The sequence below is a fragment of the Priestia abyssalis genome (assembly GCF_002019595.1).
Classification (GTDB): domain Bacteria; phylum Bacillota; class Bacilli; order Bacillales; family Bacillaceae_H; genus Bacillus_BA; species Bacillus_BA abyssalis.
In genome coordinates this window covers 1-55,873 of the sequence record NZ_KV917370.1, presented here as the reverse complement: position 1 = coordinate 55,873, position 55,873 = coordinate 1, and the positions used below count along the sequence as shown (strand labels likewise).

Sequence of the window (55,873 nt, the reverse complement as noted above, 5' to 3'; positions counted from 1 at the left end):
GTTGCTGCAATGGTAATTGTCCTAGAAGATCTGTTTGGAGTTCATCCGCTAGTTTTTCGCCTCCACCTTTCCCGAACACGTATTCCCTTTCATCTGTCACTTTACTTTCAAAGTAAGACATATTCTCTACAACACCGATGACTTCGTGATTTGTTTTAATCGCCATTGCTCCTGCTCTAGCTGCTACAAAAGCCGCAGTAGGATGAGGGGTTGTCACGATCACTTCTTTGCAGCTTGGCAGCATAGAGTGGACATCTAAAGCTACATCTCCAGTTCCAGGCGGTAAATCTAACAGCAAATAATCAAGTTCTCCCCACTCCACTTCTGTAAAGAAGCTTGTCAACATTTTTCCAAGCATTGGTCCTCTCCAAATGACAGGGGAATTATCTTCTACAAAGAATCCCATAGAAATGACTTTTACATTGAATCGCTCTACAGGAATAATTTTTTCTCCTTGAACAACAGGCCTTTTTGTAACTCCCATCATATCCGGCACACTAAAACCATAAATATCGGCGTCAATTAAGCCAACTTTTTTACCTAACCTCGCTAAAGCTACAGCTAAATTGACAGAAACCGTTGATTTTCCAACGCCCCCTTTCCCACTGGCGATTGCAAGAAAGTGAGTAGAACCGGCATTAGTCAAGAGGTTATTCGGTGCAGCACTTGGAATCTCAGCCTTAAATTGGGCTAATTCCTCAGGAGAAAGCTCAATGAAACGTAACCCTACTGTATGAGCTCCCGCTTCTTTCAATGTATGGACAACACGTTCTTGAAATTGCAATTGTTCAGATGTTCCGGTTTTGGCAAGAGCAATTTTCACGCTGACATGACCTTTTTCTTCTTTGACAGTTACTTCTTTAAGAGCTCCTGTTTCTTTGAGCGTTTTATGTAAAAAAGGATCTCTTAACTCATTTAATAAAGAATATACTTTATCTTCTGTTAACATATCTCCCACCACCCATTGAATTCGTTTACAACCTTTAGTATACCACACTTCTTTTTAGGATGCTGATAGAGAGCCCTCCTTCAACTAGAAATGGTATGCTTTCTCCAATGTTTCATGTGAAACACGAAACATCTCCTTATTTTGGAGATGTTTGCTCTGTAAAATATCGATTAATGCCTCTATACATGGACTCCGCTATTTTCTTTTGGTATTCTTCTGTTTGAAGTAAGCTTCGTTCATTTATATTAGATAAAAACCCCACCTCAACTAAAGCTCCAGGGATTTTAGCATGTTTGACAAGATAAATTCCTTGAATAACTTTCGCTTCTCTTGAAGTATTTTCCAGACTATTTTTTAACTCTGCTTGAATAATTTTCGCAACAGCCTCATTTTCCTCCAAAGATCCATTAAAAAATGTTTGAGCTCCTCGCCATTGAGGAGATGGAATAGCATTCAAGTGGATACTTAAATATAAATCAGCTTGGGATTCATTAATGATTTCCAGTCTCTTCTTTAAATCTTCAACCTTTCTCCGGCTTATCTTCTTCGTTTCTTCATTAGCCAAATCCCGGTCATCTTCTCTTGTTAAAATGACAAGAGCCCCTTGCTCTTGTAAATAATCTTTTGTGAAAAGAGCAATATTTAGCGCAACGTCTTTCTCCAATGTTTCTCCCCCTACTGCACCTCCATCAGGACCACCATGTCCAGGATCCAACACAATAATCTTTCCGCTTAATGGTAAATTCCAAGAATTCCAAGAGTTTTTATCCCATATTTCATATTGAACAATGAAAAACAACAAGGTGATTCCTACTATAAATAATAATGCTTTAAATGGTCTCATTTCATCCCCCCAGCTTGCCCTGTCCTATTATCTCTATATGGGACAAGAAAGGGATTTATGATTAGTTTTTAATGAAGACGTAAACGATATCGTTTTTCCCCTTTTTGAAAGCCTTCTTCCCACCAATCTTGTACGTATTGTTCACATGTATAATAAATGCTCTCTTGATAAAAATCCCTATCACCCAATGGCGACCAAAAACACAAATAATCGTATAAAGCATCAATCAGAAGCTTTTCCTCTTCCTTACACCTTTTTTTCACAAGGTGTAAGGATTCCCCATAAAAGCCGAAACGGCTAAAATGCGCTCCTAGTAAAAAGGCTTCTATCGCAATATCCATACACCCTTCTTCCAATGACATTTTCCACTCCTTGTCTCTTGAAAATAAAGGTTCAAAATAGGCCCTTATTTTTTTTCGAAGAACATCCAAGGATAACTCCCGCAGCATTTTTCGCTCATAGCTCATCTGTTTCTCTCTTCTTTTGTCCTTTAAGCTTGTTACAATGCTCATAATAACCTAGCGCCCCCTTTCCCCTATTTTTTACGTGTTTCTTTTTCTCATGCGTTTCTCCTTCGAAAGTTCCACTGGCAAAATATGAGGGGAACAAAACCCGTTCAAGTACTTGTTTAGTCGAGAGAAGCATTCAAAATCTTCATACTAGAAAAAAACTGAAGCTTTTAAAAAGCTCCAGTTTTCTAGAAATAAAAAAACCTCGACCAAATGGCCGAGGTTTTGAAAATCGTAATTAACGTTTTGAGAACTGAGGTGCACGACGAGCGCCTTTAAGACCGTATTTTTTACGTTCTTTCATACGAGCGTCACGAGTTAATAAACCAGCACGTTTTAAAGTTGAACGGTACTCAGGGTCAGCTTGTAGTAAAGCGCGAGCAATACCATGGCGAATAGCGCCAGCTTGACCAGTATATCCGCCACCTTTTACGTTTACTAAGATATCGTAGCTACCTGTAGTTTCAGTTGCAACAAGAGGTTGTTTTACAACTTCTCGTAATGCAGCAAATGGGATATAGTTTTCAATTTCACGATCGTTAATAACAATGCGTCCGTTACCTGGTACTAAACGTACACGTGCAACAGAGCTTTTACGACGGCCTGTGCCGTAATATTGTACCTGTGCCAAAGTGATTCCCTCCTCTTTGATTATCCGCGAAGTTCGTAAACTTCTGGTTTTTGAGCTTCATGTGGATGTGTAGCGCCAGCATACACATGTAATTTTTTGAACATTTGACGACCTAAGCTATTTTTTGGAAGCATTCCTTTAATAGCTAGTTCAAGCATTTTTTCAGCGTAGTTTGTACGCATTTCTAAAGCAGTACGTTGTTTCAAACCACCTGGGTGTTGGCTGTGACGGTAATAAATTTTGTCAGTTAATTTTTTACCTGTCAATTCGATTTTTGAAGCATTAAGAATAATTACATGATCACCAGTGTCTACATGTGGTGTATAAGTTGGTTTATGTTTACCGCGTAAGATTGAAGCGACTTCGCTTGCAAGACGACCTAAAGTTTTACCTTCAGCGTCTACAACGTACCATTTACGTTCTACTTCGTTCGCTTTAGCCATGAAAGTTGTACGCATGAGTTTCCCTCCTAAATTTTATCAATAAAATCCAAAAAACTGAATTTCAACCTCTATTTTCAACACGATTAATTTCCGGGGCTAACCGTGGGGTTAAAATACCATAACATATGATATATTAAATGTTTGTGAAGACAATGTCAAGAAAAATTATACACCAGGTTTAGTTGTCATAGTGCACTTGCCATAAATAAAGCCCGTGTCCCGGGGCTGTTTTACCTGCCATCTCTCTTGATTGAGCCTCTAAAATTTTTTTCATTTCCACTGATTTTATTTTTCCTTGCCCCACATCAAGCAGCGTTCCCACTAAAATGCGTACCATATTATACAAAAATCCATTTCCTATAAATCGGAAAACAAGCTCATCATTTTCTTCAAAAAACTCAATGTTATATATCGTTCTTATCTTGTCTTCTACTTCCGTTTTAGCTGAACAGAAACTGGTAAAATCATGAGTACCGATTACATATTGACTGGCCTCTTTCATCGCTGCATAATCAAGGCCGTATGGAAAATGGTACGCATGATGGCGCTGGAATACATCCCTCTCTTGAGACTTGATAATTTTATAGCGATATTCCTTGGATACAGCATCAAAACGGGCATGGAAATCCGGAGATACGGACTGTACCTCTCGCACACATATATCTTCTGGTAACAATGAATTTAACGCTTTTTTCCAGCGATCAGTCGGGATATTTAAAGATGTATCAAAATGGATGACCTGCCCATACGCATGAACATGAGCATCGGTACGGCCGGAAGCATGGATTTTAACCGATTGGCTGTTATGCATTTTTCTGAGTACTTCTTCAAAATCTCCTTGAACCGTTCTTTGATTCGGCTGAACTTGGTAGCCTGAAAAGTGAGTACCATCATAGGAAATTATACATTTTAATCGTTTCATGATTTTATCACCACATCAAAAAAGTTAAGAGCGGATGAAAAATAAAACAATAGCTAATAAAACAAGGACGACCAACATAAAGGAATCCAGAGCACTCCACTGCAGCTGCCGAAATTTGGTCCGCCCTTCTCCCCCTTTATAACCTCTTGCCTCCATCGCGATGGCCAATTCCTCAGCACGCTTAAAAGAGTTAATAAATAATGGTACAAGGAGAGGTACGACGGCTTGCAAACGTTCTTTTAAAGGGCCGCTTGAAAATTCAATTCCCCTTGCTGCCTGTGCCTTCATAATTTTTTCAGTTTCATCCATCAGAGTCGGGATAAAACGCAACGAGATGGACATCATGAGGGCAAGCTCATGGACTGGAAAACGGAACCTTTTAAAGGGGTGCAGTAAGCTCTCTATCCCGTCTGTGACTTGAATGGGTGTCGTTGTTAACGTTAGAAGTGTTGTAATTAAGATTAAAAAGAAAAAGCGCAGTGAAATGAACACGCCTTGCAGAAGGCCCCCTTTATACATAGAGAACCATCCCCATTGAAAGAGCAACTCTCCTTCTTTGGTCATCAATATATGAAGAATAAATGTAAAAACAATAATAAAGAGTACCGGCTTCAATCCATTTAATATAAATCGCAATGGAACACGGCTCGCTATTAGGGCTGTGAGTGCATAAAGACCTAACGCTGCGTAACCATAAAGGTTATTGGCTAAAAATACAACGAGCACGTAGAAAAAAACGATAAGGAGCTTCGCTCGAGGATCCATGCGATGTATGAGGGAATTTCCCGGTACGTATTTCCCAATAATCATTCCATTCATCACGATCCCTCATCCTTTGCCAACAAATTCTGTAATTGAAGAACCGCTTCTTCAAATGTAACAGCAGGTTCTGAAAAATGAACACCTAAATTTTCCTCTATCTTTTTCATAAACTTTAAAGATTCTGGAATGTCTAAACCGTATTGATGCAGTTCTTCATACGAACTAAAAACCTCTTTAGGTGTCCCCCTCATAGCAATGGTTCCTTTATGCATGACCACAATCTGGTCAGCGAATCGGGCAGCATCTTCCATACTGTGGGTTACTAAAATAATCGTTAAACGTTTGGATTGATGAAGGCTTGCAATCATCTCCATAATTTCTTCGCGTCCTCTTGGATCCAATCCCGCAGTAGGCTCGTCCAGTACAAGAACTTTAGGTTCCATAGCCAAAATACCAGCTATAGCTACACGGCGCATTTGCCCACCGCTCAGATCGAAAGGAGAACGTTGTAAAATATCTTCAGATAACCCGACATGTTTTATCATTTCATTCGCTTTTTTCTTCGCTTCTGCTTCTGTTACACCAAAGTTCATAGGACCAAAGCAAATATCTTTTTCTACCGTTTCTTCAAACAATTGATGTTCTGGAAACTGAAAAACAATTCCAACCTTTTTTCGAATAGATTTTAAATCTTTCTCTTTACGTTTAGCTTCGATGACTCGATTACCAATTGTAATTGTCCCTGAAGTAGGCTTTAATAAAGCGTTGAGGTGTTGGATAATCGTTGATTTGCCAGACCCCGTATGGCCGATTATCGCCACGAATTGACCGGAAGGAATATCTAAGTTCAGATCATATAAAGCAAGCTTCTCAAACGGTGTATTTGGCTGATAACGATGTTCTACATCTTTGAGTACAATGTCCATAAGTCTTTCACCAAACCCTCATCTGTGATATGAATTTTAGATACGGAGAGGCCTGCGTTCTGCAGCGATTGGCTCAATTTAGCAGCAAAAGGCAAATCAAGCCCTATCTCTGTCAATTTCTTCCCCAGAGCAAATACCTCTTCCGGTGTTCCCTCAGCGAATAAACGTCCCTTATTCATGACAATAGCACGATCAGCGGCTGCTACCTCTTCTAAGTCATGTGTAATAGAAATGATGGTCAAATTCCTTTCTTCTTTTAAACGGCGCACTGTTTCCAGAACTTCTTTTCTTCCTATTGGATCCAACATTGATGTTGCTTCATCCAGTACAATAATAGATGGCTGAACAGCGATTACCCCGGCAATAGCTACCCGTTGCTTTTGCCCCCCTGAAAGATGATGAGGCTCGTGATCCACGAAACCAGACATGTCCACTAGGTTAATGGCTTCTTCTACTCTTGGAATCATTTCTTCTGTCGCGATTCCGTTATTCTCCAAACCAAATGCTACATCGTCTTTAACCGTTGCTCCTACAAACTGATTATCCGGGTTCTGAAACACCATGCCAATTTCTTTTCGGATATCCCAGATTGTTTCTTCTGACAATGCAAAACCACGAACGGTCACTCTGCCTTGTTGGGGTATTAATAAACCATTTAAGATTTTGGCCATAGTTGATTTTCCGGAACCATTGTGTCCTACAATAGCAAACCATTCCCCTTTTTTAACGGAAAAGGAAACGTTCTGAAGCGCCCAGTCGGCATCTTCTCTATAACGAAAACATAAGTTGTCAACTTCCAATATTGTATCTATCAAGGCTATCCTCCTCTCAACTCTTCAAGGAAATCCCTATATTATTCTCTACTCTACTATAACCAATATGAAAAATAAATAAAAAAAGGGCTAGACAATTTCTGAACTGTCACGCCCTTGTAATAGTACCCAATTATTAAACTAGCTCAATGATTACCATTGGAGCACCGTCTCCGCGACGAGGTCCAACTTTTAAAATACGAGTGTATCCACCTTGACGCTCTTCATAACGAGGTGCGATGTCAGTGAATAACTTTTGTAAAGCGTCTTGTCCAGCTTCCTCATTTGCCACTTCATTACGGATGAAGGCAGAAGCTTGACGACGAGCATGTAAATCTCCACGCTTACCTAAAGTAATCATTTTTTCTACAGTTGAACGTAGCTCTTTCGCACGAGCTTCAGTTGTCTCAATGCGCTCATTGATAATTAAATCAGTCGTTAAATCACGAAGAAGTGCTTTACGTTGAGCACTTGTACGACCTAATTTACGGTATGCCATGTGAGGTCCCCTCCTTTGTTGAATACTAATCAGTCATCTTTGCGTAAGCCTAAGCCTAATTCCTCAAGCTTTGCTTTTACTTCTTCTAATGATTTCCGTCCTAAGTTACGAACTTTCATCATGTCTTCTTCTGTTTTGTTTGCTAACTCTTGTACAGTATTGATACCAGCACGTTTTAAACAGTTATATGAACGGACAGATAGGTCAAGTTCTTCAATCGTCATTTCAAGAACTTTCTCTTTCTGATCCTCTTCTTTTTCGACCATAATCTCTGCTTTTTGCGCTTCATCTGTTAAGTTAACAAAGATGTTAAGATGCTCTGTTAAGATTTTAGCACCTAACGCTACAGCTTTTTCTGGCTCAATGCTTCCATCAGTCCAAACATCAAGCGTCAATTTATCATAGTTTGTCATCTGTCCTACACGTGTATTCTCTACATAATAAGAAACGCGTGTAACAGGTGTATAGATAGAGTCAATTGGAATGACACCAATTGGTTGATCTTCACGTTTGTTTGAATCTGCCGGACTATAGCCTCGACCCGTTTTAGCTGTTAATCTTATACGTAAATGCGCATCCGTTTCCAATGTAGCAATGTGAAGATCAGGATTTAAAATCTCAACATCACTATCAGCTTGAATGTCGGCAGCTGTTACGGCACCTTGGCCCTGAACATCAATTTCTAACGTCTTTTCTTCATCAGAATAAATTTTTAATGCTAATTTCTTAACATTTAAGATAATGTTGGTTACGTCTTCTACAACACCAGGTATTGTCGAAAATTCGTGTAATACACCATCTATCTGAATAGATGTTACAGCGGCACCAGGGAGTGAGGATAATAGGATACGACGTAAGGAGTTACCCAAAGTAGTACCATATCCACGCTCAAGTGGTTCGACGACGAATTTACCGTACTTTCTATCATCGCTGATTTCTACCGTTTCGATTTTTGGCTTTTCAATCTCTATCATTTCTTAAACCCTCCTTCAAAACGTCGAAACCCCGGCTAGACAACGAATGAGCCTCTGCTCAATTGTCTAACCGAAATTCCCTATTAGACAGTTCCCGAATGTGCACAACAAATCAATGAACTTCTCTGTATAAAACAGACTGTACCTATCCCATTATAGACAAAGATACAAATTTTATACAGATTAATTAATTATACACGACGACGTTTTGGCGGGCGGCAACCGTTATGTGGAACTGGAGTTACATCTTTAATAGCTGTAACTTCTAAACCAGCAGCTTGAAGTGCACGGATAGCAGCTTCACGACCAGCACCAGGTCCTTTAACAGTTACTTCAAGAGTTTTCATACCATGTTCTTGTGATGCTTTCGCAGCAGTTTCTGCAGCCATTTGCGCAGCGAATGGTGTAGATTTACGAGAGCCTTTGAATCCAAGTGCACCAGCACTAGACCAAGCAACAGCGTTACCATGAACATCTGTAATTGTTACGATAGTGTTATTGAAAGTTGAACGAATGTGAGCAATACCTGATTCAATGCTCTTTTTAACACGACGTTTACGTGTATTAGTTTTGCGTGCCATAGGTCAAGAACCTCCTTTACTAATTATTTTTTCTTGTTCGCTACTGTACGACGTGGGCCTTTACGTGTACGAGCATTGTTTTTCGTATTTTGACCGCGAACCGGTAAACCACGACGATGACGAATCCCACGGAATGAACCGATCTCGATTAAACGTTTTACGTTAAGAGATACTTCACGACGAAGATCACCTTCAACTTTTAAACGGTCAACGATGTCACGGATTTTACCTAATTCTTCTTCTGTTAAGTCGCGTACGCGTGTATCTTCAGATACGCCAGCTTCTGCCAACACTTTCTCAGCAGTTGAGCGACCAATACCAAAAATATAAGTTAGTGATACTACAACGCGTTTGTCACGCGGAATATCAACACCAGCAATACGTGCCATGTAAAATGTGCACCTCCTTGTTATTAGCCTTGTTTTTGTTTATGTTTAGGGTTTTCACAAATAACCATTACTTTACCTTTTCTGCGAATAACTTTGCATTTTTCGCAAATCGGTTTAACCGATGGTCTGACCTTCATTGTTCATACCTCCTTGATAGTACGGAGTGCATAGGTTTTATTTAAATCGGTACGTAATTCTACCACGTGTCAAATCATAAGGTGATAATTCAACGGTCACTTTGTCACCTGGTAAGATACGAATGAAGTGCATACGAATTTTACCAGAAACGTGAGCAAGCACTGTATGACCATTTTCTAATTCTACCTTGAACATTGCGTTTGGTAAAGTCTCAACAACAGTGCCTTCCACTTCAATTACATCGTCTTTCGCCATCAAATTGCTCTCCTTTCTTTATGAACAAGTAATATATTCATTTATCTTTAGATATCTACAACCTGTTCTCAACATTCGGAGATTCGGAATCATTAAATTCAAGATGAATCACGTTTGTAATATACATCTTTACCATTTTCGAAGCAATTCAGACGAAACGATCATCGTGAATTTAGATAATTACCGCATACTGCCCAGTTTTATCTAATGAGGAATGGATAGAGATAGAGACTGATTTTCTATATTTAAACTAATTACAGTGTCGTTAAAATTTCATAGCCCGTTTCAGTTATTGCAATAGTATGCTCGAAGTGCGCGCACATTTTACCATCTACAGTGACGACAGTCCAGTCGTCTGCCAATGTTTTGACATAACGGCTGCCGGCGTTTACCATCGGCTCAACTGCAAGAACCATTCCCGGACGCAAGCGAGGTCCCTTATTCGGTGGACCATAATGTGGAATTTGCGGATCTTCATGTAAGTCTTGGCCTACACCATGACCAACATACTCCCTTACAATTGAAAAGTTATGAGCTTCTACAAATGTTTGAATAGCATGGGAAATATTTGATAAACGATCTCCAGGTTTAGCCTGCTCTAATCCTTTGTAAAGGGATTGTTCTGTTACTTCTAACAGCTTTTGAGTTTCCTCATCAATGTTCCCTACTGAATAAGTCCAAGCTGAATCACCGTGATAACCGTTATACTTAGCTCCAATATCAATGCTGATGATGTCGCCATCCTTTAGCTTTCGGCTTCCAGGAATACCATGTACCAATTCTTCGTTTACAGAAGCACATATACTGCCGCGAAATCCATTATAACCTTTAAAAGATGGAATTGCATCATGTTCACGAATAAACTTTTCGGCAATTACATCCAATTCTTTTGTCGTGATACCTGGTTGAACATGCTTCTTTAACTCTTGATGAGTTAAAGCAACAATTCTCCCGGCCTCACGCATAATTGCGATTTCTCTAGGAGTTTTGCAAATGATCATTTACTTAAGCCCCCAAGTAATGCGCGAATATCTTCAAATACAACGTTGATATCTTGATCACCGTTAATATTGCGTAAATAGCCTTTCGTTTCATAGAAATCCAGTAAAGGTTTTGACTGCTTTACATTTACTTCTAATCGGTTCGCAACCGTTTCGCTGTTATCATCTGCACGCTGATAAAGCTCTCCGCCACATTTGTCACATACGCCTTCTTGAGCCGGCGGATTAAACACTAAATGGTAAGTTGCCCCACATTCTTTACAGATGCGGCGACCTGTTAAACGATCCATTAAAATGCTTTGGTCTACATCAATATTAATCACATAATCAATTTTACGATTTAGTCCTTCTAACATTTGCTCCAGCGCTTCTGCTTGAGCTACTGTTCTTGGGAACCCATCAAGCAAGAAACCTTTTTCACAATCAGCTTTCGATAGACGTTCACGAACGATACCGATTGTTACCTCATCTGGAACAAGCTCGCCCTTATCTATATAAGACTTAGCTTCTAACCCTAGTTGTGTTCCTTCTTTCATTGCAGCTCGGAACATATCTCCTGTTGAGATATGAGGGATTTCGTAATTTTCTACAATTCGTTCAGCTTGTGTACCTTTCCCAGCACCAGGAAGGCCCATTAAAACTAAATTCATTTAAATTCTCCCCCTCAGTCTCTTATATCAGTTTAATGGAAAGCAAAGACTGCCTCCCACTAAACTCCCTTATTTAATAAACCCTTTATAATGGCGTTTTACTAACTGACTCTCAAGCTGTTTCATTGTTTCAAGCGCAACACCAACAACAATTAACAAACTTGTTCCACCGATTTGAGCAGAAGGCGGTAAGTCAGCGATTTGGATAAAGAAGACAGGAAGAACAGAAATGGCTGCAAGGAATAGAGAACCGACTAAGGTTAATCTATATAAAATCTTTGTTAGATATTCTTGAGTGTTCTTTCCTGGACGTATACCCGGGATGTAGCCGCCCTGCTTCTTCAAATTCTCAGCCACTTGTTCAGGATTCACTTGAACAAACGTGTAGAAATAAGAAAAAGCGATGATCAGAGCAACATAAACTACCATACCAACAGGTTTCGTATAATCAAACGTTTTCTCAATCCAATCCGTCACATCATTTGATCCAAAAAACGATGCAATTGTTGGTGGAGTGATGATAAATGAAACTGCAAAAATAACAGGAATAACCCCAGCTGCATTTACTTTTAACGGTAAATGAGTAGACTGACCTCCAACAACATTGTTGCCAGCTGCTTTTTTTGCATATTGAATTGGAATTTTTCTTAGAGCCTGCTGGATGAAAATAACACCAACAATAACTGCTAAGATCGCTAGAACAATTAGAATAACCGTTACAATTCGGATAAACAATTGCTCTCCAACATCCTCAAATTGCTGCGCGTAAATCTGATTAACTGTGGTTGGAATTCCAGCAACAATCCCCGCAAAGATAAGAATGGAAATTCCGTTCCCGACACCTTTTGAAGTGATCTGCTCACCTAACCACATTAAAAAAGCAGTTCCTGCTGTTAGTACTGTAGCAATTAAGAGGTACGTTGGAATTCCAGGATTTTCAATTAATTGTCCACCAGATAAATTATTAAACCCTATAGACATACCCAATGCTTGGATAAATCCAAGCACAATTGTACTATAGCGGGTAAACTGAGCTAATTTACGGCGTCCAACTTCCCCTTGCTTTGACCATTCCGTAAATTTAGGCACAACATCCATTTGCAATAACTGAACAATGATGGAAGCTGTGATATACGGCATAATGCCCATCGCAAAAATTGAGAAGTTTTGTAAAGCACCTCCACCAAACGTGTTTAAAACTCCAAAAACATTAAATTGATCTTGGAGCTTTAACACATCGGTGTTAACGCTTGGTACCGGAATAAAAGTACCTAGACGAAAGACAATTAACATTAGTAAGGTGAATATAATCTTGTTTCTTATATCACCCACGCGCATAAAATTGGAGATTGTCTGAAACATTAAATCACCTCAGTTTTACCGCCTGCAGCTTCAATCGCTTCTTTAGCAGTAGAGGAGAATTTGTTAGCTTTAACAGTTAACTTTTTACTTAAAGTACCTTTACCAAGAATTTTGATGCCGTCTTTAGCATTGCTAACTACGCCAGTTTCAATCAATAATTCTGGAGTTACTTCAGTACCATCTTCAAAGCGATTTAATGTATCTACGTTCACGATCGCGAAATCTTTACGGTTGATGTTAGTGAAACCACGTTTAGGTAAACGACGGAATAAAGGAGTTTGACCACCTTCGAATCCTGGTCTTACGCCACCACCAGAGCGAGCGTTTTGACCTTTATGACCTTTACCTGAAGTTTTACCGTTACCAGAACCGATACCACGACCTACACGATTACGTTCTTTACGAGAACCTTCAGCTGGTTTTAACTCATGAAGTTTCATGCGGAGCACCTCCTTATAGTAACATTGTATCCTTAGTCTTGTTCTTTAACAGTTACTAAGTGAGCAACTTTATTAATCATACCGCGAATCGCTGCATTATCTTCAAGTACAACTGTTTGGTGCATCTTGCGTAAGCCAAGAGTGCGAACAGTTACACGTTGATCTTCTGGACGACCAATCACGCTACGAGTGAGGGTAATTGCTAATTTTTTCGCCATTTGTTTTCCCTCCTTATCCTAACAGTTCCTCTACAGTCTTACCACGTAACTTTGCAACATCTTCAGCACGCTTCAACTGCGTTAGACCTTCGATAGTAGCTCGAACCATGTTGACTGGTGTGTTAGATCCTAAAGATTTAGAAAGGATATCACTTACGCCAGCTAGTTCTAATACCGCACGAACCGGACCACCAGCGATAACCCCAGTACCTTCAGAAGCCGGCTTCATGAAGATTTCACCTGCACCAAATTGTCCGATCACTTCGTGAGGGATTGTAGTCCCAACCATAGGTACAGTGATTAAGTTTTTCTTCGCATCTTCAATAGCTTTGCGGATCGCATCTGGTACCTCTTGCGCTTTACCAGTTCCGAAACCAACATGACCATTTTTGTCGCCTACTACTACAAGAGCAGCGAAACGGAAACGACGACCACCTTTAACAACTTTAGCTACGCGGTTAATAGTAACTACGCGCTCTTCAAGTTCTAATTTGCTTGGATCAATACGACGCATCTTTTTCCCTCCTTTTGCGATTAAAATTGTAGCCCAGCTTCACGAGCAGCATCAGCTAGAGCTTTTACACGACCATGATATAAATAACCGCCACGATCAAATACTACTTCTTTAACTCCTTTTTCAACCGCACGCTTAGCAACTAACTCGCCTACTTTTTGAGCAGCATCTACGTTGCTAGTACCTTCTAAAGATAATTCCTTATCCATAGTAGAAGCACTTGCGATTGTTACAGAATTAACATCATCAATGATTTGTGCATAAATGTGTTGGTTAGAACGGTATACGTTTAAACGAGGACGTACAGTTGTTCCAGATAATTTTGCACGAACACGAGCATGTCTTTTCTTACGAGTTACATTTTTATCAGCTTTCGTAATCATTTTGGTCACTCCTTTCTTCTACCTAAGCGGCATTACTTCTTAGCAGTTTTACCTTCTTTACGACGAACATATTCGCCTTCATAACGAATACCTTTACCTTTGTAAGGCTCTGGCGGACGAACGTCACGAATGTTTGCAGCTACTGCGCCAACACGTTCTTTATCGATACCCTTAACAACAAGTTTAGTTTGAGTTGGAACATCGATTTCGATACCTGCTTCAGGTACGATCTCTACTGGATGAGAGTAACCGACACTTAATACAACTTTGTTACCTTGCTTTTGTGCACGGTAACCTACCCCGATAAGCTCTAAGCCGCGCTCGAAGCCTTTAGTAACACCTTCAACCATGTTACCTAAAACACTGCGAGTTGTACCGTGTAATGCACGGTGCTCTTTTTGATCGCTTGGACGAGCTACGTTGATTACGTTATCTTCTACTTTGATTTCCATATCTGGATGGAATGTACGAGTTAATTCACCTTTTGGACCTTTTACAGTTACAGTGTTGTCATTGTTTGTAAATGTAACGCCAGCAGGAATTTCTAATGGTTTTTTACCAACACGTGACATACTTTACACCTCCGTTCACTTTAAAAAATGATTACCAAATGTATGCTAATACTTCTCCGCCCGCTTGTTTTTGACGAGCTTCTTTGTCTGTTAACACACCTTGAGAAGTAGAAAGAACTGCAATACCTAAACCGTTAAGTACGCGAGGTACTTCAGTAGATTTAGCATATACGCGTAGACCAGGTTTACTGATACGCTTAAGACCAGTGATTACACGCTCATTGTTTGCACCGTATTTTAAGAAAATACGAATGATACCTTGTTTGTTGTCCTCGATGTATTCTACATCACGAACAAAACCTTCACGTTTAAGAATTTCTGCGATTTGCTTTTTGATGTTTGATGCTGGAATTTCAATTTTCTCATGACGCACCATGTTCGCATTACGGATGCGAGTAAGCATATCTGCAATTGGATCAGTCATTACCATGTGATTTTACCTCCTTCCCACTCTTGGGTTTTACCAACTAGCTTTTTTAACACCAGGAATTTGACCTTTGTAAGCAAGTTCTCGGAAACAGATACGGCAAAGTTTAAATTTGCGGATTACAGAGTGCGGACGTCCGCAGCGTTCACAACGAGTGTACGCTTGCACTTTAAACTTTGGTTCACGCTTTTGTTTCACAACCATTGATTTTTTAGCCACATTCTCGCCTCCTCTGCTTAACGTTGGCAGTACATTACTTTTGGAACGGCATACCGAATTGTGTTAATAATTCACGAGCTTCTTCATCTGTGTTTGCAGTTGTAACGATTACGATATCCATACCGCGCACTTTCGTTACTTTATCATAATCGATTTCAGGGAAGATGATTTGCTCTTTAATACCTAAAGTATAGTTACCGCGTCCGTCGAAAGATTTTTTAGATACTCCACGGAAGTCACGTACACGTGGAAGAGAAACTGATACTAATTTATCGAAGAATTCATACATGCGCTCACCGCGTAATGTAACCTTCGCACCAATTGGCATACCCTCACGAAGACGGAAACCTGCGATAGATTTTTTCGCACGAGTAACGATTGGTTTTTGACCAGTAAATGTTGCTAACTCTTCAACAGCAACGTCTAGAGCTTTCGCATTTTGAACTGCATCACCAATCCCCATGTTGATAACGATTTTTTCGATCTTTGGAGTTTGCATCACTGATTTATAGTTAAACTTGCTCATTAGAGCAGGTGTAATTTCTTTAACGTACTTTTCTTTGAGGCGGTTCATCTTTTGTACCTCCTTTCATTACATTATTTATCTAAAATTTCACCAGATTTTTTTGCTACACGTACCTTTTTGCCATCTTCCACTTTGTAACCAACGCGAGTCGGTTCACCAGTTTTAGGATCTAATGGCATTACGTTAGATACATGGATAGGTGCCTCTTTATTAATGATTCCACCTTGTGGGTTGATTTGAGAAGGTTTAGAGTGTTTTTTCACAATGTTTACACCTTCAACAAGTACACGGTCTTTCTTCGGGAAAGCTTCAAGGATAACGCCTTGTTTACCTTTATCTTTACCAGAGATAACCATTACTTTATCACCTTTTTTAACATGCATCCTAGTCGCACCTCCTTAAAAGGCTATCTAAAATTTTATATGATTACAGAACTTCTGGAGCTAAAGAAACGATTTTCATGAAGTTGTTGTCGCGTAATTCACGTGCAACTGGTCCAAAGATACGAGTACCACGTGGGCCTTTGTCATCACGGATGATTACGCAAGCATTCTCATCGAACTTAATGTAAGAACCGTCTTTACGGCGCATACCACTTTTCGTACGAACAACTACCGCTTTAACAACATCACCTTTTTTAACAACGCCGCCTGGTGTTGCTTGTTTCACTGTACAAACGATAACATCACCGATGTTAGCAGTTTTACGTCCAGATCCACCTAACACTTTGATTGTTAATACTTCACGTGCACCAGAGTTGTCGGCAACTTTTAAACGAGATTCTTGTTGAATCATGCATGAAACCTCCCTTCGGATTTATCATTCTATCCGATCATTAGATTCATTAGATAATAACAGCTTTTTCTACAACTTCTACTAGACGGAAACGTTTAGTAGCAGATAACGGACGAGTTTCCATAACTTTTACGATGTCGCCCATTTTAGCTTCATTATTCTCATCATGAGCCTTGAACTTTTTAGAGTACTTAACGCGCTTGCCGTATAAAGAATGCTTTTTATACGTTTCTACAAGAACAGTGATCGTTTTATCCATTTTGTCAGATACTACGCGACCTGTGTAAACTTTGCGTTGATTGCGTTCACTCATTCTGAAAGCCTCCCTTCAGACTATATTATTTGCTAGCAGCGATCTCTCTTTCACGAACAACAGTTTTCATGCGAGCGATCGATTTGCGCACTTCACGGATACGTGTAGTGTTTTCTAATTGGCCAGTAGCTAACTGGAAGCGAAGGTTGAATAACTCTTCTTTTAAAGCTTTGACTTTTTGTTCAATTTCAGCAGTGGTAAGATCACGAATTTCATTAGCTTTCATTAGATTCACCACCAATTTCTTCGCGTTTTACGAATTTGCATTTAACTGGTAATTTATGACCTGCTAAGCGTAATGCTTCACGAGCGATCTCTTCAGATACACCAGCAATTTCAAACATTACTTTACCAGGTTTAACTACTGCTACCCATCCTTCAGGAGCACCTTTACCGGAACCCATGCGCACCTCTAGTGGTTTAGCTGTGTAAGGCTTAGAAGGGAAGATTTTAATCCATACTTTACCGCCACGTTTCATGTAACGTGTCATCGCAATACGCGCAGACTCGATTTGACGATTAGTAATCCAAGAAGCTTCTAAAGCTTGTAAACCGAACTCACCGAAATGTACTTCAGCGCCGCCTTTTGCACGACCACGCATCTTACCGCGGTGTTCACGACGATATTTAACGCGTTTTGGCATTAACATAATTAATTTCCTCCTTCCCCAGTTTTCTTCTTAGTAGGAAGAACTTCTCCACGATAGATCCATACTTTTACGCCAAGCTTACCGTAAGTTGTATCAGCTTCAGCTGTACCGTAGTCAATGTCAGCGCGAAGAGTATGAAGAGGAACAGTACCTTCACTATAATGTTCAGAACGAGCGATATCAGCGCCACCTAAACGGCCAGATACCATTGTTTTGATACCTTGTGCGCCAGCACGCATTGAGCGTTGGATCGCTTGTTTTTGTGCACGACGGAAAGATACACGATTTTCAAGTTGACGTGCAATATTGTCAGCAACTAATTTAGCATCTAAATCCGCTCTTTTAATTTCAACGATGTTGATATGAACACGCTTGCCAGTTAATTGATTAAGTGCTTTACGAAGTGCTTCCACTTCTGTACCGCCTTTACCAATAACCATGCCTGGCTTAGCTGTGTGGACAGTGATGTTTAAACGGTTTGCAGCACGCTCGATTTCTACTTTAGAAACAGCCGCATCGTTTAAGCGTTTTGTGATATATTCACGGACTTTTAAGTCTTCGTGTAATAAATCTGCGTAGTCTTTTTCAGCGTACCATTTAGATTCCCAATCACGAATAACCCCGATACGCAAACCAATTGGATTTACCTTTTGACCCACTGATTATCCCTCCTTCTTTTCTGATACCACAATCGTAATGTGGCTTGTGCGTTTGTTAATTTGGCTCGCACGTCCCATAGCGCGTGGACGGAAACGTTTTAAAGTTGGACCTTCATCCACAAACGCTTCAGTAACAACTAGACTGTTAACGTCCATTTCGTAGTTGTGTTCTGCGTTAGCAATCGCAGACTTTAATACTTTCTCCACGACTGGAGAAGCAGCTTTATTGGTAAGGCGAAGAACAGATACAGCTTCACCTACTTGCTTTCCTCGAATTAAATCCACCACTAAACGAACTTTACGAGGAGCAATACGAACTGTTCTAGCAACAGCTTTAGCTTGCATTTGAATGCCTCCTCTCATAATTAGCGTCTTGTTTTCTTATCATCACTTGCGTGACCTTTGTAAGTACGAGTTGGTGCGAATTCACCTAGTTTGTGACCTACCATGTCTTCAGTAACATAAACAGGAACGTGTTTGCGACCATCGTATACAGCAATAGTATGACCAATAAATTGAGGGAAAATCGTTGAACGGCGAGACCAAGTTTTGATAACTTGTTTGCCTTCAGTTTCATTCAATTTCTCAACTTTGTTCATTAAATGACCATCGACAAAAGGTCCTTTTTTTAAGCTGCGACCCATGATTGAACCTCCCTTCGTGATTGTTCTACGGTTCGATTGAACCGTAGTTCAATCCCGTTATTTTTTACGACGACGAACGATAAATTTGTCTGATTTATTTTTCTTCTTACGAGTTTTGAATCCAAGAGTTGGTTTGCCCCAAGGAGTCATTGGTGACTTACGTCCGATAGGAGAGCGTCCTTCACCACCACCGTGTGGGTGATCGTTAGGGTTCATTACAGAACCACGAACTGTTGGACGGATACCTAACCAACGAGAACGACCAGCTTTACCGATGTTGATTAATTCGTGTTGCTCATTACCAACTTGACCGATAGAAGCGCGGCAAGTAGCAAGAATCATGCGTACTTCACCAGAAGTTAAACGTACTAATACGTATTTACCTTCTTTACCAAGTACTTGTGCAGATGTACCTGCAGAGCGAACTAATTGTCCACCTTTACCTGGTTTTAATTCGATGTTGTGGATGACAGTACCCACTGGAATGTTAGCTAACGGAAGAGCGTTACCTACTTTAATGTCAGCCTCTGAACCTGACATAATCTCCATATCAACCTTCAAGTTTTTAGGAGCAAGGATGTAACGTTTTTCACCATCTGCATAGTTGATTAATGCGATGTTAGCAGAACGGTTTGGATCATACTCGATTGTAGCAACGCGTCCTGGTATTCCATCTTTATCGCGTTTGAAATCGATGATGCGATATTGACGCTTGTGTCCACCACCTTGGTGACGAACAGTTAATTTACCTTGGTTATTACGTCCGCCTTTTCTGTGTAAAGGCGCAAGCAATGATTTCTCTGGCTTATCAGTAGTGATTTCAGCGAAATCAGAAACTGTCATGCCACGACGACCATTTGAGGTTGGTTTATACTTTTTAATCGCCATGTGTATTCCCTCCTTCTCTATTAGACTTAAGCTTCAAAGAATTCGATTTCTTTGCTGTCTTGAGTTAATGTAACAACTGCTTTACGACGACGATTTGTAAGACCGCTATAACGACCTACACGTTTGAATTTACCTTTATAGTTCATCACGTTAACTTTCTCAACTTTTACGTCAAAGATCTTTTCAATCGCATCTTTAACTTGAGTTTTGTTAGCTTTTACGTCAACTTCAAACGTATATTTTTTTTCAGTCATTAAGTCAGTTGAACGTTCAGTAATTACGGGGCGCTTAATAATATCACGAGGATCTTTCATTATGCAAGCACCTCCTCTACTTTTTCAACCGCATCTTTCGTAATTACAAGTTTGTCATGGTTAAGAACATCTAACACACTTAAACCTGTAGCTGGGACAACAGTCACACCAGGAATGTTGCGAGCTGATAATGCAACAGCATCGTTCACATCGCCAGTTACGATTAGAGCTTTGCGGTCTACTGATAAGTTCTTAAGAACCGCCACCATCTCTTTTGTTTTTGGAGCTTCGAAGGCCAAAGCTTCAAGAACTAAAATGTTATTCTCTTGAACTTTTGAAGATAAAGCCGATTTAATTGCTAAACGGCGAACCTTTTTAGGCATTTTATAGCTGTAGCTGCGAGGAATCGGACCAAATACTGTACCACCGCCACGCCATTGTGGAGAACGGATAGATCCTTGACGAGCACGACCAGTACCTTTTTGGCGCCATGGCTTACGTCCACCGCCTCTTACTTCAGAACGAGTTTTTACTTTAGATGTACCTTGACGCATAGCTGCACGTTGCATAACTACCGCTTCAAAAAGTACATGTTTGTTTGGTTCAATACCAAATACGGCATCGTTTAATTCGATTTCACCAACGTTTTGACCGTTTTGGTTATACAATGCTACTTTAGGCATTGGTTATTTCCTCCTTTCTTGAAAAAATTATTATCTTGATTTAACCGCACCCTTAACTGCTACTAAAGCTTTTCTAGCACCAGGTACATTACCTTTTACTAATAAAAGATTACGCTCTGTGTCAACTTTAACAACAACTAAGTTTTGAACTGTAACGCGCTCTCCGCCCATACGACCAGCAAGCTTTTTACCTTTAAATACACGGTTTGGAGCAACAGGTCCCATTGAACCAGGACGACGGTGGTAACGAGAACCGTGAGACATTGGTCCGCGAGATTGTCCGTGGCGTTTAATTGCACCTTGGAAACCTTTACCCTTTGAAATTCCTGTTACATCAATGATGTCGCCTTCCGCGAAAATATCAACTTTGACTTCTTGACCAACCTCATACTCACTAGCACCGCGAAGTTCACGAACGAAGCGCTTAGGAGTAGTATTTGCCTTAGAAGCATGTCCTTTAGCTGGTTTGTTTGATAACTTCTCGCGAAGATCTTCAAAACCAATTTGGATTGCTTCGTATCCATCAGTGTCAACAGTTTTCTTTTGAAGAACTACGTTTGGAGCCGCTTCAATTACTGTTACTGGAATTAACTCGCCGTTTTCAGCAAATACTTGAGTCATACCGATCTTTCTTCCTAAGATTCCTTTGGTCATTAGTCACACCTCCTAAAATTGTTTGCTTTTTATTTAAATTAAAGTTTAATTTCGATATCTACACCAGACGGTAAGTCTAAACGCATTAATGAATCAACTGTTTGTGGAGTTGGATTCACAATATCGATTAAACGTTTATGAGTGCGCATTTCGAATTGCTCACGAGAATCTTTATATTTATGAACCGCACGTAAGATCGTGTAAACTGACTTCTCAGTCGGTAATGGGATTGGACCAGATACCGCAGCACCTGAGCGTTTTGCAGTTTCAACAATTTTCTCAGCAGATTGATCAAGGATTCTGTGATCATACGCTTTTAATCGGATGCGAATTTTTTCTTTTGCCATTATTTTCCCTCCTTTATCGCCTATTTCTCTAATAGACATTCTCCATGGAAATTTCCTCACACTCGCCATGGCAAAGCGGCCGGGTGTGTCAGCAACCTTCCATATCATCGCAGTCAAAGACCAACATTTTTATTATACTAAAAATGGGCTCGCAATGCAACACTAATTTTTAATTTATTAATGTTGCGCACTTTTTACATTATATATAAGTTCTATGTATTTTGCAAGGAAATATCTAAATGGAATGTTTTTACTAATTCTTTCATGTATAAATAACAAAAAAAGAGCAGGATTTGATCCCGCTCTTTTTTATATCCTAGATTACTCTTGGATAGTTGCTACTACGCCAGCGCCTACTGTACGGCCGCCTTCACGGATTGAGAATTTAGTACCTTCTTCAATTGCGATAGGAGCGATAAGTTCAACTGTCATTTCGATGTTGTCTCCAGGCATAACCATTTCTACGCCTTCTGGAAGTTGGCAAATACCTGTTACATCAGTTGTACGGAAGTAGAACTGAGGACGGTAGTTTGTGAAGAATGGAGTGTGACGTCCACCTTCTTCTTTAGAAAGAACATAAACTTCAGCTTTGAACTTTGTATGTGGAGTGATTGTACCTGGTTTAGCAAGTACTTGTCCACGTTGGATGTCTTCACGAGCTACACCGCGAAGTAATGCACCGATGTTATCTCCAGCTTCTGCATAATCAAGAAGCTTACGGAACATTTCAACACCTGTTACTGTAGTTGATTTTGGCTCTTCAGTTAAACCGATGATTTCGATTACGTCACCAACTTTAACTACACCACGCTCAACACGACCAGTAGCAACTGTACCACGACCAGTGATTGAGAATACGTCCTCAACAGGCATCATGAATGGTTTTTCAGTATCACGAGCTGGAGTTGGGATGTAGTCATCTACAGCAGCCATAAGTTCAACGATTTTTTCTTCCCACTCTGCTTCGCCTTCAAGAGCTTTAAGAGCAGAACCTTTGATTACTGGTACATCGTCACCAGGGAAATCATATTCTGAAAGTAAGTCACGAACTTCCATTTCTACTAATTCTAGTAACTCTTCGTCATCTACCATGTCACATTTGTTTAAGAATACAACAAGGTAAGGAACACCTACTTGACGAGATAAAAGAATGTGCTCACGAGTTTGTGGCATTGGGCCATCAGCAGCAGATACTACTAAGATACCGCCGTCCATTTGAGCAGCACCAGTGATCATGTTTTTAACATAGTCAGCATGTCCTGGGCAGTCAACGTGTGCATAGTGACGATTTTCAGTTTCATACTCAACGTGTGCAGTTGAGATTGTGATACCGCGCTCACGCTCTTCTGGAGCAGCGTCGATCATATCATAAGCCATAGCTGCACCTTTACCACTGCGCTTAGCAAGTACAGTAGTGATAGCAGCTGTTAATGTAGTTTTACCATGGTCAACGTGACCAATTGTGCCGATATTAGCATGTGTTTTTGAACGGTCGAATTTTTCTTTACCCATCCGAAAATCCTCCTTAATTTTTCAAGTTAGTATAATGAATGTATTATGATGCTGCGAAAGCGAAACGATGTCATTTTCACAACTTACATAAGTAGTTATACTTCAATAAAAGATGAAAATCAATTATTCACCCTTATTTTTTTTGATAATTTCTTCTGAAATAGATTTCGGTACTTCTTCATAATGATCGAAGTGCATAGAATATGTTCCACGGCCTTGCGTGTTTGAACGTAATGCAGTTGCGTAACCGAACATTTCAGAAAGTGGAACGAATGCACGTACAACTTGAGCGTTACCGCGTGCTTCCATACCTTCTACACGTCCACGACGAGAAGTGATGTCACCCATGATGTCACCTAAGTACTCATCCGGAATAACTACTTCCACTTTCATCATTGGCTCAAGAATGACTGGGTTACATTTTTTCGCAGCATTTTTAAGAGCCATAGACGCAGCAATTTTAAACGCCATTTCACTGGAGTCTACATCATGGTAAGAACCATCGAATAAGCGAGCTTTAACGTCGATTAACGGATACCCTGCTAATACACCGTTACCCATTGCATCTTCAAGACCAGCTTGAACTGCAGGAATGTATTCGCGAGGTACTGTTCCACCTACGATACCGTTCTCAAATTCAAATCCTTTACCCTCTTCATTTGGTGAGAACTCGATCCATACGTGACCGTATTGACCGCGACCACCAGATTGGCGAGCGAATTTACCTTCAACTTCAGCTGAAGTACGGAATGTTTCACGGTACGCTACCTGAGGAGCACCAACGTTTGCTTCTACTTTGAATTCGCGACGCATGCGGTCAACGAGAATATCAAGGTGAAGCTCACCCATACCAGAGATGATAATTTGTCCAGTCTCTTGGTTTGTTTCCGCACGGAAAGTCGGGTCTTCTTCTTGAAGCTTTTGTAAAGCCGTTGTCATCTTATCTTGGTCAGCTTTTGATTTAGGCTCAACAGATAATGAGATAACAGGCTCTGGGAATTCCATTGACTCTAAGATAACAAGGCTCTTCTCGTCACATAGAGTATCACCAGTTGTAGTATCTTTTAGACCTACAGCTGCAGCGATATCCCCTGCATACACTTGTGAAATCTCTTCACGAGAGTTAGCATGCATTTGCAGGATACGACCTACACGCTCACGCTTACCTTTTGTAGAGTTTTGCACGTATGATCCAGAGTTTAATACACCAGAGTACACACGGAAGAATGTTAATTTCCCAACATAAGGATCTGTCATAACCTTGAATGCTAAAGCTGAGAACGGAGCCTCATCGCTAGATTCACGAGTTACTTCTTCCTCTGTATCCGGTGTAGTACCTTTGATTGCAGGAACATCAACCGGTGCAGGTAAATAGTCGATTACAGCATCTAACATAAGCTGAACGCCTTTGTTTTTGAATGCTGAACCACAAATAACCGGGAAGAATTCAACGTTGATTGTACCTTGACGGATAGCAGCTTTCAACTCATCAGTTGTAAGCTCTCCCTCTTCAAGATACTTCATCATCAATTCTTCATCAAGTTCAGCTGCAGCTTCAACTAATTTTGCACGGTATTCTTCTGCAATTTCTTGATGCTCTTCTGGAATGTCACGAACTTCAATATCAGTACCCAAGTCGTTGCCGTAGAAAACAGCTTTCATTTCAATTAAATCGATGATAGCTTCGAATTGATCTTCAGCACCAATAGGTAATTGTATTGGATGAGCATTTGCCCCTAAACGATCGTGAATTGTTTTTACAGAGTACAAGAAATCCGCGCCGATTTTGTCCATTTTATTAACAAACACGACACGTGGAACCCCGTAAGTTGTTGCTTGACGCCAAACCGTTTCAGTTTGCGGTTCTACACCTGATTGTGCATCAAGCACAGCAACAGCACCATCAAGTACACGTAAAGAACGTTCAACTTCTACTGTGAAGTCTACGTGTCCCGGTGTATCGATGATGTTAACGCGGTGGCCTTTCCATTGAGCAGTTGTCGCAGCAGACGTGATTGTAATACCACGCTCTTGCTCTTGCTCCATCCAGTCCATTTGTGAAGCTCCTTCATGAGTTTCACCAATTTTGTGGATACGGCCAGTGTAGTAAAGGATACGCTCAGTTGTTGTTGTTTTACCAGCATCAATATGAGCCATGATCCCAATATTACGAGTGTTTGCTAAGGAGAACTCTCTAGCCATGGGGTCTTTCTCCTTCCATTGTTAAGTATTAGGTTAGTTTTATTTTCAGAGCTGTTAAGCATAAATATCCTAACAGCTCTAAATAATATATTATATTACCAACGGTAGTGAGCAAACGCTTTGTTTGCTTCTGCCATTTTATGTGTGTCTTCACGTTTTTTAACTGAAGCACCAGAGTTGTTAGCTGCGTCTAAAATCTCGTTCGCTAAACGCTCTTCCATCGTCTTTTCACCGCGAAGGCGAGTATAGTTTACTAACCAACGAAGACCAAGAGTAGTACGACGCTCTGGACGAACTTCTACAGGTACTTGATAGTTAGAACCACCTACACGACGTGCTCTAACTTCTAATACAGGCATAATGTTTTTAAGAGCTTGTTCGAATACTTCCATTGGCTCTTTACCAGTACGGTCTTTAACGATATCGAATGCATTATAAAGAATTTCTTGAGCTTTACCTCTCTTACCATCAATCATCATTTTATTGATAAGACGGCTTACAAGTTTAGAATTGTAAATCGGATCCGGTAAAACGTCACGCTTTGCAACAGGTCCTTTACGTGGCATTTGATTTCCTCCTTTCGTATTGCATATTATATTTTGCTTTTATTATTTTTTCGGTGCTTTAGGTCTCTTAGTACCATATTTAGAACGGCCTTGCATACGGTTGTTAACACCTGCTGTGTCAAGCGCACCGCGAACGATGTGGTAACGTACCCCAGGTAAGTCTTTTACACGTCCACCGCGAATTAATACTACGCTGTGTTCTTGTAAATTATGACCGATACCAGGGATGTAAGCTGTTACCTCAATACCGTTAGTTAAGCGTACACGAGCATATTTACGAAGCGCTGAGTTCGGCTTCTTAGGTGTCATAGTACCCACACGCGTACAAACACCACGCTTTTGTGGAGACATTACGTTAGTTTGTGCTTTTTTGAAGCTGTTGTAACCTTTGTTTAACGCAGGAGATTTTGATTTTTCTACTTTACTTTCGCGACCCTTGCGCACTAATTGGTTAATAGTAGGCATTTCTGTTCCTCCCTTCACACTTTTTTAAGACCACATACCCAGGTGGTTCATTTTTTCACAAAAAACAAAGTTTTTGAAACTAATACAGTTCAAAAACATGTTAACTAATTATTGCAACAGCAGAAGCTCCAACTTCTATATTACAAGCTTTGCCAAGCTTTTTCATAGAGTCTACATAACAAATCGGAGTTTGAAGTTCGGTAGCTGCCTGGATCACTTTTTGAATAATCTCAAGGTTCGCGTCCTTTGCTACAAACACTTCTTTTACTCTTCCATTTTTAAGAGCCTTGACTGTTTGCTTTGTTCCTACAATCACTTCTTTAGCCTGTGATACTTTTTCATAAGACATGATATCCTCCAAAGTAACAGGTGGCTTATAGGAGCACCTTTGTAATAGTAACACTCTCCTGAATGGATGTCAACATTAAAAAACATTTTTTGTGACATCCATTCAAAAAGAATGCTGAAAGAAAAAATTTCTTGGTTTAGTCGATTGTTACAGGTTCTTCAGAGTGTTTAGGCACCGGATCTGCCGAACGGTAACGGCTCATACCTGTTCCAGCCGGAACAAGCTTACCGATAATAACATTCTCTTTCAAACCTAATAATTCATCGCGTTTTCCTTTAATCGCTGCATCCGTAAGAACACGAGTTGTTTCCTGGAAGGACGCTGCTGACAAGAAGGAATCTGTTTCGAGTGATGCTTTTGTAATACCAAGAAGAACCGGGCGACCTGTAGCAGGACGTCCTCCTTCCAGTAAAACTTTTTCATTGGCATCAGTAAATTGGTGAATGTCTAATAGAGAACCAGGTAATACATCTGTATCTCCTGCATCCATCACACGTACTTTACGCAACATTTGACGTACCATAACTTCAACGTGCTTGTCACCAATTTCTACCCCTTGCATACGGTATACTTTTTGTACTTCACGCAGCAAGTACTCTTGAACAGACGTGATATCTTTAACTTTTAATAATTCCTTCGGATCAATTGAACCTTCTGTTAGCTCTTGACCACCCAGAACCTTTTGCCCTTCAGCTACTTTAAGTCTTGCGCTGTAAGGAGCTGTATAGGTACGGGACTCAATATCACCTTGTACCACGATTTCATGCTGACGATCACGCCCCTCGTTAATAGCCGTCACTGTACCTGCAATTTCAGAAATAACAGCTTGACCTTTCGGGTTACGTGCTTCAAACAATTCTTGGATACGAGGTAAACCTTGAGTAATATCGTCTCCAGCAACTCCACCAGTATGGAATGTACGCATCGTTAACTGTGTACCTGGCTCCCCGATTGATTGGGCAGCGATGATACCAACAGCTTCACCCACTTCAACTTCTGCACCAGTTGCCAAGTTACGGCCGTAACATTTTTTACATACACCGTGACGCGTGTTACATGTAAAGGCAGAACGAAGCCATACCTCTTCCACTCCAGCATCTACGATCACTTTAGCCGTATCTTCCGTAATCAGGTCATTTTCTCCAACGATGATTTCGTTCGTTTCTGGGTTTCGAACTGATTTTCTTGCATAACGACCAATTAAACGTTCTTCCAGATGTTCAATGATTTCCGTACCATCTTTTAATGAGGCTACAAGAAGGCCGCGGTCAGTTCCACAGTCGTCTTCACGAATGATAACATCTTGGGCAACATCTACTAGACGGCGTGTAAGATAACCCGAGTCAGCTGTTTTAAGGGCTGTATCAGCAAGTCCTTTACGCGCACCATGTGTAGAGATGAAGTACTCTAATACCGTTAAACCTTCACGGAAACTCGATTTAATTGGTAATTCGATGATCCGACCAGCCGGGTTGGCCATAAGTCCGCGCATACCTGCAAGCTGAGTAAAGTTTGATGCGTTACCACGGGCACCTGAATCACTCATCATGAAGATCGGGTTGCGGGGATCTAGGGATTCCATTAATTTACCTTGAATAACATCTTTCGCCGCACTCCAAATCGCGATAACACGATCATAGCGCTCATCTTCTGTAATCAAACCACGTCTAAATTGCTTCAACACATTATCTACTTTAACCTGAGCATCTTTTAGGATTTTTTCTTTCTCTCCTAAAACCACGATGTCAGCTACACCAACGGTAATACCGGCTTTAGTAGAATATTTGAATCCTAAGTCTTTCATGCGGTCAAGCATTTTTGATGTTTCTGTGATTTTAAAGCGTGTGAACACTTCCGCAATGATATTCCCCAAAATTTTCTTCTTGAACGGGTCGATGATTGGTTGGTTCTTAATGAACTCTTTTACATCCGCACCTTTATCCACGAAATATTTTTCAGGTGTTTTCACTTCAAGGTTCAGTTTCGTCGGCTCATTAATATATGGGAACGACTTCGGTAAAATCTCGTTAAAGACTAATTTACCTACTGTTGTCACTAATAATTGCTGATTTTGTTCTTCAGTAAATGTTTCGTTGTTAAGAGATCCTGCATATACAGCTACACGTGTGTGTAAATGCACATAGCCATTTTGGTATGCGAGTAATGCTTCATTTGTATCATTGAAGACCATACCTTCTCCAACTGCACCTTCACGCTCTAATGTTAAGTAGTAGTTACCTAATACCATATCCTGTGAAGGAGTAACAACCGGTTTCCCGTCTTTAGGATTCAGGATGTTTTGAGCAGCCAGCATTAAAAGACGCGCTTCTGCTTGCGCTTCTGAAGAAAGCGGTACGTGAACCGCCATTTGGTCTCCATCAAAGTCTGCATTATACGCCGTACATACTAATGGATGCAAACGAATTGCGCGTCCTTCTACAAGAGTAGGTTCAAATGCTTGAATACCTAGTCTGTGAAGAGTTGGTGCGCGGTTAAGTAATACTGGGTGTTCTCTAATCACGGATTCCAGAACATCCCACACTTCGGGCTGAACACGTTCAATTTTGCGTTTTGCACTCTTGATGTTGTGTGCTAAACCACGTTCAACCAGCTCTTTCATCACAAAAGGTTTAAATAGCTCTAAAGCCATCTCTTTTGGTAAGCCGCATTGGTACATCTTTAAGTTCGGACCTACAACGATAACCGAACGGCCGGAGTAGTCAACGCGTTTACCTAAAAGGTTTTGACGGAAGCGTCCTTGTTTACCTTTCAGCATGTGAGAAAGTGATTTTAATGGACGGTTACCAGGACCTGTAACCGGACGACCGCGACGGCCATTGTCAATTAAAGCATCTACTGCCTCTTGGAGCATGCGCTTTTCGTTTTGAACGATAATGCTTGGTGCGCCAAGGTCAAGAAGACGTTTTAATCGATTGTTACGGTTGATAACACGACGGTATAAGTCATTCAAATCAGAAGTTGCAAAGCGTCCGCCGTCAAGCTGCACCATTGGGCGCAGTTCAGGAGGAATAACCGGTAACACATCTAGAATCATCCAAGAAGGCTCGTTTCCAGAGTTACGGAATGCTTCCAGTACTTCTAAACGCTTGATTGCACGAGTACGGCGTTGTCCTTGAGCTGTTTTTAGTTCTTCTTTCAACATATCTACTTCTTTTTCAAGATCGATATCCTGTAAAAGTTTCTTAACAGCCTCAGCTCCCATGGAAGCTTGGAATGTTTGACCGTATTTTTCGCGATAAGCGCGGAATTCTTTTTCAGAAAGCAGCTGTTTCTTTTCAAGCGGTGTATCACCTGTATCTGTCACTACATAAGATGCAAAATAAATAATTTCCTCTAGCGCGCGAGGGGACATGTCTAAGACAAGCCCCATACGGCTAGGGATACCTTTAAAATACCAAATATGAGAGACAGGTGCAGCTAACTCGATGTGCCCCATACGCTCACGACGTACTTTTGCACGCGTCACTTCCACGCCGCAACGGTCACATACGACACCTTTATAACGTACACGTTTGTATTTACCACAATGACATTCCCAATCTTTTGTTGGGCCGAAAATGCGCTCACAGAACAATCCATCTTTTTCTGGCTTCAACGTACGATAGTTAATCGTTTCAGGCTTCTTAACCTCGCCGTAAGACCAAGAGCGGATTTTATCAGGTGAAGCAAGACCAATTTTCATATACTCAAAGTTATTTACATCTAGCAAGGGGCCTACCTCCCTTTTAGTCTCCAGGTTTTTCCCTTATATAGTTAAAACGCTTGGCGTAAATTACTCTTTAATGACAGGAGCTTTTTGCTCTTCTGCAACAGGCTCTCTTTCAGAATCCATCATGATGTTATCACTTGGTTGATCATGGTCATCATCAATATCTGAAATCTCGATTTCTTCTTCGTCGCTCGATAGCATCTTAACATCCATACCTAAACTTTGAAGCTCTTTAATCAATACTTTGAATGACTCAGGGATGCCCGGTTCAGGAACGTTTTCACCTTTAACGATTGCTTCGTATGTTTTCACACGTCCTACAACGTCATCAGATTTAACCGTTAAAATTTCTTGAAGTGTATAAGCAGCACCATATGCTTCAAGTGCCCATACCTCCATCTCACCGAAACGCTGACCTCCGAATTGAGCTTTACCTCCAAGCGGCTGTTGCGTTACTAACGAGTAAGGTCCTGTTGAACGAGCGTGAAGTTTGTCGTCAACCATATGCGCCAATTTAATCATATACATAACACCAACAGATACACGGTTGTCGAACGGTTCGCCTGTACGTCCATCATAAAGAACGGTTTTCGCGTCACGAGACATCCCCGCTTCTTCAATCGTTGACCATACATCTTCTTCACGAGCACCATCGAATACAGAAGATGCTACATGAATACCTAACTTACGGGCAGCCATACCTAAGTGTAATTCCAAAACTTGCCCGATATTCATACGTGAAGGTACCCCTAGTGGGTTTAACATGATATCAATAGGGGTGCCGTCTGGTAAGTAAGGCATGTCTTCTTCAGGTAAAATACGTGAGATAACCCCTTTGTTACCATGGCGACCCGCCATCTTGTCACCTTCGGAAATTTTACGTTTTTGTACGATGTACACGCGAACCAATTGGTTCACACCTGGTGGCAGCTCATCGCCGTCTTCGCGGTTGAAGACTTTGACATCAAGAATAATTCCACCTCCGCCATGAGGTACACGGAGAGATGTATCACGAACTTCTCGAGCTTTTTCACCAAAGATAGCATGTAATAGACGTTCTTCAGCTGTCAGTTCAGTCACACCTTTAGGCGTTACTTTCCCTACCAAGAGATCGCCATCTTTTACTTCTGCACCAATACGAATAATTCCGCGCTCATCCAGATTACGCAGTGCATCTTCCCCTACGTTCGGGATATCGCGTGTAATCTCTTCTGGTCCTAACTTCGTATCACGAGATTCGGATTCATATTCTTCAATATGAACAGAAGTATATACATCATCTTTCACGAGACGCTCGCTCATGATGATAGCATCCTCGTAGTTGTATCCGTCCCAAGTCATGAATCCAACAAGTACGTTGCGTCCTAAAGCTAATTCTCCTAACTCCATGGATGGCCCATCAGCTAAGATTTCACCTTTTACCACTTCGTTTCCAACAGCCACAATTGGACGTTGGTTGTAGCAAGTACCTTGGTTTGAACGGATAAATTTCAATAAATTATATTTATCAAGATTACCTTTAACTCTTTGACCGTCTACTTCTTCATAGCGTCTAACCCAGACTTGTTTTGCTTCAACCCGCTCAACAATACCTGGATGCTTACAAATGACAGCCGCGCCTGAGTCTTTTGCTGATACATATTCCATACCTGTACCAACGATTGGAGCTTCAGGTTTTAATAACGGAACTGCCTGACGTTGCATGTTCGCCCCCATTAATGCACGGTTTGAATCATCATTTTCTAAGAATGGGATACACGCTGTCGCAGCAGATACAACCTGTTTAGGAGATACGTCCATGTAATCGACACGGTCACGTCTGACTACGGTGTTTTCACCACGGAAACGAGCAACAATGTTCTCGTCTAAGAATGACCCATCTTCGTCTAAACGTGCATTCGCCTGTGCCACTACATAATTGTCCTCTTCATCTGCCGTTAAGTAATCAATACGCGATGTGATTTTCCCTGTATCTGGATCAACACGGCGGTAAGGCGTTTCAATGAAGCCAAACTTGTTTACTTTTGCGAATGAAGATAACGAGTTAATCAATCCGATGTTTGGACCCTCCGGAGTCTCAATCGGACACATACGCCCATAGTGAGAGTAGTGAACGTCACGAACTTCGAATCCAGCACGCTCACGAGTCAAACCACCAGGACCTAATGCAGATAAACGACGTTTATGCGTTAACTCCGCTAATGGGTTCGTTTGATCCATGAACTGTGACAACTGAGAACTTCCGAAGAACTCTTTTATTGCCGCAATAACCGGACGAATATTAATCAATTGCTGTGGTGTAATCGTGTTTGTGTCTTGAATAGACATTCTTTCACGCACTACACGTTCCATACGAGATAAACCGATACGGAACTGGTTTTGTAATAACTCTCCAACAGAACGCAAACGGCGGTTACCTAAATGATCGATGTCATCTGTATCCCCTACGTGATGCAATAAGTTAAAGAAGTAGCTGATAGATGCTAAAATGTCAGCTGGTGTAATATTCTTTACTTCTTCTACTACATAAGCATTACCTAGGACATTAATAACCTTTTCCCCATCCGGATCATTTGGAGCATAGATTTTGATGGATTGAAGTGTAATATCTTCTTCTATTACACCACTTACCGGATTGAAAGTTTTAAAGTTTATACCACTTTCAATCATCGGCAAGATACGGTCTAATGTACGGCGATCAATCATCGTACCTTTTTCCGCAATAATTTCGCCTGTCTCCGGATCAACTAGCGTTTCCGCTAAACGTTGATTAAATAGACGATGTTTAATATGAAGCTTTTTATTAATTTTATAACGACCTACATTCGCTAAGTCATAGCGTTTTGGATCAAAGAAACGAGACACTAAAAGCGTCTTTGCGTTTTCCACAGTTGGTGGTTCACCAGGACGTAAACGCTCATAAATTTCTAATAACGCTTTTTCTGTACTTTCTGTGTTGTCTTTTTCAAGAGTGTTGCGTAAATACTCATTATCACCAAGCAAATCGATGATTTCTTGATCAGACCCGAAGCCAAGAGCACGGAGCAACACGGTAACCGGAAGCTTTCGAGTACGATCGATACGAACGTACACAACATCTTTAGCGTCTGTTTCATATTCTAACCATGCACCACGGTTTGGAATGACAGTAGCTGTATAGCCTCTTTTACCGTTTTTATCAATTTTCCCACTGTAATACACACTTGGTGAGCGAACTAACTGAGAAACAATAACACGTTCAGCACCATTAATGACAAACGTACCTGTTTCTGTCATAAGCGGGAAGTCACCCATGAATACATCTTGGTCTTTTACTTCCCCTGTTTCTTTATTGATCAAGCGCACTTTCACACGAAGAGGTGCTGCATACGTTACATCTCGCTCTTTTGATTCTTCTACAGAATATTTTGGTTCGCCTAAGCTGTAATCAATGAATTCAAGTGATAAATTTCCAGTAAAGTCTTCAATTGGAGAAATATCCTGGAACATTTCTCTAAGACCCTCATCAAGAAACCATTGATATGAAGAGGTTTGAATTTCAATAAGGTTTGGTAATTCTAATACCTCGCTGATACGAGCATAACTTCTTCGTTGGCGGTGGCGTCCATACTGAACTAGTTGACCTGTCAACTCATTCACCCCTCAAATAAAGCGTTATTGGTAAAAAATTAAACATTGCCAATAAACATAAAAATGTTTATTATTAAACAAAAGAAAAATGGCTTCTTTAAATAGGAAACCACAACTTTCTAAAAACGAACTATTGATTTTATTAGCATTCCCATACAAACCAAATTTATACATTTTATGTACAATAAAAGGCTATATAGAATAATGACATATTGGCATTTTATAATACTACCACAACGACTTTTGCTAGTCAACCTTTTTCGCACGTATTATATAATAACCTTTTTTCTTTTCTACGACTTCTACTTCCCCAAACAAACTTTCCATTTTCTCTAGGGCAGAAGGAGCGCCCTGCTTCTTTTGAATAACAACCCATAATTCACCTTTTGGCAACAAGTGCTGCACAGCTCCCTCTAAAATAGCGTGAACCACTTTTTTGCCCGCTCGAATAGGAGGGTTCGTTAAGATAGCCGCGTATTGATCATCTACCTTCAGAGCATCATAACAATCACTTTTAAAGATGTGTACATTCGCGATGTTGTTTTTTTGCGCATTCAACCTAGCTAACTCAATGGCTCTTTCATTTACATCAATCATATTCACCTGAACAGAAGAACGCTCTTTTGCCAAGGACAAACCAATTGGTCCGTATCCACAACCCACATCCAAAATTGCACCTTGTATTTCAGGAAAAACAAAAGCTTCAATTAATACTCTTGAACCGAAGTCTACTTCTTTTTTCGAAAAGACTCCTTGGTCAGTTGTAAATAATAGTTTGTTTCCACGGAGCATGAAATCCCAAGTTTGACGATCACTTGCCACAGACGGTTGATGAGAATAATAATGTTCTGTCAAAGCGACCATCCTCCTTCCATTCTATTTAAGTATGTGTAAAAAGGATCAAGAAGTTCAAAAAGCGCAATTTCGAGTACAAAGAGAATTTCTTATGATTCCTCGTCACACACAAGAAAGTCGTTCTTCTTTTCCATTAAAACCAATGCTGATAAATACCTCATACACGAGCAACATTCAATTCATCTGGAAAAAATTTGAGCACTGTTTTTCCACGGCCTTTCGAACAACTTCTTTAGAGCTAACCTTCCTATTTTTAGTATAAAGCCCATTACACATAAAATCAAAAAAGCCCGCTTATATTAAGCGAGCTTTTCAAGGTACTAAAGGAAATTACTTAACTTCTACAGAAGCGCCTACTTCTTCAAGTTTAGCTTTCATTTCTTCAGCTTCTTCTTTAGAAACGCCTTCTTTAAGAGCTTTTGGAGTGTTGTCAACTAATTCTTTAGCTTCTTTCAAGCCAAGACCAGTGATTTCACGTACAACTTTGATAACTTTGATTTTTTGAGCACCAGCGCTAGCAAGTACTACTTCAAATTCAGTTTGCTCAGCAGCAGCGTCGCCACCAGCAGCGCCACCCATAACAGCTACAGGAGCAGCCGCAGTTACACCAAACTCTTCTTCGATAGCTTTTACTAAGTCGTTAAGTTCTAAAACAGTCATATTTTTAACCGCTTCAATGATTTGTTCTTTAGTCATTTTAATATCCTCCTTATTTTTGCTTTTCATATTATTAAAACAAGATTAATGTTTAAATTAAGCGCCTTGCTCTTCTTTTTGATCAGCAACAGCTTTTGCAGCAAGTGCAAGGTTGCGGATTGGAGCTTGAAGAACGCTAAGCAACATAGAAAGTAAACCTTCGCGAGATGGAAGTTCAGCAAGAGCTTTAACTTCTTCAACAGACGCGATGTTTCCTTCGATAACACCAGCTTTAATTTCTAGAGCTTCATTCTTTTTAGCGAAGTCGTTTAACACTTTCGCAGGAGCGATTACATCTTCAGTACTGAAGGCAATTGCATTCGGACCTGTTAGGTATTCGTTTAAACCAGCTAATTCAGCTTCTTCAGCCGCACGACGAGTTAAAGTGTTTTTGTATACTTTGAACTCAACACCAGCTTCACGTAAAGTTTTACGAAGTTCAGTTACTTGCGCAACTGTTAAACCACGGTAGTCAACAACAACTGTCGATTTGCTTTCACGTAATTTAGAAGCGATTTCAGATACTACTTGTTTTTTAGCTTCAACTGCTTTGCTCATTGTTACACCTCCTGTAGATTTCGTTCCGTACACTCGTATCAACAAGGTGTAATGCAGACAAATACCCCCATGGCAGACATGGAGGTATTATAAGCACACAAAACACACAAATGCTTTTATAATACACCTCGGCAGGAAATTAAGCCATTAAGGCACCTACTGTCTACGGTACAAATGATTTTTTTAACAACAAAATCTATTATAATAAATGACTCACTTTAAGTCAAATGGAAAATTCTACTTTAAATTAGTTCTTCGCAGCAAATGTTGCTGGATCAACTTTGATACCAGGGCCCATCGTAGAAGTTACTGATACGTTTTTCATATAAGTACCTTTAGCAGCTGATGGTTTCACCTTTAACATTGTTTCGTGAATTGTTGCGAAGTTTTCGATTAATTTTTCGTTATCGAAAGAAACTTTTCCGATTGGCACATGGATGTTACCAGCTTTATCAACGCGGTATTCAACTTTACCAGCTTTGATTTCGTTAACAGCTTTTGTCACATCAAATGTAACTGTACCAGTTTTAGGGTTTGGCATTAAACCTTTAGGTCCTAATACGCGACCTAATTTACCAACTTCACCCATCATATCAGGTGTAGCTACGATTACATCAAATTCAAACCAACCTTGTTGGATCTTGTTGATGTAGTCTGCATCACCAACGTAGTCAGCTCCTGCTGCTTCTGCTTCTTTCGCTTTTTCGCCTTTTGCAAATACTAATACGCGTTGCACTTTACCAGTACCATGCGGTAATACAACTGCGCCGCGAATTTGTTGATCCGCTTTCTTAGGATCTACTCCTAAACGGAAAGCAACTTCTACTGTTGCATCAAATTTCGCATTGTTTGTTTTCTTTACTAACTCGATAGCTTCAGCTACCGCGTAAGCTTGTGTACGGTCTACTAATTTAGCAGCTTCTACGTACTTTTTACCTCTTTTAGCCATTGTTAATTTCCTCCTTATGTGGTTTTAGCGGAATAACCTCCCACGAATAAAGGTTGCGAATTGGATATTTCCTACTCGCAACCTTCAACAACCTGTTCGAACACGGGATTAGTCTTCGATAACAATACCCATGCTGCGCGCTGTACCTTCAACCATGCGCATAGCAGCTTCTACGCTAGCAGCATTAAGGTCAGGCATTTTTGTTTCAGCAATCTCACGTACTTTATCACGCTTGACTGTTGCAACTTTATTACGGTTCGGTTCGCCAGAACCAGACTCGATACCAGCTGCTTTCTTAAGCAATACAGCAGCAGGAGGAGTTTTCGTAATAAATGTAAATGAACGGTCCTCAAATACCGTAATTTCAACAGGGATAATTAAACCAGCTTGGTCAGCTGTGCGAGCGTTAAATTCTTTACAGAATCCCATGATGTTTACACCTGCTTGACCCAATGCTGGACCAACCGGCGGTGCTGGGTTAGCTTTACCAGCAGGGATTTGCAATTTAACCATTTTAATTACTTTTTTAGCCACGAGACACACCTCCTTAAGTCCGTGATGTGGTAATAGGGTGATACCCTCCCACTCAAATGTTCCTTTATATCAAATAAGGAATTTGTGTTATAAGTCTCTTTTATTGAGACATACTGACTTATGAAATATTATCATCAATCTTCAATAAATGCAAGTTTTTTGGAATTATATTTTATCAATTTGATCAAAATCTAATTCCACTGGTGTTTCACGTCCAAACATATTCACAAGAACTTTAATTTTACGCTTGTCCATATCAATTTCTTCGATGGCTCCTTCAAAATTAGCGAACGGTCCTTCCTTCACCATAACCGTTTCATTTAATTCAAAGTCAAATTCTGCATATTCTTCATCCATACCCATTCGCTTTAGAATCATAGTTACTTCGTCAGGCAAAAGTGGCGTTGGTTTAGATCCCGAACCGCTTGAACCGACAAACCCTGTTACTCCAGGTGTATTTCTCACAACATACCAAGAATCATCTGTCATGATCAATTCTACCAGTACATAACCAGGGAACACCTTTTTCTTTGTTACTTTTGTTTTATTATTCTTAATTTCCTTTTCTTCTTCTTCCGGGACAACTACACGAAAGATTTTATCTTGCATCGCCATCGTTTCGACACGCTTTTCAAGATTTGTTTTCACTTTATTTTCATATCCAGAATAAGTATGGACAACATACCAATTTTTCTCCATTTACGAGGACTATCCGTCCGTCCCTCCCCAATCGCTTTTAAATAGGATTGCACCTAACTTAATTCACTATCTGCAGTAAATTAAAAGGCAAATTAAAAAACCCGTTCCCGGGCTTTTCAAATAAAAACTATTCTCTGATTATTATACCATCTTTTTGGTTAGATTATTCAAGCACTAGTCGAATTAAAGAAGAAATGCCTAAATCAACCGCAGCGAAAAAGATGGTCATGAGAACAACAGTTGTTAAAACCGTAATCGTATAAGTTGTCAGCTCTTTCCGCTTTGGCCAACTTACTCTTTTCATTTCGCGTACGACGTCACGTAAAAATTTCCCAAGACGATTCATTAATAAGTTACCTCCAATTATACAGGGGTGCCGAATCTATTGATTATAAAACTCTCTACTACTTCGTCTCACGATGACTCGTATGATTGTTACAAGCCTTGCAAAACTTTTTTATTTCCAATCGCTCTTGAGAGTTTTCGTCACTTTTCATGGTTGTGTAATTGCGACTGCCACATTCTTTACAAGCGAGTATCACTTTTTTACGCATGTTAAACCACCTAGTATATTGATGATGTCCATAAAAAGTTAACATACAGCTTCTTTTAATGTCAATATAAGGCGGACAAGAAACTATAAGTGTGTGTTCAAAAAGGAGGACAAAAAGGACCGAGAAGTTCAAGGAAGCGCCGCTTTGAGCACAAAGGAAAGCTTCTTACGATTCTTCATCGCACGCAGGAAAAGTGATTTTCTTTTCCAAGGAACAGAGCGTATGCTTTTAATACGCGAGTAGCGGAAAAGCAAGCTGACGCTGCCCGACTAAGAACCGCCACGTCCTGTGGCGAACGCCGGGTCAGTACGTCCTGCACAAGTAAATTCGACGGTCATTTTTCCCAGACTTTTTGAACATCCTCTATAAAGTAATCTCTCGATACTCCAAATATCGTTCAAGCTTCCGCTTCACTCTTTGTAAAGCATTATCAATAGATTTAACATGTCTGTTTAGTTCTTCAGATATTTCTTGATAGGAGCGCCCGTCCAAATATAGGACTAGTACCTTTCGCTCTAAGTCACTTAAAAGCTCAGCCATTTTCAATTCAATGTCATCGAACTCTTCCTGATTGATGATAAGCTCTTCAGGGTCCATTACCTTAGCCCCTGAAATGACATCCATTAAAGTCCGATCTGATTCTTCGTCGTAAATTGGCTTGTCCAATGAAACATATGAGTTTAACGGAATATGTTTTTGTCTCGTAGCCGTTTTAATAGCTGTAATAATTTGACGTGTTATACATAACTCAGCAAACGCTTTAAAGGAAGTAAGCTTATCTTCTCTAAAGTCACGAATTGCTTTATATAAGCCTATCATTCCCTCTTGAACGATATCTTCGCGATCTGCCCCAATTAGAAAGTACGACCTTGCTTTTGCACGCACAAAATTTTTATACTTATGAATTAAGTATTCTAATGCATCACTATCGCCTTTGTGCACTAATTCTACAATTTCTTCATCCTCTTGTTGATCCAAATGTGTGCTTGACTTTCTCCCCATTTTAGAGCCCACGCTAATCCCCCCGACCGCATGTAGATAGAAATATTATACAGTAGCTTTTTTTAAAGCGTCAACCGTCTCAGCGTTCTCCCCGGCGCCATTTTTCGAATATTTCTACAATATTACCAGAAAGTTGAATACGGGTTGTCGGTTTTTTTTCTTGAATAGATTTCACATCTTGTTTAATATCTTTTTCAATTTCAAGCATCTCATTTCTCAACTCTCGGGCAGATTTCCTCAAGGCCCCTTGTCCAAAGATTGCCCATTGCTCCGTAAAATCAGAAGTTGCTACATGAATTTGGGTTTTGATATTATTTAAGGATTTCGCAAGCTTTTCAATTCGTTCATCCGCAGTTTCATTCTCTCTCGTAAAAATAACTTCAACAGTGTGGTCTTTCGTTTTTTTCTCAATACCTTGTACAAGGTGGGCGTCAAACACAACAATAACGCGAAAACCAGTATACGCTTTGTATTCAGCCATCTTTTCAATTAACAAATCACGGGCGGCCGGTAAATCCCCATCTTTTAATCGACGTAATTCCGGCCATGCCCCAATGATGTTGTATCCATCAACAAGCAGGATATTCATTTCCTCATTCACCTAGCGGATGACGTTTACGAAATACCTCATACATTAATAAACTAGCTGCTACTGAAGCGTTTAAAGAGGTAACTTGACCGATCATCGGCAAACGAACGAGAAAATCACATTTATCACGAATGATTCGACTCATTCCTTTTCCTTCGCTGCCAATAACTAATAAAAGAGGCATTGTTCCGTCCAGTTGACGATAATCATCTGTTCCTTTTGCATCTGTTCCTGCTACCCATAATCCTTTATCTTTCAAATCATCAATGGTTCTTGATAAGTTGGTTACTCTTGTAACTGGAATATGCTCAATCGCACCGGTAGATGCTTTTGCAACTGTTGCCGTCAAGCCGACCGCTCTACGCTTGGGAATGATGATTCCATGTGCACCCACTGCATCCGCTGTTCTCATGATGGATCCTAAGTTATGAGGATCTTCAATTTCATCCAGTAATAAAAAGAATGGAGTTTCGTTTCGCTCTTGAGCTTTTCTGAATAAGTCTTCTAACTCCGCATACTCATAGGCCGCTACCTGGGCTATAACCCCCTGATGATTGCCTTCCACCATCTGTTCAATCTTCCTCTTTGGAACTACTTGGGTTAATACACCGTTTTGCTTCGCCAATTGAACAATCTGGTTAATCGAGCCCTTTTGTGCTCCTTCCGCCACCCACATCTTATTGATTTCTCTTCCAGACTTCAACGCCTCTAATACAGGATTTCTTCCGATAATATATTCCTGTTGCATTATTTTCCTCCTTTCTGCTCCTCAATCAAACGAATCGCTGTAAAGATAATATCTTCCATTCGAAGTTCATTTTTTAATAAGTAATGATAGCCGATTAAAGCTTCAAAAGCTGTACTGTAACGATAAGTTTGAACGTCCGTATTTTTAGGGACTGTTCCCGATTTAGCATTGCGTCCCCGCTTTAAAACAGCTATTTCTTCTTCGGAGAAAAAGCCTTCTTCCCTTAACATGATAACCACTTTCGCTTGTGCTTTCGCCGAAACAAATCTTTTTGCTTGATTGTGCAGGTGGTTAGGGCGAATGGCTCCACTTGCCAGAAGATGATGACGAACATATACATCAAATACACTATCTCCCATATAAGCAAGAGCCAAACTGTTTAACTGCTTCGCATCAATTTGCTTTACACTTTCCTCCATCAACAATTATCCTCTTTTCCATCTTGTTCCTTGTGCTGTATCTTCCAGAATGATGTTTTGATCTTTCAACTCATCTCGAATTCGATCAGCTAACGCAAAATCACGATTTTTTCTCGCTTCAATGCGTTGCTGAATAAGAGCTTCAATTTCTTCATCTAACAATTCTTCCTTGGCAAAATCTAAACCTAATACACTTGTTAAGTTTTCAAATTCCCTAATAAACGCTTGAATAACCGTTTGAGATGTGTTTTTTTCCACCAAATATAGATTGGCTTGTTTCGATAAATCAAATAAAACGGCGATAGCATTCGCGGTGTTAAAGTCATCGTCCATTTCACGAATAAACGTCTCATTTAAGTCTTTAATCTTTCTGATCCACTCCTCATCATGGTCAGTCAAATTAGTAGAGCTTTCAAGGCGATGCTTCAAATTCATATAAGACGTTTGAAGACGTTCCAATCCTTTTCGTGTGTTCTCCAAGATTTCATCGTTATAGTTGATTGGATGACGATAATGAACAGATAAAATAAAAAAGCGTAAAAGCTGAGGTGCATGCTTTTTTATAATGTCATGGACAAGAACAAAGTTTCCAAGCGACTTTGACATTTTTTCATTATCAATATTAATATAACCGTTATGCAGCCAATACTTAGCAAACGTTTTTCCTGTTAAAGCTTCAGACTGGGCAATTTCATTTTCATGATGAGGGAATGCTAAATCTTGCCCTCCTGCATGAATATCAATCGTATCTCCAAGGTACTTTCGAGCCATTGCGGAACATTCGATATGCCAACCTGGTCTCCCTTTCCCCCACGGGCTATCCCAATAAATCTCCCCTTCTTTGGCCGCTTTCCATAACGCAAAATCTAAAGGGTCCTGCTTTTTCTCCCCTACTTCAATTCGCGTGCCAAGACGCAACTCATCAATGGATTGGTGAGACAGCTTTCCGTACTCCTCAAATTTACGTGTACGGTAATACACATCACCATCCGCTTCGTAAGCATAGTCTTTTTCAATAAGCGTGGAAATAAAATCGATGATGATATCCATGTTTTCTGTTACACGAGGATGGACCGTTGCTTTTTTGCATCCTAACGCAGATACATCTTCAAAATAAGCTTCAATAAAACGCTCAGCGATGCTTGGCACATCTTCTCCAAGCTCATTAGCCGCTTTGATGAGCTTATCATCAACATCTGTAAAATTTGATACGTATTGTACTTCATACCCTCTAAACTCCAAATAACGGCGAACGGTATCAAATACAATGGCTGGTCTCGCATTTCCGATGTGAATATAGTTATACACAGTTGGACCGCACACATACATTTTTACTTTATTTTCTTCCAACGGGTGAAACTCTTCTTTTTGACGGGTAAGTGTATTATAAAGTTTAATGGCCATGTTCATACGTCCCTTCTTTTAGTTGTTTGAGCTCTTGTTTTAACGTTTCCAGTTCTTCTTCCAATTCCTTAAACCTATCTGCTACTGGATCTGGTAAATCTCGGTGGTTTAAGTCTTTCCCGACATGAACTCCGTTTTGGATTCTAACTTTCCCCGGAATTCCGACTACGGTAGAATTAGGCGGTACAGGATGAAGGACAACTGAACCTGCTCCTATCTTAGAGTTCGCTCCAACCGTTATGGAACCGAGCACTTTTGCACCCGTGGCAATCAATACGTTATCCTCAATTGTCGGATGGCGTTTCCCCTTTTCTTTCCCAGTTCCGCCTAGTGTTACCCCTTGATAGACTGTCACATTATCACCAATCTCACACGTTTCCCCAATAACAATTCCCATTCCATGATCAATGAAGAAGCGGCGACCGATTTTAGCACCCGGGTGAATTTCTATTCCCGTAAAGAAACGGCTGATTTGTGAGATAGCGCGGGCAAGGAAAAACCATTTTCTTTTAAAAAGCGCATGAGCCAGCCGGTGCGACCAAATGGCATGTAAACCTGAATACGTTAAAATGACTTCTATATAACTTCTTGCTGCCGGGTCTTGATCGAAGATTACTTCAATATCCTCTTTTAACGACTTAAACATATATCCATCCCCCCTTATTTTTACCTTTAATGTTTATACCGATAGTTCATAGAACAAATAAAAAACGTCTCTGTGTCTAAGACACAGAGACGTAATTATTTACGCGGTTCCACTCTGTTTAGGCCTATTAAGCCTCAACTCTGCTCTTATAACGGTAGAGAATCCGCTTTTGTTTACTAAAAGGTTATTCGTTCAACAAAAGGCTCGAAGGTGCATTTCAAAAGGTCGACTCATGAACCGCTCTCAGCCTAAGGCGGTTCTCTCTGCAATGGTCGTGCTTTTTACTTCTCCTTCTCAACGCTTTTCAATCGTATAAATATATACTTACTATATTATAAAATTTCTTTATTGTTAACCAATAACTCGCTCTAAACGAGCCAAAACTGCTTCTTTTCCAAGCAAATGGATCGCTTGTGGAAGATCTGGTCCATGTGTTTGACCGGTTGTCGCTACACGGATCGGCATAAATAACTTTTTCCCTTTATGTCCAGTCCCTTTTTGCACTGCTTTTGTTGCCGCTTTAATCGCATCAGCAGAGAAATCGTTTAATGATTTAAGCTCTTCGGCAAAGGCCTTCAGCACTTCTGGTACTTGCTCCTCTGCTAATACTTCTTTCGCTTCTTCATTATATTCAATATCTTGCTTAAAGAACAAATCCGTTAACTCAACGATTTCCGCTCCATAGCTCATTTTTTCCTGGTGAAGAACAATGAGGTCGTGCACCCACTGTTTCTTTTCTTCATCTATGTTCTCCTCTACCTTACCAGCTTTAATCAAGTGTGGGAGAGCAAGCGCCACTAATCGATCGGCTTCTAACTGCTTGATATACTGATTATTCATCCAACGAAGCTTTTGAGTATCAAATAATGCTGGTGATTTAGAAAGACGCTCTGCATCAAAAACTTTGATGAACTCTTCCTTAGAGAAAAGTTCTTCTTCTCCCCCTGGAGACCATCCTAAAAGTGTAATAAAGTTAAATAATGCTTCAGGCAAATAACCTAAATCTGCATATTGCTCAATGAATTGAATAATAGACTCGTCACGCTTACTTAATTTTTTACGGCTTTCGTTAACAATTAACGTCATATGTCCAAAAACAGGAGCTTCCCACCCAAACGCTTCATAGATCATTAATTGTTTAGGTGTATTGGAAATATGATCATCCCCGCGTAAAATATGAGTCATTTTCATTAAGTGGTCGTCAACCGCTACTGCATAGTTGTAGGTTGGTGTGCCATCTTTTTTTACAATAACAAAGTCACCGATACCATTCGCTTCAAATGATAGCTCACCTTTTACCATATCATTAAACGTATATACACGATCACTTTGCACAGCAAAGCGAATACTCGGTTGACGCCCTTCTTTTTCTAATTCTGCACGTTGTTCTTCTGTTAAATGGCGGCATCTGCCTGAGTACTGCGGTGTTTGCCCTTGTGCAGATTGCTGCTCACGTTCTTGCTCCAGTTCTTCTTCTGTACAGTAACACTTATAAGCTAGTCCTTTTTCAAGGAGCTCCTCTGTATATTTTTGATAAACCTCTGTTCGTTCTGATTGACGGTACGGTCCATATTCTCCGCCTATATCAATGCTCTCGTCCCAATCAATACCAAGCCATTTTAAATATTTCAACTGGCTTTCTTCTCCGCCTTCAATATTTCTCTTTTTATCGGTATCTTCAATACGGATAATAAATTTTCCATTTTTGTTTCTTGCAAACAAGTAGTTAAATAATGCTGTGCGCGCATTTCCGATGTGGAGATGTCCAGTCGGGCTTGGCGCATAACGGACGCGTACTTCATTTGACATGATTTGAGTGCCCTCCAATTTATCTATCATATGTATTATCTTTGCTTATTTTAACACCAAACAACAGCTTGGCAAAGAACGTCTGCTTTATTTTTGATAAACAAGTACAGCCGCTTGGGCCGCAATCCCCTCTTCTCGTCCTGTAAAGCCCAATTTCTCTGTTGTAGTTGCTTTAACGTTTACTTGAGAAATGTTTACCTCTAACAAGGCGGCAATTCTCTCTCTCATCGCGTCAATATACGGTGCCATTTTAGGTCTTTGAGCAATGATGGTACAATCTACATTACTTAGTTCATATCCATCTGCCTTTACCATATTCCACACTTGCTTTAATAATTCAGCAGAATCTGCATCTTTAAATTCTTGGTCTGTGTCTGGAAAGTGTTTACCAATGTCACCTTTAGCAACTGCCCCTAATAAAGCATCAGAAATGGTATGTAACAATACATCTGCGTCTGAATGCCCTAATAATCCGACATGATACGGAATTTCGATTCCTCCGATAATAAGGGGTCTCCCCTCAGCAAATTGATGCACGTCAAATCCTTGTCCGATTCGAATATTCATCTTACTCCCACCTTACTTTATTTGTTCTCTTTTTTGTAGAATGGCTTCAGCATACCATAAATCTTCCGGAGTTGTTAATTTGATGTTATCATAATCACTCTCTACAATGGCCACTCGCTCACCTAATTGTTCAACTAAGCTGGCATCATCTGTCCCCAAGAATGATTGTTTTTTTGCCTGTTCATGAGCGTGCTTAATGAATGGAACAAGAAAAGCTTGTGGCGTTTGGATGGCCCACAAGCTGGAGCGTTCAATAGTCTCTATAATATACCCATCTTGAACCCTCTTCATCGTATCTTTCACCGGAACTCCGAGCACTGCTGCTTTTTCCTCAGATGCAACACGTACCAATCGATGAATCGTTTCTCTTGTTACGAATGGTCTAGCGCCATCATGAATTAATACGATCCCTTCATTTTTTAAGGCTTTTAATCCATTATATACACTATGCTGGCGCTCTTCCCCTCCTATTACAAGGGAACAAACTTTGTTGATATGATAAGAAGACAAAAGCTCTTGAAACTGCTCCAGTTCATTTTGATTAACTACCAAAATAATTTCTTCGCACCAAGTATCCTGCTCAAACACTCGAAGAGTATGAATAATGACAGGAATGTCACGCAGTTTAATAAACTGTTTATTTTTTCCGGCCTTCATCCGCTTTCCTTGACCGGCGGCAGGAATCACTACCTTATAATTCATAAAGCCTTCCCCTCTACCTTTTTCTTTATCCCGTTTAAACGGGCGGCTCCCCTTTATTACAATAGGGGTAAACCGCCCGCTACAATAGATTCCACTTCATATTAGTATCAACGGTACAAAACTGGACCTTTTACTTTATAGCGCTTTCTCCAGTAATTTAGGTTTGGCAAAAATCATTCGCCCCGCTGATGTTTGCAATACACTCGTTACCAGCACATCAATACTTTTCCCAATATAATCTCTTCCATCTTCTACTACAATCATTGTACCATCATCCAGATAAGCAACACCTTGATTATGCTCTTTTCCATCTTTAATGACAAGTACATTTAATTCTTCCCCGGGTAATACAACCGGCTTTACTGCATTAGCTAAATCATTGATATTTAACACCGCTACATTTTGCAGTTCACATACTTTATTTAAGTTAAAATCATTTGTTACAACTACACCCGAAGTTAATTTCGCCAATTTCACCAACTTACTATCCACTTCCTGGATCTCATCAAAATCGCCTTCATAAATCTCAACTTTAATTGAAAGCTCTTTTTGAATTCGGTTTAAAATATCTAATCCTCTTCTTCCCCGATTTCGTTTTAATACATCGGAGGAGTCAGCGATGTGTTGAAGCTCTTCTAACACAAATTGGGGAATAACCATGATCCCCTCTAGAAACCCTGTTTGACAGATATCTGCAATGCGTCCGTCAATAATAACACTCGTGTCTAAAATCTTTAGCTTTTTAGCTGCAACTTCTTGCTCTTCTTCCTGTGCCTTTTTCTTTCCGATACGAGCGGGAATAGAGAAAAGGCTGACAAGCTCATCTCGCTTTTTGAACCCCACTTGGAAACCTAAGTAACCTAATAAAATGGTTAAGAAGATTGGGAGCACGGTGTTGACCACTTGAATCTGGATACTTTTTAAAGGCAATACCACTAAATAAGCCACCACTAACCCAAGGATTAACCCTAAACTTCCGAATAACACATCTGTCACTGGAGCTTTCACTAATGTTTCTTCAAACCAGCGAATGAAGTTGACGACATAATCTACAATCCAAAATGTCACGATGTAAAAAAGCAATGCCCCCAACACAGCATGAACATATGATTTTTCTAAGAAAGTAATACCTTGTATATTTAATAAATCTATAAGTTCTGGTATAAAAAACACACCTAGTGTTCCGCCTGTGATGATAAAGAATAATTGTACAATACGTTTTAACACGTACTCACCTCCCTTTTATTCATTATAAACAGTTTACAATGATTGAAACCTTTTATTTGCTCTAAAGTATAATTTGTAACTAAAATGTTATGTTTTATAAAGAACATTTCCCCCGCTTTCAAATTTTTCTACTCAAAAAATATTGCTCTTTTAACCGCTTTAACCCTTCTTTGATTTTTTTTGCCCTAATTTCTCCAATCCCCTCTACCTCGTCAAGCTCTTCTACTGACGCATTGAACACACCTTTTAAATGACCAAATTGCTCAATTAGATTCTCAATAATGATGATTGGAAGACGAGGAATTTTATGAAGCATCCGATATCCTCTGGGCTGGACAGAATCCTCAAAGCTCGTATAAACAGGATAACCCATCAGGCGGAGCAAGGTTTGATCATCCAGCAGTACATTATTAAAAAGCTCTTGCATCTTGGCAATAATTTTATACGGATCTTGTTCAGGATCAAACGTATAGTCTTTCATGAGAAGCACAGCCTCTTGCTCTACATCGGCTAATAGTTCATTCATCTGTAAGCGGATTAAACGCCCTTCCACTCCTAATTCTCCAATATAACTTAAGATTTCATTTTTAATTCGTAGAACCATTTCAATACGATGCAGGGATTGAATGACCTCCACATGCGTCACTTGCTCTTCAAATTCCAAAGCGGTTAAATTGTTAATGGAATCATCCAGCACAGATTTATACTTTTCCAATGTTTCCAAAGCTTGGTTAGCCTTTGCTAAAATGACACCAATATCTTTCAGAACATACTGGAGGGAACCTTTGTATAAAGTAATAACATTCCTTCTTTGAGAAATGGCAATCACCAAAGCCCCCGTTTGTCTCGCTACTCGCTCAGCCGTCCGATGGCGCATACCCGTTTCCGAAGAAGGAGTCGAAGGATTAGGAATAAGCTGTGCATTGGCGAATAAAATTTTATTCCCTCCTTCATTTAAAATAATAGCCCCATCCATCTTAGCCAACTCATATAAATGTGCAGGGGTAAATATACAATTGATAGAGAATCCGCCATCTACGAGATGCTTTACTTGATCGTTATAACCTAAAACAATTAAGCCTCCTGTTTTAGCTCTTAATACATTATCAATTCCTTCCCTGATCGGCGTTCCTGGTGCCACCAGTTTCAAAATCTCAGAGATTTGTTGGTCATTGACTTTTTCTTTTTCCTTGTCCATTCCTATCCCCCTAGTGTGTACTGCAGTGCCTCAGCTACAGTCGAAACCCCCACAACTTCTACGCCCTTTGGAACACTCCATCCTCCCAAATTTTTCTCTGGAAGAATGACTCGTTTAAACCCCAGTTTAGCGGCCTCTTGGACACGTTGCTCAATACGAGAAACACGGCGTACCTCTCCCGTTAATCCGATTTCACCAATCACTACATCGGTTGGATGGGAAGGAACGTCTCGAAAGCTGGAAGCAATACTGACCGCGATAGCCAAATCGATAGCTGGTTCATCCAACTTTACTCCTCCAGCTACCTTTAAATAGGCATCTTGATTTTGTAATAAAAGACCTACCCGCTTCTCTAATACTGCCATGATGAGTGAGACTCGATTATGGTCAATACCTGTGGCCATTCTTCTCGGATTCCCAAAACTGGTCGGACTAATTAATGCTTGTAATTCTACCAAAACGGGTCTTGTTCCTTCCATAGACGCAACAACAATTGAACCAGCTGCTCCCTGAGAACGCTCTTCAAGAAAGATTTCAGAAGGATTCAATACTTCTTCCAGCCCTACTTCCTTCATTTCAAAGATTCCCATTTCATTTGTAGAACCAAAACGGTTTTTTACTGCTCTTAAGATTCGATATGTATGATGTCTCTCTCCTTCGAAGTACAGCACTGTGTCCACCATATGCTCTAATAATCTCGGACCAGCGATAGCTCCTTCTTTTGTAACATGCCCGACAATAAAGATTGCAATTCCTTTCGTTTTAGCAATTCTCATTAAATCCGCCGTACATTCTCTGACTTGGGATACACTCCCGGGAGCCGATGTAATATCTGGATGATAAATCGTTTGAATGGAATCAATGACTACAAAATCTGGATTCATCTCAGAGATGATGTGAGTAATAAGCTCCAAATTTGTTTCTGAATGGACATATAACTGAGGAGCATTAATATCAAGCCTGTCAGCCCGAAGCTTCGTTTGCTTTGTAGATTCCTCTCCTGAAATATAAAGTACCTTATAATCACTCTCTGCTAATTGAGCAGATGTTTGTAAAAGAAGTGTGGATTTCCCAATCCCAGGATCCCCACCTATTAATACTAAAGAACCTTTAACAATTCCTCCGCCCAACACCCTATTTAATTCGGCTAGCTTCGTAAAAATTCTCGGTTCACTAGTAGATTCGATGGAACTGATAGATTGGGGTTTTAAAGATACAGAAGCAGTAGCTCCTGTGAAGGCCCCTCTGCGATTTGAGGTCACTTGTTCTACTTCTTCTACCATTGTGTTCCATTTTCCACAACCTGGACACTTTCCCATCCACTTCGGGGATTCGTACCCGCAATCGTTACACATAAATTTTGTTTTTTTCTTTGCCATGCTCTAACCTCGCTGTATATATTTTGAGAAAAAAGAAGGCATACGACTCATAAACGTATGCCTGTTGTTCATAATCTATTTTGTCCTATTAACTAATTCCGCTGACTTCTGTCGCTCGAACAATAAATTCACCATCAGCTACATCCATTTCCACTTTTTGACCTCTTTGGATTTCACCTTTCAATAACTCTTCAGATAAACGATCTTCAATATGCTTTTGAATAGCACGGCGAAGTGGACGGGCCCCATATTCTGGATCGAATCCTTCTTCAGCAATTTTTTCGATTGCTCTATCTGTTAATTGAAGCTCAATTTCCTGTTCTTTCAAACGCGTTGTTAATTGTTTAGACATTAATGTAACAATGTGTTGTAAATGTTTCTTTTCTAAAGAATGGAATACAATGATTTCATCGATACGGTTTAAGAATTCAGGACGGAACGCACGTTTAAGTTCCCCCATCACTTTACCCTTCATATCCTTATAATCTTGACTCTCATCTTGTACATTGAAGCCTACGTATTTATTTCGTTTTAAAGTATCTGCTCCTACGTTAGATGTCATGATTAAAATTGTGTTTCGGAAATCAACTGTACGTCCTTTTGAATCTGTCAGACGCCCATCTTCTAATACTTGCAAGAGAATATTAAATACATCCGGATGGGCCTTTTCAATTTCATCTAACAGTACAACGGAGTAAGGTTTTCTTCTTACTTTTTCCGTTAATTGGCCTCCCTCTTCATAGCCTACGTATCCTGGAGGTGAACCGACAAGGCGAGATGTAGAATGCTTCTCCATATACTCAGACATATCGATGCGAATCATAGCATCTTCGTCACCAAACATAGACTCTGCTAATGCACGAGCTAATTCTGTTTTCCCAACTCCTGTCGGCCCTAGGAAGACAAATGATCCAATCGGTCTTTTCGGATCTTTTAATCCTGCACGGGCACGGCGCACAGCCTTTGCAATGGCTTTGACGGCTTCCTCTTGACCAATTACACGTGAATGCAGGATTTCTTCCATATTTAATAAACGATCCGTTTCTTCTTGAGCTAGCTTAGAGACTGGAATTCCAGTCCAGCTAGAAACAACCATCGCGATGTCTTCTACTGTCACTTCAGAATTTTCTTGACCTTGTTTTTCCTTCCAAACTTTTTTCGTTTCTTCCAATTCCTCACGTAATCTTTGTTCTGTATCACGTAAAGAAGCCGCTTTTTCAAACTCTTGCCCTTGAACGGCTGCATCTTTTTCTTTGCGCACAGACTCTAATTTTTGCTCTAATTCTTTCAAATTAGGCGGCGTTGTAAAAGAACGCAAACGTACTTTTGAGCCAGCCTCATCAATTAAATCAATAGCCTTATCAGGAAGGAATCGATCAGAAATATAGCGGTCAGATAACTTGACGGCCTGTTCAATGGCTTCATCCGTAATAGAAACACGGTGATGGGCTTCATATCGATCTCGTAAGCCTTGTAAAATTTGAATAGACTCTTCTGTAGTCGGTTCATCCACTTGAATTGGTTGGAAGCGACGCTCAAGTGCTGCATCCTTTTCAATATATTTACGGTATTCATCAAGAGTAGTAGCACCAATACATTGAAGCTCACCACGGGCTAAAGATGGCTTTAAAATATTAGATGCATCAATGGCTCCCTCTGCACCACCCGCTCCAATCAATGTATGAAGTTCATCAATGAATAAAATAATATTTCCTGCTTGACGAATTTCGTCCATCACCTTTTTCAGGCGATCTTCAAACTCCCCTCGGTATTTCGTTCCCGCTACCACTGTTCCCATATCCAGGGTCATGACACGCTTATCTCGTAAAATTTCAGGAACCTCATTGTTTACAATTTGTTGTGCCAGCCCTTCAGCAATTGCCGTTTTTCCTACACCCGGCTCCCCAATTAACACTGGGTTATTTTTAGTGCGGCGGCTCAGCACTTCAATCACTCGCTGAATTTCCTTGCTGCGCCCAATAACTGGATCTAACCTTCCTTCACGTGCGATAACCGTTAAATCACGCGCAAGGCTATCAAGAGTTGGAGTGTTAGCATTCGCTGCATTTCCCCCTTGATGGCTGGAAGTAGCCTCATTGCTTCCCAGCAATTGCAAAACTTGTTGTCTTGCTTTATTGAGACTTACACCTACATTATTTAATACTCGAGCAGCCACGCCTTCTCCTTCACGTATCAACCCCAATAAAATATGTTCTGTCCCTACGTAAGAATGTCCGAGTTTACGAGCTTCATCCATTGACAATTCAATAACTTTTTTAGCTCTCGGCGTATAGTGGATGGTTTGTGTAATTTCTTGGCCGCGGCCAATTAGGGACTCTACTTCCTTCTGGATTTTTTCTGCCCCTAAGCCAAGAGCCAATAGTGCCTTGGCAGCAATCCCTTCTCCTTCACGTACAATTCCTAATAAAATATGTTCTGTGCCGATATTATTATGCCCTAGTCTTAATGCTTCTTCTTGTGCTAAGGCTAAGACCTTTTGTGCACGCTCTGTAAATCTACCAAACATCATTTATTCATCACCCTCCGTATTTGTTGGATTTACTTTCCTGAATGTTAAACATTCGCGAATAAGAGAAGCTCTTCTAATATCGCGTTCATCAGGCCTTAAGGCTCCTCCCGCATATTGTTGTAAAAACCCTGGCTGTGTCATGACCATCAGTTCGTTTAGAATGCTTCGAGGAACGTCTTGTATATAACCAAAATCAATCCCCAAACGAACATCCGATAAACATTGAGAAGCTTCTTTTGATTCAATAATTCGACTATAAAGAAGTGTTCCGTAAGAACGGAAGACACGGTCTTCTAATTCTATGTGAGATGTTTTCACTAAAGCATCCCTAGCCAATCTTTCTTGCGCGATAATTTGCTGAACGACGCTATTGAGATCCTCTACAATGTCTTGCTCTGACTTCCCCAATGTTATTTGATTAGAGATTTGAAATATATTACCTAGCGCTTCACTGCCTTCCCCATATGTTCCTCTAACCACTAATCCAAGTTGATTAATGGCAGGAATAATACGATTCATTTGCCGTGTCAGTACCAAAGCAGGCAAGTGCATCATAACCGATGCTCTCAATCCCGTTCCGACATTGGTGGGACAACTTGTTAAATAACCTATTTGTTCGCTAAACGCATAATCTACATATTGTTCAATCCAATCATCTAATTCGTTTGCCTCCTTGAGGGCTGCAGAAAGTTGGAGACCTGGAAATAAACATTGTATACGCAAATGATCTTCCTCGTTTATCATAATGCTGATCTCTTCATTTTCAGAAAGTAAACAAGCCCCTAAATTGGATTCTGCAGCTAATTGCGGGCTAATTAAATGCTTTTCAACCAATACTCTCTTCTCTAAGGGCTTTAAATCTACCATTTCCAGCAGTTGAAACTTCCATACTGGATGAGAAGAAATCATAGAATTTTCTTTAAAAAGTTTAATAATTGCTAAAGCCTGTTCATTACTTGAAAGTGTAGGGAAAAGATGTGAATCTAAATTTCTTGCCAAGCGAATCCGACTGCTTAATACAATATCAGAATCAGGTCCAGATTGGCTCATCCAAGAACTAATTGCTTGATTAAAAAATGCTTCCTGCGCCATCTTTTATGCCTCTCCCTCCCCACTTGCTCGAAATCTTTTTTCTAACTCTCTAATTTCATCTCGTAAAATTGCAGCTTTTTCAAATTCCTCTTCTGCAATATATTCTTTTAATTTCAATTTTTGTTTCTCTAATTCCTTTTTAAAATGAAGATTACTTCCAATTCTCTTTGGAATTTTTCCTATATGGACATGATTACCCCCATGCAGCCTTTTTAAAAAAGAAGTAAGAGATTGTTCAAATGTAGCATAACATTGTGAACAGCCGAACCTTCCAAACTTGGAAAACTGACGATAAGTAAGTTTACAATTGGGACATTGAAGAACTTCACTGTGAGCAAATGCATGAGTAGAAGATTCTTGAAGCGATGAGTCCATATTTAACAAACCTGCTAACAAATTGTTAATAGAAAAACCTGTACTTCCGGGAATCATAAACATTTCTCCACTTTCTTTTGCACACTGTTCACATAAATGAATTTCAGATTTTTCCCCATTTATTACCTTAGTAAAATGTAAAGTAGCTGGCCTTATACCGCATTGCTGGCAAACCATTGCGTCACCTCTCCCAGTTTCAAATTACATTAGAGTTTAAAATTATTTATATCGCAAAGCGTTCAACATGGCTTTAAGCAATTTAGCTCTTAACTCGTCACGATATGGTAAATCAACTCCTATAACTGAACGGTCCATTACACTTAAAATGATTTTTGCTTCTCGCTTAGTAACTACATTCTCTTCAACTAGACGAATAATAAGATTTTCTGCACTTGTTTGAGAAATTTGACCTCCGATAATACTAAGGACTTGTTCAAATAAATGAGATGCATCATGAGATTTTACTTTTATGATTCGAATAAAACCTCCACCACCTCGTTTGCTTTCTACCATATATCCTCTTTCTAACGTAAATCGAGTGTTAATTACATAATTAATTTGCGAGGGAACACATTGAAATTTATCAGCAATTTCATTTCTCTTAATTTCAAGAACATCTTTTTGGCTTAAATCAAGAATTTGTTTTAAATATTGCTCGATAATATCAGATATGTTTCGCATTACGCCTCTCCTTCTGACTTTGACTATATTTGACTTTATTTATAATATAAAATTTATAAAAAAATTTTTCAAGCATTCGCTCTCATCTTTCCATTTCTATAGTTACCAAATTTTTATGTTTTCAAAACCTATTCCCTAAAAATCACATAAGAAAACCAAAATATGTATTATCTATAGTATTAATTATATTAGTTCCTTCGCCTAATTGTGTGTGAAAATAAAAAAAAGATTAGTCATTTGACTAATCTTTTTTTTATTGCCTGGCAACGTCCTACTCTCACAGGGGGAAACCCCCAACTACCATCGGCGCTGAAGAGCTTAACTTCCGTGTTCGGCATGGGAACGGGTGTGACCTCTTCGCCATCATCACCAG

The 55,873-nt window shown here is 40.1% G+C and carries 70 protein-coding genes, 1 rRNA gene and 2 other annotated features (1 of these 73 cut by a window edge); all 71 genes read right to left on the bottom strand.

Annotation, left to right across the window (positions count from 1 at the left end):
* Positions 1–949, bottom strand: the 5' portion of a protein-coding gene (locus tag BK575_RS27410) for an Mrp/NBP35 family ATP-binding protein (protein WP_078415024.1). It extends 122 nt beyond the left edge of the window; 949 of the gene's 1,071 nt are visible here — the first part of the coding sequence; its start codon is at positions 947–949; its stop codon lies off the left edge, out of view.
* A gap of 136 nt (positions 950–1,085) precedes the next feature.
* The gene (gene cwlD / locus BK575_RS27405; RefSeq protein WP_078415023.1) at positions 1,086–1,793 is read right to left on the bottom strand and encodes an N-acetylmuramoyl-L-alanine amidase CwlD; all 708 of its coding nucleotides are present in this window, start codon (positions 1,791–1,793) and stop codon (positions 1,086–1,088) included.
* 68 nt (positions 1,794–1,861) lie between these two features.
* A complete protein-coding gene (locus BK575_RS27400) occupies positions 1,862–2,305 on the bottom strand; it encodes a YbaK family protein (protein ID WP_078415022.1) in 444 nt (147 codons plus the stop codon).
* A gap of 235 nt (positions 2,306–2,540) precedes the next feature.
* Positions 2,541–2,933 (bottom strand): 30S ribosomal protein S9, encoded by a 393-nt coding sequence (gene rpsI / locus BK575_RS27395; protein ID WP_028397277.1) that lies wholly within the window; start codon positions 2,931–2,933, stop codon positions 2,541–2,543.
* A 20-nt stretch (positions 2,934–2,953) separates the two neighbouring features.
* Positions 2,954–3,391, bottom strand: a complete 438-nt coding sequence (rplM, locus tag BK575_RS27390; RefSeq protein WP_028397278.1) for a 50S ribosomal protein L13 — start codon at positions 3,389–3,391, stop codon at positions 2,954–2,956.
* 163 nt (positions 3,392–3,554) lie between these two features.
* Complete coding sequence (gene truA / locus BK575_RS27385; RefSeq protein ID WP_078415021.1) at positions 3,555–4,298, bottom strand: tRNA pseudouridine(38-40) synthase TruA; 744 nt, start codon at positions 4,296–4,298, stop codon at positions 3,555–3,557.
* A 24-nt stretch (positions 4,299–4,322) separates the two neighbouring features.
* Positions 4,323–5,120, bottom strand: a complete 798-nt coding sequence (locus BK575_RS27380) for an energy-coupling factor transporter transmembrane component T family protein (protein WP_078415020.1) — start codon at positions 5,118–5,120, stop codon at positions 4,323–4,325.
* Positions 5,117–5,986: an energy-coupling factor ABC transporter ATP-binding protein gene (locus BK575_RS27375; protein ID WP_078415019.1), complete on the bottom strand. Its 870-nt coding sequence runs from the start codon at positions 5,984–5,986 to the stop codon at positions 5,117–5,119. The genes BK575_RS27380 and BK575_RS27375 overlap by 4 nt, the downstream gene beginning before the upstream one ends.
* The gene (locus tag BK575_RS27370) at positions 5,962–6,801 is read right to left on the bottom strand and encodes an energy-coupling factor ABC transporter ATP-binding protein (RefSeq protein ID WP_078415018.1); all 840 of its coding nucleotides are present in this window, start codon (positions 6,799–6,801) and stop codon (positions 5,962–5,964) included. The genes BK575_RS27375 and BK575_RS27370 overlap by 25 nt, the downstream gene beginning before the upstream one ends.
* A gap of 133 nt (positions 6,802–6,934) precedes the next feature.
* The gene (rplQ, locus tag BK575_RS27365; protein ID WP_078415017.1) at positions 6,935–7,297 is read right to left on the bottom strand and encodes a 50S ribosomal protein L17; all 363 of its coding nucleotides are present in this window, start codon (positions 7,295–7,297) and stop codon (positions 6,935–6,937) included.
* Positions 7,298–7,326: 29 nt separating this feature from the next.
* On the bottom strand, positions 7,327–8,271 hold the full coding sequence (locus BK575_RS27360) for a DNA-directed RNA polymerase subunit alpha (protein WP_028397284.1): 945 nt from the start codon (positions 8,269–8,271) through the stop codon (positions 7,327–7,329).
* Between the two features lie 191 nt (positions 8,272–8,462).
* Positions 8,463–8,852 (bottom strand): 30S ribosomal protein S11, encoded by a 390-nt coding sequence (gene rpsK, locus BK575_RS27355; protein WP_078415016.1) that lies wholly within the window; start codon positions 8,850–8,852, stop codon positions 8,463–8,465.
* Between the two features lie 23 nt (positions 8,853–8,875).
* Entirely contained in the window at positions 8,876–9,241 is a 366-nt protein-coding gene (gene rpsM, locus BK575_RS27350) for a 30S ribosomal protein S13 (protein WP_028397286.1), read from the bottom strand.
* A 23-nt stretch (positions 9,242–9,264) separates the two neighbouring features.
* A complete protein-coding gene (rpmJ, locus tag BK575_RS27345) occupies positions 9,265–9,378 on the bottom strand; it encodes a 50S ribosomal protein L36 (RefSeq protein ID WP_003156543.1) in 114 nt (37 codons plus the stop codon).
* Positions 9,379–9,415: 37 nt separating this feature from the next.
* Complete coding sequence (gene infA / locus BK575_RS27340) at positions 9,416–9,634, bottom strand: translation initiation factor IF-1 (RefSeq protein ID WP_003348578.1); 219 nt, start codon at positions 9,632–9,634, stop codon at positions 9,416–9,418.
* A gap of 254 nt (positions 9,635–9,888) precedes the next feature.
* Positions 9,889–10,635, bottom strand: coding sequence for a type I methionyl aminopeptidase (gene map / locus BK575_RS27335; protein WP_028397287.1), 747 nt, complete (start codon positions 10,633–10,635; stop codon positions 9,889–9,891).
* Positions 10,632–11,285: an adenylate kinase gene (locus BK575_RS27330; RefSeq protein ID WP_078415015.1), complete on the bottom strand. Its 654-nt coding sequence runs from the start codon at positions 11,283–11,285 to the stop codon at positions 10,632–10,634. Before BK575_RS27330 ends, map begins: the two co-directional genes overlap by 4 nt.
* A 69-nt stretch (positions 11,286–11,354) precedes the next feature.
* Positions 11,355–12,647, bottom strand: coding sequence for a preprotein translocase subunit SecY (secY, locus tag BK575_RS27325; RefSeq protein WP_078415014.1), 1,293 nt, complete (start codon positions 12,645–12,647; stop codon positions 11,355–11,357).
* Positions 12,647–13,087, bottom strand: a complete 441-nt coding sequence (gene rplO, locus BK575_RS27320; protein ID WP_028397290.1) for a 50S ribosomal protein L15 — start codon at positions 13,085–13,087, stop codon at positions 12,647–12,649. The genes secY and rplO overlap by 1 nt, the downstream gene beginning before the upstream one ends.
* A gap of 32 nt (positions 13,088–13,119) precedes the next feature.
* Positions 13,120–13,305, bottom strand: a complete 186-nt coding sequence (gene rpmD, locus BK575_RS27315; protein ID WP_078415013.1) for a 50S ribosomal protein L30 — start codon at positions 13,303–13,305, stop codon at positions 13,120–13,122.
* 13 nt (positions 13,306–13,318) lie between these two features.
* Positions 13,319–13,819, bottom strand: a complete 501-nt coding sequence (rpsE, locus tag BK575_RS27310; RefSeq protein ID WP_028397292.1) for a 30S ribosomal protein S5 — start codon at positions 13,817–13,819, stop codon at positions 13,319–13,321.
* 20 nt (positions 13,820–13,839) lie between these two features.
* On the bottom strand, positions 13,840–14,202 hold the full coding sequence (gene rplR, locus BK575_RS27305) for a 50S ribosomal protein L18 (protein WP_078415012.1): 363 nt from the start codon (positions 14,200–14,202) through the stop codon (positions 13,840–13,842).
* A gap of 32 nt (positions 14,203–14,234) precedes the next feature.
* Positions 14,235–14,774 (bottom strand): 50S ribosomal protein L6, encoded by a 540-nt coding sequence (gene rplF / locus BK575_RS27300; RefSeq protein ID WP_078415011.1) that lies wholly within the window; start codon positions 14,772–14,774, stop codon positions 14,235–14,237.
* A gap of 31 nt (positions 14,775–14,805) precedes the next feature.
* A complete protein-coding gene (gene rpsH, locus BK575_RS27295) occupies positions 14,806–15,204 on the bottom strand; it encodes a 30S ribosomal protein S8 (protein WP_028397295.1) in 399 nt (132 codons plus the stop codon).
* 30 nt (positions 15,205–15,234) lie between these two features.
* On the bottom strand, positions 15,235–15,420 hold the full coding sequence (locus tag BK575_RS27290) for a type Z 30S ribosomal protein S14 (RefSeq protein ID WP_028397296.1): 186 nt from the start codon (positions 15,418–15,420) through the stop codon (positions 15,235–15,237).
* Positions 15,421–15,454: 34 nt separating this feature from the next.
* Positions 15,455–15,994 (bottom strand): 50S ribosomal protein L5, encoded by a 540-nt coding sequence (gene rplE / locus BK575_RS27285; RefSeq protein WP_028397297.1) that lies wholly within the window; start codon positions 15,992–15,994, stop codon positions 15,455–15,457.
* Positions 15,995–16,017: 23 nt separating this feature from the next.
* Positions 16,018–16,329 carry a 50S ribosomal protein L24 gene (gene rplX / locus BK575_RS27280; protein WP_028397298.1) on the bottom strand — a complete coding sequence of 104 codons (312 nt, stop codon included), beginning with the start codon at positions 16,327–16,329 and terminating at the stop codon, positions 16,018–16,020.
* Between the two features lie 43 nt (positions 16,330–16,372).
* Positions 16,373–16,741 (bottom strand): 50S ribosomal protein L14, encoded by a 369-nt coding sequence (gene rplN / locus BK575_RS27275; protein ID WP_028397299.1) that lies wholly within the window; start codon positions 16,739–16,741, stop codon positions 16,373–16,375.
* 49 nt (positions 16,742–16,790) lie between these two features.
* Entirely contained in the window at positions 16,791–17,054 is a 264-nt protein-coding gene (rpsQ, locus tag BK575_RS27270) for a 30S ribosomal protein S17 (RefSeq protein WP_028397300.1), read from the bottom strand.
* 25 nt (positions 17,055–17,079) lie between these two features.
* Positions 17,080–17,280, bottom strand: coding sequence for a 50S ribosomal protein L29 (rpmC, locus tag BK575_RS27265; RefSeq protein ID WP_028397301.1), 201 nt, complete (start codon positions 17,278–17,280; stop codon positions 17,080–17,082).
* Entirely contained in the window at positions 17,270–17,704 is a 435-nt protein-coding gene (rplP, locus tag BK575_RS27260; RefSeq protein ID WP_028397302.1) for a 50S ribosomal protein L16, read from the bottom strand. The genes rpmC and rplP overlap by 11 nt, the downstream gene beginning before the upstream one ends.
* A 2-nt stretch (positions 17,705–17,706) precedes the next feature.
* Positions 17,707–18,363 carry a 30S ribosomal protein S3 gene (rpsC, locus tag BK575_RS27255; RefSeq protein WP_078415010.1) on the bottom strand — a complete coding sequence of 219 codons (657 nt, stop codon included), beginning with the start codon at positions 18,361–18,363 and terminating at the stop codon, positions 17,707–17,709.
* 3 nt (positions 18,364–18,366) lie between these two features.
* Positions 18,367–18,708: a 50S ribosomal protein L22 gene (gene rplV / locus BK575_RS27250; protein ID WP_078415009.1), complete on the bottom strand. Its 342-nt coding sequence runs from the start codon at positions 18,706–18,708 to the stop codon at positions 18,367–18,369.
* A 20-nt stretch (positions 18,709–18,728) separates the two neighbouring features.
* Positions 18,729–19,007 (bottom strand): 30S ribosomal protein S19, encoded by a 279-nt coding sequence (gene rpsS, locus BK575_RS27245; protein WP_028397305.1) that lies wholly within the window; start codon positions 19,005–19,007, stop codon positions 18,729–18,731.
* Between the two features lie 57 nt (positions 19,008–19,064).
* Positions 19,065–19,895 carry a 50S ribosomal protein L2 gene (rplB, locus tag BK575_RS27240; protein WP_078415008.1) on the bottom strand — a complete coding sequence of 277 codons (831 nt, stop codon included), beginning with the start codon at positions 19,893–19,895 and terminating at the stop codon, positions 19,065–19,067.
* Between the two features lie 26 nt (positions 19,896–19,921).
* Positions 19,922–20,209, bottom strand: coding sequence for a 50S ribosomal protein L23 (gene rplW / locus BK575_RS27235; protein WP_028397307.1), 288 nt, complete (start codon positions 20,207–20,209; stop codon positions 19,922–19,924).
* Positions 20,209–20,832: a 50S ribosomal protein L4 gene (rplD, locus tag BK575_RS27230; protein WP_028397308.1), complete on the bottom strand. Its 624-nt coding sequence runs from the start codon at positions 20,830–20,832 to the stop codon at positions 20,209–20,211. The genes rplW and rplD overlap by 1 nt, the downstream gene beginning before the upstream one ends.
* A gap of 30 nt (positions 20,833–20,862) precedes the next feature.
* Positions 20,863–21,486 carry a 50S ribosomal protein L3 gene (gene rplC / locus BK575_RS27225; protein ID WP_078415007.1) on the bottom strand — a complete coding sequence of 208 codons (624 nt, stop codon included), beginning with the start codon at positions 21,484–21,486 and terminating at the stop codon, positions 20,863–20,865.
* Between the two features lie 38 nt (positions 21,487–21,524).
* Positions 21,525–21,833, bottom strand: coding sequence for a 30S ribosomal protein S10 (rpsJ, locus tag BK575_RS27220; protein WP_028397310.1), 309 nt, complete (start codon positions 21,831–21,833; stop codon positions 21,525–21,527).
* Positions 21,834–22,154: 321 nt separating this feature from the next.
* Positions 22,155–23,345: an elongation factor Tu gene (gene tuf, locus BK575_RS27215; RefSeq protein WP_028397311.1), complete on the bottom strand. Its 1,191-nt coding sequence runs from the start codon at positions 23,343–23,345 to the stop codon at positions 22,155–22,157.
* A gap of 123 nt (positions 23,346–23,468) precedes the next feature.
* Complete coding sequence (fusA, locus tag BK575_RS27210) at positions 23,469–25,547, bottom strand: elongation factor G (RefSeq protein WP_078415005.1); 2,079 nt, start codon at positions 25,545–25,547, stop codon at positions 23,469–23,471.
* 95 nt (positions 25,548–25,642) lie between these two features.
* On the bottom strand, positions 25,643–26,113 hold the full coding sequence (gene rpsG / locus BK575_RS27205) for a 30S ribosomal protein S7 (RefSeq protein WP_028397313.1): 471 nt from the start codon (positions 26,111–26,113) through the stop codon (positions 25,643–25,645).
* Between the two features lie 42 nt (positions 26,114–26,155).
* Positions 26,156–26,578, bottom strand: a complete 423-nt coding sequence (rpsL, locus tag BK575_RS27200) for a 30S ribosomal protein S12 (RefSeq protein WP_028397314.1) — start codon at positions 26,576–26,578, stop codon at positions 26,156–26,158.
* Positions 26,579–26,678: 100 nt separating this feature from the next.
* Complete coding sequence (locus BK575_RS27195) at positions 26,679–26,927, bottom strand: 50S ribosomal protein L7ae-like protein (RefSeq protein WP_078415004.1); 249 nt, start codon at positions 26,925–26,927, stop codon at positions 26,679–26,681.
* Positions 26,928–27,063: 136 nt separating this feature from the next.
* Positions 27,064–30,657: a DNA-directed RNA polymerase subunit beta' gene (rpoC, locus tag BK575_RS27190; RefSeq protein ID WP_078415003.1), complete on the bottom strand. Its 3,594-nt coding sequence runs from the start codon at positions 30,655–30,657 to the stop codon at positions 27,064–27,066.
* 63 nt (positions 30,658–30,720) lie between these two features.
* A complete protein-coding gene (gene rpoB / locus BK575_RS27185) occupies positions 30,721–34,287 on the bottom strand; it encodes a DNA-directed RNA polymerase subunit beta (RefSeq protein ID WP_078415002.1) in 3,567 nt (1,188 codons plus the stop codon).
* Between the two features lie 246 nt (positions 34,288–34,533).
* The gene (locus BK575_RS27180) at positions 34,534–35,142 is read right to left on the bottom strand and encodes a class I SAM-dependent methyltransferase (RefSeq protein WP_078415052.1); all 609 of its coding nucleotides are present in this window, start codon (positions 35,140–35,142) and stop codon (positions 34,534–34,536) included.
* 330 nt (positions 35,143–35,472) lie between these two features.
* On the bottom strand, positions 35,473–35,838 hold the full coding sequence (gene rplL, locus BK575_RS27175; protein ID WP_078415001.1) for a 50S ribosomal protein L7/L12: 366 nt from the start codon (positions 35,836–35,838) through the stop codon (positions 35,473–35,475).
* 57 nt (positions 35,839–35,895) lie between these two features.
* Positions 35,896–36,396, bottom strand: coding sequence for a 50S ribosomal protein L10 (rplJ, locus tag BK575_RS27170; RefSeq protein ID WP_028397320.1), 501 nt, complete (start codon positions 36,394–36,396; stop codon positions 35,896–35,898).
* A 49-nt stretch (positions 36,397–36,445) separates the two neighbouring features.
* Positions 36,446–36,583: a sequence feature (ribosomal protein L10 leader region), on the bottom strand.
* 60 nt (positions 36,584–36,643) lie between these two features.
* Entirely contained in the window at positions 36,644–37,345 is a 702-nt protein-coding gene (rplA, locus tag BK575_RS27165; protein ID WP_078415000.1) for a 50S ribosomal protein L1, read from the bottom strand.
* Positions 37,346–37,453: 108 nt separating this feature from the next.
* The gene (gene rplK / locus BK575_RS27160) at positions 37,454–37,879 is read right to left on the bottom strand and encodes a 50S ribosomal protein L11 (RefSeq protein ID WP_028397322.1); all 426 of its coding nucleotides are present in this window, start codon (positions 37,877–37,879) and stop codon (positions 37,454–37,456) included.
* A gap of 165 nt (positions 37,880–38,044) precedes the next feature.
* Positions 38,045–38,578: a transcription termination/antitermination protein NusG gene (gene nusG, locus BK575_RS27155; RefSeq protein WP_078414998.1), complete on the bottom strand. Its 534-nt coding sequence runs from the start codon at positions 38,576–38,578 to the stop codon at positions 38,045–38,047.
* Between the two features lie 163 nt (positions 38,579–38,741).
* Entirely contained in the window at positions 38,742–38,924 is a 183-nt protein-coding gene (gene secE, locus BK575_RS27150) for a preprotein translocase subunit SecE (protein ID WP_078414997.1), read from the bottom strand.
* Positions 38,925–38,982: 58 nt separating this feature from the next.
* The gene (gene rpmG / locus BK575_RS27145) at positions 38,983–39,132 is read right to left on the bottom strand and encodes a 50S ribosomal protein L33 (protein ID WP_078414996.1); all 150 of its coding nucleotides are present in this window, start codon (positions 39,130–39,132) and stop codon (positions 38,983–38,985) included.
* Between the two features lie 363 nt (positions 39,133–39,495).
* The gene (sigH, locus tag BK575_RS27140; protein WP_078415051.1) at positions 39,496–40,134 is read right to left on the bottom strand and encodes an RNA polymerase sporulation sigma factor SigH; all 639 of its coding nucleotides are present in this window, start codon (positions 40,132–40,134) and stop codon (positions 39,496–39,498) included.
* 79 nt (positions 40,135–40,213) lie between these two features.
* On the bottom strand, positions 40,214–40,723 hold the full coding sequence (locus BK575_RS27135) for an NYN domain-containing protein (protein ID WP_078414995.1): 510 nt from the start codon (positions 40,721–40,723) through the stop codon (positions 40,214–40,216).
* Positions 40,724–40,727: 4 nt separating this feature from the next.
* Complete coding sequence (gene rlmB, locus BK575_RS27130) at positions 40,728–41,471, bottom strand: 23S rRNA (guanosine(2251)-2'-O)-methyltransferase RlmB (RefSeq protein ID WP_078414994.1); 744 nt, start codon at positions 41,469–41,471, stop codon at positions 40,728–40,730.
* Positions 41,471–41,890 carry a Mini-ribonuclease 3 gene (locus BK575_RS27125; RefSeq protein WP_078414993.1) on the bottom strand — a complete coding sequence of 140 codons (420 nt, stop codon included), beginning with the start codon at positions 41,888–41,890 and terminating at the stop codon, positions 41,471–41,473. Before BK575_RS27125 ends, rlmB begins: the two co-directional genes overlap by 1 nt.
* Positions 41,891–41,896: 6 nt before the next feature.
* Complete coding sequence (gene cysS, locus BK575_RS27120; protein WP_078415050.1) at positions 41,897–43,294, bottom strand: cysteine--tRNA ligase; 1,398 nt, start codon at positions 43,292–43,294, stop codon at positions 41,897–41,899.
* A complete protein-coding gene (cysE, locus tag BK575_RS27115; RefSeq protein WP_078414992.1) occupies positions 43,284–43,940 on the bottom strand; it encodes a serine O-acetyltransferase in 657 nt (218 codons plus the stop codon). Before cysE ends, cysS begins: the two co-directional genes overlap by 11 nt.
* An 82-nt stretch (positions 43,941–44,022) precedes the next feature.
* Positions 44,023–44,247: a binding site (T-box leader), on the bottom strand.
* Positions 44,248–44,291: 44 nt separating this feature from the next.
* Complete coding sequence (gltX, locus tag BK575_RS27110; RefSeq protein ID WP_235867523.1) at positions 44,292–45,749, bottom strand: glutamate--tRNA ligase; 1,458 nt, start codon at positions 45,747–45,749, stop codon at positions 44,292–44,294.
* A gap of 87 nt (positions 45,750–45,836) precedes the next feature.
* On the bottom strand, positions 45,837–46,316 hold the full coding sequence (gene ispF, locus BK575_RS27105; protein WP_078414990.1) for a 2-C-methyl-D-erythritol 2,4-cyclodiphosphate synthase: 480 nt from the start codon (positions 46,314–46,316) through the stop codon (positions 45,837–45,839).
* Positions 46,317–46,328: 12 nt separating this feature from the next.
* Complete coding sequence (gene ispD, locus BK575_RS27100; protein ID WP_078414989.1) at positions 46,329–47,018, bottom strand: 2-C-methyl-D-erythritol 4-phosphate cytidylyltransferase; 690 nt, start codon at positions 47,016–47,018, stop codon at positions 46,329–46,331.
* A gap of 135 nt (positions 47,019–47,153) precedes the next feature.
* Complete coding sequence (locus BK575_RS27095) at positions 47,154–48,245, bottom strand: PIN/TRAM domain-containing protein (protein ID WP_078414988.1); 1,092 nt, start codon at positions 48,243–48,245, stop codon at positions 47,154–47,156.
* Between the two features lie 118 nt (positions 48,246–48,363).
* On the bottom strand, positions 48,364–49,443 hold the full coding sequence (gene disA, locus BK575_RS27090) for a DNA integrity scanning diadenylate cyclase DisA (protein ID WP_078414987.1): 1,080 nt from the start codon (positions 49,441–49,443) through the stop codon (positions 48,364–48,366).
* 2 nt (positions 49,444–49,445) lie between these two features.
* Positions 49,446–50,822, bottom strand: a complete 1,377-nt coding sequence (gene radA / locus BK575_RS27085; protein ID WP_078414986.1) for a DNA repair protein RadA — start codon at positions 50,820–50,822, stop codon at positions 49,446–49,448.
* 88 nt (positions 50,823–50,910) lie between these two features.
* Positions 50,911–53,352: an ATP-dependent protease ATP-binding subunit ClpC gene (gene clpC, locus BK575_RS27080; RefSeq protein WP_078414985.1), complete on the bottom strand. Its 2,442-nt coding sequence runs from the start codon at positions 53,350–53,352 to the stop codon at positions 50,911–50,913.
* Complete coding sequence (locus BK575_RS27075; RefSeq protein WP_078414984.1) at positions 53,353–54,444, bottom strand: protein arginine kinase; 1,092 nt, start codon at positions 54,442–54,444, stop codon at positions 53,353–53,355.
* 3 nt (positions 54,445–54,447) lie between these two features.
* A complete protein-coding gene (locus BK575_RS27070) occupies positions 54,448–54,996 on the bottom strand; it encodes a UvrB/UvrC motif-containing protein (protein WP_078414983.1) in 549 nt (182 codons plus the stop codon).
* Positions 54,997–55,038: 42 nt separating this feature from the next.
* Complete coding sequence (locus BK575_RS27065; protein WP_078414982.1) at positions 55,039–55,500, bottom strand: CtsR family transcriptional regulator; 462 nt, start codon at positions 55,498–55,500, stop codon at positions 55,039–55,041.
* A gap of 258 nt (positions 55,501–55,758) precedes the next feature.
* Positions 55,759–55,873 (bottom strand): 5S ribosomal RNA (rrf, locus tag BK575_RS27060).

What these genes read in the sequence shown, in the direction of transcription:
- cwlD (WP_078415023.1), bottom strand. Translation starts at nt 1,793, where the DNA reads ATGAGACCATTTAAAGCATTATTATTTATAGTAGGAATCACCTTGTTG.
- BK575_RS27400 (WP_078415022.1), bottom strand. Translation starts at nt 2,305, where the DNA reads ATGAGCATTGTAACAAGCTTAAAGGACAAAAGAAGAGAGAAACAGATG.
- rplM (WP_028397278.1), bottom strand. Translation starts at nt 3,391, where the DNA reads ATGCGTACAACTTTCATGGCTAAAGCGAACGAAGTAGAACGTAAATGG.
- truA (WP_078415021.1), bottom strand. Translation starts at nt 4,298, where the DNA reads ATGAAACGATTAAAATGTATAATTTCCTATGATGGTACTCACTTTTCA.
- BK575_RS27375 (WP_078415019.1), bottom strand. Translation starts at nt 5,986, where the DNA reads ATGGACATTGTACTCAAAGATGTAGAACATCGTTATCAGCCAAATACA.
- rplQ (WP_078415017.1), bottom strand. Translation starts at nt 7,297, where the DNA reads ATGGCATACCGTAAATTAGGTCGTACAAGTGCTCAACGTAAAGCACTT.
- BK575_RS27360 (WP_028397284.1), bottom strand. Translation starts at nt 8,271, where the DNA reads ATGATAGAGATTGAAAAGCCAAAAATCGAAACGGTAGAAATCAGCGAT.
- rpsK (WP_078415016.1), bottom strand. Translation starts at nt 8,852, where the DNA reads ATGGCACGCAAAACTAATACACGTAAACGTCGTGTTAAAAAGAGCATT.
- rpsM (WP_028397286.1), bottom strand. Translation starts at nt 9,241, where the DNA reads ATGGCACGTATTGCTGGTGTTGATATTCCGCGTGACAAACGCGTTGTA.
- rpmJ (WP_003156543.1), bottom strand. Translation starts at nt 9,378, where the DNA reads ATGAAGGTCAGACCATCGGTTAAACCGATTTGCGAAAAATGCAAAGTT.
- infA (WP_003348578.1), bottom strand. Translation starts at nt 9,634, where the DNA reads ATGGCGAAAGACGATGTAATTGAAGTGGAAGGCACTGTTGTTGAGACT.
- map (WP_028397287.1), bottom strand. Translation starts at nt 10,635, where the DNA reads ATGATCATTTGCAAAACTCCTAGAGAAATCGCAATTATGCGTGAGGCC.
- BK575_RS27330 (WP_078415015.1), bottom strand. Translation starts at nt 11,285, where the DNA reads ATGAATTTAGTTTTAATGGGCCTTCCTGGTGCTGGGAAAGGTACACAA.
- secY (WP_078415014.1), bottom strand. Translation starts at nt 12,647, where the DNA reads ATGTTTCAGACAATCTCCAATTTTATGCGCGTGGGTGATATAAGAAAC.
- rplO (WP_028397290.1), bottom strand. Translation starts at nt 13,087, where the DNA reads ATGAAACTTCATGAGTTAAAACCAGCTGAAGGTTCTCGTAAAGAACGT.
- rpmD (WP_078415013.1), bottom strand. Translation starts at nt 13,305, where the DNA reads ATGGCGAAAAAATTAGCAATTACCCTCACTCGTAGCGTGATTGGTCGT.
- rpsE (WP_028397292.1), bottom strand. Translation starts at nt 13,819, where the DNA reads ATGCGTCGTATTGATCCAAGCAAATTAGAACTTGAAGAGCGCGTAGTT.
- rplR (WP_078415012.1), bottom strand. Translation starts at nt 14,202, where the DNA reads ATGATTACGAAAGCTGATAAAAATGTAACTCGTAAGAAAAGACATGCT.
- rplF (WP_078415011.1), bottom strand. Translation starts at nt 14,774, where the DNA reads ATGTCACGTGTTGGTAAAAAACCATTAGAAATTCCTGCTGGCGTTACA.
- rpsH (WP_028397295.1), bottom strand. Translation starts at nt 15,204, where the DNA reads ATGGTAATGACTGATCCAATTGCAGATATGCTTACTCGCATCCGTAAT.
- rplE (WP_028397297.1), bottom strand. Translation starts at nt 15,994, where the DNA reads ATGAACCGCCTCAAAGAAAAGTACGTTAAAGAAATTACACCTGCTCTA.
- rplX (WP_028397298.1), bottom strand. Translation starts at nt 16,329, where the DNA reads ATGCATGTTAAAAAAGGTGATAAAGTAATGGTTATCTCTGGTAAAGAT.
- rplN (WP_028397299.1), bottom strand. Translation starts at nt 16,741, where the DNA reads ATGATTCAACAAGAATCTCGTTTAAAAGTTGCCGACAACTCTGGTGCA.
- rpsQ (WP_028397300.1), bottom strand. Translation starts at nt 17,054, where the DNA reads ATGAGTGAACGCAATCAACGCAAAGTTTACACAGGTCGCGTAGTATCT.
- rpmC (WP_028397301.1), bottom strand. Translation starts at nt 17,280, where the DNA reads ATGAAAGCTAATGAAATTCGTGATCTTACCACTGCTGAAATTGAACAA.
- rplP (WP_028397302.1), bottom strand. Translation starts at nt 17,704, where the DNA reads ATGTTAATGCCAAAACGCGTTAAATATCGTCGTGAACACCGCGGTAAG.
- rplV (WP_078415009.1), bottom strand. Translation starts at nt 18,708, where the DNA reads ATGCAAGCTAAAGCTGTTGCTAGAACAGTTCGTATTGCTCCTCGTAAA.
- rpsS (WP_028397305.1), bottom strand. Translation starts at nt 19,007, where the DNA reads ATGGGTCGCAGCTTAAAAAAAGGACCTTTTGTCGATGGTCATTTAATG.
- rplB (WP_078415008.1), bottom strand. Translation starts at nt 19,895, where the DNA reads ATGGCGATTAAAAAGTATAAACCAACCTCAAATGGTCGTCGTGGCATG.
- rplW (WP_028397307.1), bottom strand. Translation starts at nt 20,209, where the DNA reads ATGAAAGATCCTCGTGATATTATTAAGCGCCCCGTAATTACTGAACGT.
- rplD (WP_028397308.1), bottom strand. Translation starts at nt 20,832, where the DNA reads ATGCCTAAAGTAGCATTGTATAACCAAAACGGTCAAAACGTTGGTGAA.
- rplC (WP_078415007.1), bottom strand. Translation starts at nt 21,486, where the DNA reads ATGACCAAAGGAATCTTAGGAAGAAAGATCGGTATGACTCAAGTATTT.
- rpsJ (WP_028397310.1), bottom strand. Translation starts at nt 21,833, where the DNA reads ATGGCAAAAGAAAAAATTCGCATCCGATTAAAAGCGTATGATCACAGA.
- tuf (WP_028397311.1), bottom strand. Translation starts at nt 23,345, where the DNA reads ATGGGTAAAGAAAAATTCGACCGTTCAAAAACACATGCTAATATCGGC.
- fusA (WP_078415005.1), bottom strand. Translation starts at nt 25,547, where the DNA reads ATGGCTAGAGAGTTCTCCTTAGCAAACACTCGTAATATTGGGATCATG.
- rpsG (WP_028397313.1), bottom strand. Translation starts at nt 26,113, where the DNA reads ATGCCACGTAAAGGACCTGTTGCAAAGCGTGACGTTTTACCGGATCCG.
- rpsL (WP_028397314.1), bottom strand. Translation starts at nt 26,578, where the DNA reads ATGCCTACTATTAACCAATTAGTGCGCAAGGGTCGCGAAAGTAAAGTA.
- BK575_RS27195 (WP_078415004.1), bottom strand. Translation starts at nt 26,927, where the DNA reads ATGTCTTATGAAAAAGTATCACAGGCTAAAGAAGTGATTGTAGGAACA.
- rplL (WP_078415001.1), bottom strand. Translation starts at nt 35,838, where the DNA reads ATGACTAAAGAACAAATCATTGAAGCGGTTAAAAATATGACTGTTTTA.
- rplJ (WP_028397320.1), bottom strand. Translation starts at nt 36,396, where the DNA reads ATGAGCAAAGCAGTTGAAGCTAAAAAACAAGTAGTATCTGAAATCGCT.
- rplA (WP_078415000.1), bottom strand. Translation starts at nt 37,345, where the DNA reads ATGGCTAAAAGAGGTAAAAAGTACGTAGAAGCTGCTAAATTAGTAGAC.
- nusG (WP_078414998.1), bottom strand. Translation starts at nt 38,578, where the DNA reads ATGGAGAAAAATTGGTATGTTGTCCATACTTATTCTGGATATGAAAAT.
- secE (WP_078414997.1), bottom strand. Translation starts at nt 38,924, where the DNA reads ATGAATCGTCTTGGGAAATTTTTACGTGACGTCGTACGCGAAATGAAA.
- rpmG (WP_078414996.1), bottom strand. Translation starts at nt 39,132, where the DNA reads ATGCGTAAAAAAGTGATACTCGCTTGTAAAGAATGTGGCAGTCGCAAT.
- sigH (WP_078415051.1), bottom strand. Translation starts at nt 40,134, where the DNA reads ATGGGGAGAAAGTCAAGCACACATTTGGATCAACAAGAGGATGAAGAA.
- BK575_RS27135 (WP_078414995.1), bottom strand. Translation starts at nt 40,723, where the DNA reads ATGAATATCCTGCTTGTTGATGGATACAACATCATTGGGGCATGGCCG.
- rlmB (WP_078414994.1), bottom strand. Translation starts at nt 41,471, where the DNA reads ATGCAACAGGAATATATTATCGGAAGAAATCCTGTATTAGAGGCGTTG.
- BK575_RS27125 (WP_078414993.1), bottom strand. Translation starts at nt 41,890, where the DNA reads ATGGAGGAAAGTGTAAAGCAAATTGATGCGAAGCAGTTAAACAGTTTG.
- cysS (WP_078415050.1), bottom strand. Translation starts at nt 43,294, where the DNA reads ATGGCCATTAAACTTTATAATACACTTACCCGTCAAAAAGAAGAGTTT.
- cysE (WP_078414992.1), bottom strand. Translation starts at nt 43,940, where the DNA reads ATGTTTAAGTCGTTAAAAGAGGATATTGAAGTAATCTTCGATCAAGAC.
- gltX (WP_235867523.1), bottom strand. Translation starts at nt 45,749, where the DNA reads ATGTCAAATGAAGTACGCGTCCGTTATGCGCCAAGCCCGACTGGACAT.
- ispF (WP_078414990.1), bottom strand. Translation starts at nt 46,316, where the DNA reads ATGAATATTCGAATCGGACAAGGATTTGACGTGCATCAATTTGCTGAG.
- ispD (WP_078414989.1), bottom strand. Translation starts at nt 47,018, where the DNA reads ATGAATTATAAGGTAGTGATTCCTGCCGCCGGTCAAGGAAAGCGGATG.
- disA (WP_078414987.1), bottom strand. Translation starts at nt 49,443, where the DNA reads ATGGACAAGGAAAAAGAAAAAGTCAATGACCAACAAATCTCTGAGATT.
- radA (WP_078414986.1), bottom strand. Translation starts at nt 50,822, where the DNA reads ATGGCAAAGAAAAAAACAAAATTTATGTGTAACGATTGCGGGTACGAA.
- clpC (WP_078414985.1), bottom strand. Translation starts at nt 53,352, where the DNA reads ATGATGTTTGGTAGATTTACAGAGCGTGCACAAAAGGTCTTAGCCTTA.
- BK575_RS27075 (WP_078414984.1), bottom strand. Translation starts at nt 54,444, where the DNA reads ATGGCGCAGGAAGCATTTTTTAATCAAGCAATTAGTTCTTGGATGAGC.
- BK575_RS27070 (WP_078414983.1), bottom strand. Translation starts at nt 54,996, where the DNA reads ATGGTTTGCCAGCAATGCGGTATAAGGCCAGCTACTTTACATTTTACT.
- BK575_RS27065 (WP_078414982.1), bottom strand. Translation starts at nt 55,500, where the DNA reads ATGCGAAACATATCTGATATTATCGAGCAATATTTAAAACAAATTCTT.